A 57671-nucleotide genomic window follows, 5' to 3' on the forward strand; every position below is an offset into this window, starting at 1 on the left:
ATTTAATTAAAAAAGCATTGTCTTGATTCCTTTAGATACGGTTGATAGAATGAATGGAAATTATCAGATACATTCTTCCTTCGTATATCCTCGAGAATAAGGCTCGAGAGTCTCTACCGGGGCACCGTAAACGCCCTGACTATGAAGGTGGGAATCACGTGACATGTGTGTACATGGATGGATTTCTGCCTTCGTCGTTTGTTTTATTGAAACGTAAGGCAGGAATCCATTTTTTTTAATGAAGGCAAGGGGCGTTGGGGGACGAGTCGCTTTCCGCGGGAGTCCGTTGAGCCTCCTCAGGCTAACGCCTTGCGGGGTCTCACCTAGAACTCTTTTCCCGCAGGAGTCTCCCCGTCCCCCAACGCCCCTTGCGATATGATATTCTTTGGAATCGATCAGTCCCAGTACTCTCCAGGAATGTTGAAAAATGCTCAAACCTCAAGGTAGAGCCTTCTTCCAGGAGACTCCCTTTATGAACTGGAATGATGGTTTCGTTCCTCCAATCATGGGAATGGGGTTTTGGAAATGGCTAGACTCCTGCGGGAAAGGATAGACTGGCGAGACCCCGCAGAGCTTTAGCTCGAGGAGGCTTGCCGTCTTCCCCGTGGAAAGCGAGTCATTTCCAAGACCCCATTTCTCCAAGCCAAAGCAACGAAACCGACACTATATAGAAAAGAAGAAAGAAGGAGTGGAAGAGTATGGAACAAGTGCAAGGTATGATTCTCGTCCTTGATTTTGGTAGTCAATACAATCAGTTGATCACAAGAAGGATCCGGGAGTTCGGAGTGTATAGTGAACTCCGCTCTCACAAAATCAGTGTCGAAGAAATCAAAGAGCTAAACCCCAGTGGCATCATTTTGTCAGGGGGACCGAACAGTGTGTATGGCGAGAAGAGTTTCCGTTGTGATGAAGATCTGTTCGAATTAGGGATTCCGGTGCTTGGTATTTGTTATGGAATGCAGCTCATGACTCATCATTTTGGCGGAAAAGTAGAACGTGCCAATGAGCGGGAGTATGGAAAAGCGGATATTCAGGTTGCAAAAGACCCGGTGATCTTTCGAAAGACACCACGTGAACAACCTGTATGGATGAGTCACAGTGATAAAGTGATTGAGGCACCGGCAGGCTTTCAAGTGGATGCAACAAGCTCGTCCTGCCCTGTCGCTGCTATGAGTGATACCGGGAAGCAAATGTACGGCGTCCAGTTCCATCCAGAAGTCCGCCATTCCGAGTATGGAAATGATATTTTGCGGAGTTTTGTTTTTGAAGTCTGTGAAGCGACAGATGATTGGACGATGGAACATGTTGTTGAAATGGAAGTAGAAAAAATCCGCGAGCAAGTCGGCGATCGTAAAGTTTTGTGTGCGCTGAGTGGAGGGGTCGATTCCTCTGTAGTCGCAGCTTTGATCCACCGTGCTATCGGAGATCAACTGACATGTATTTTTGTCGATCACGGTTTATTACGTAAAAATGAAGCGGATGATGTCATGCGTACACTTGGGGATGGTTTCAACATGAACATCCTTAAAATTGATGCAAAGGATCGCTTCATGAGCAAGCTTGAAGGTGTATCCGACCCTGAGAAGAAACGTAAAATCATCGGGAATGAGTTCATTTATGTATTTGATGATGAAGCAGAGAAGCTGAAGGATATCGATTTCCTTGCTCAAGGGACTCTTTATACTGATATCATTGAAAGTGGTACAGAAACAGCACAAACGATCAAATCACACCATAATGTTGGCGGACTGCCTGAAGATATGGAGTTTGATCTGATTGAGCCATTGAACACATTGTTCAAAGATGAAGTGCGTGCACTAGGGCTTGAACTCGGAGTGCCTGAGCATATCGTGTGGCGTCAGCCATTCCCTGGCCCTGGGCTGGCGATTCGTATTTTAGGAGCAATCACCGAAGAGAAGTTGGAAATTGTCCGCGAATCGGATGCTGTCCTTCGAGATGAAATCAAAAATGCCGGGTTGGACCGGGACATTTGGCAATACTTCACAGTGCTTCCTGATATTCGTTCAGTCGGTGTCATGGGGGACGAGCGTACCTATGATTACACGATCGGTATTCGCGCAGTGACATCCATTGATGGGATGACTTCGGACTGGGCACGTATTCCATGGGAAGTCTTAGAAAAAATTTCTACTAGAATCGTCAATGAGGTCGATCACATCAACCGCGTCGTCTATGATGTGACAAGTAAGCCGCCAGCGACGATCGAGTGGGAATAAGCGAACAAAAAGACTCCCTCATTAATTAATGTTCGGTTTCAGGGTTGACGGTTGCTGTCGAACCTTGTAAGATGAAATCAATTAAGAGAAATTGAATAGGTAACACCGTCGTATAATTTTGGGGATATGGCCCATGAGTTTCTACCAGACTTCCGTATATCAGTCTGACTACGTTGGTGAATTGGCGAAGGGTAGTGCTTTTTTCAGTAACTTCCTCGCCCGTTTCCTTCGTATAGACGTAGACACTCTTGGGGTTATCCAGGAGTGTCTTTTTTTGTGGACAACAGGTAAACAAAAAAGAAAAAGTACCTGGAACCAAAAATAAGTCGGCATTTAATAGAGAGAGGTAAAAGGGGAGGAAACAGCATGAGTAAATATTTTAAATTCAAGGAATTCGGGACAACTTATCGAAGAGAGTTCATGGCTGGTTTAACTACGTTTTTAGCTATGGCGTATATTCTGTTCGTCAACCCGTCTACTTTGGCGCTTGATGGAATTGAGCAGCTTCCTGAAGGTGTTACAAGGATCGATAAAGGGGCAGTGTTCACTGCAACAGCCATCGCTGCGGCGGTGGGTACGTTGATAATGGGCTTGTATGCGAGGTACCCAATCGCTTTAGCACCTGGTATGGGGCTGAACGCATTCTTCGCTTACACGGTTGTTTTGGGGTATGGCATTCCATGGGAAACGGCGCTCGCTGGTGTTTTGGCATCTGGACTTATTTTTATCGTATTAACTTTAACAGGCTTGCGCCAATTGATCATCGATGCCATCCCGGGAAACTTGAAACTGGCGGTGGGGGCCGGAATCGGTTTGTTCATCGCCTTCATCGGCTTCCAAAATGCAGGCATCGTTCAAAACAGTGATGCAACACTCGTGCAATTGGGTGATTTGACAGCTGGACCAACATTGCTTGCGATTTTTGGAATCATTGTCAGTATCGTCTTGATGGCGCTAGGGTTGAGGGGCGGTATTTTCTATGGCATGGTATTGACGGCGATTGCTGGGATGGTGACAGGGCTGATTGCACCACCGACAGGTATCAATGATGTCGTCGGTTCTGCGCCAAGCGTTGCCCCGACATTTGGAGCAGCTCTTACTCATTTTGGTGATATTTTTACAATTGAAATGCTGGTTGTTATTCTGACATTTTTATTCGTCGACTTCTTCGATACGGCAGGAACCCTTGTTGCAGTTGCGACCCAAGCTGGCTTCATGAAGGACAACAAGCTTCCTCGTGCGAACCGCGCTTTGTTCTCAGACTCTGCGGCAACGGTTGTTGGTGCAATTGCTGGTACTTCAACGACGACAAGTTACATTGAATCGACAGCTGGTGTAGGAGCAGGTGGTCGAACTGGTTTTGCATCGGTGGTTACAGCTGGATTCTTCATATTGGCGCTCTTTTTCTCGCCTTTGTTGTCTGTAGTAACAGCGGAAGTTACCGCTCCTGCGTTGATCATTGTCGGTGTCTTGATGGCCTCGACTTTGAAGAATATCGACTGGGATCAGTTTGAAATCGGTGTCCCTGCGTTCTTCACCGTGGCTGCGATGCCGCTCACATACAGCATTGCAACAGGTATTGCCATCGGGTTTATTTTCTATCCGATTACAATGCTTTTGAAAGGGCGAAAAGCAGAAATCCATCCGATCATGTATGTACTATTTATCATCTTCATTTTGTATTTCATATTTTTGGCATAGGAATCGGTCGGTTCCAACGGGGATTTCTGTGACACACAAGATAGAGGGATAAAAGGGGAACTTGGCGTTACGTTCTATATCGTTCGAATCGGCAAACCTTTAACAAAACAAAGCCGGCAGTCGTTAAGTGGCTGCCGGTTTTATTCATCTTCCAGATGACGGATTGTAATGGGGCGTTGGCGGGTCGAGTCAGAAATGTAACGATGCAATTGAATGATGAGAAGGCCGTGCTTATAGGTCGCTTCCACTTTATCGTGTCTGACCGGGAAAGGGAGGTCAATACTGCGTTCAAAAGTTCCATCAGCAATTTCTGATTTTATCTGGTGACCGCCGCGTTGATTGATTTCGATTTTTCCGCGCAGGGTCAAGGTAGAGTGATCGACGAGCACATCGACGTTCTTAGGATGATTCATGCCCGGGATGTTGACAAAGCAAAGAAGTTCGTTGTCATACTGGTAAAGGTTGACGGCAGGGATGGACGGTTTCATCATCCCTTCGAAGTCCCCCCAAAATTCCTGGCCGAAGAAGCGGTCGAGATTTGTTTTCCAATCTTTGAACTGGTCCATTTCATCAACCTCCATAAATTGTCACTAATTGCGATGAAAACATATTGTGTATGTCTCTTCTCATGGTTTATAGTGTATGCAAGAATATCGACTAGGTGAATATCTCGGGTCTTTATTTGCATCTCTTTTAGGAGGCTACATCCATGTTTGAGAACCCATTAATGCTTATTGTGATTATTTTAGCCGTCAACATTGTTTATGTGTCATTTTTTACTTTGCGGATGATTTTTACATTGAAAGGGCAGCGTTATTTTGCAGCTTTTATTAGTATGTTTGAGATCGTCACCTACATTTACGGCCTCGGACTCGTGCTGGACCGTATGGATCAAATCGAGAATGTCATTGCGTACGCGGTCGGGTACGGACTCGGCGTGATCGTGGGGATGAAGATTGAAGAGAAGCTCGCACTCGGGTATATTACAGTTAACGTGATATCTTCAGACCCAGATATCGAATTCACCCGCCGGCTGCGGGAAAAAGGATATGGTGTGACGAGCTGGTATGCTTATGGGATGGAAGGCGACCGTTTGGCGATGCAAATTTTGACACCGAGGAAGTATGAACTAGCTTTGTATGAAACCATTCGCTACATCGATCCGAAAGCGTTCATCGTAGCTTACGAACCGAAACAGATCCACGGGGGATTCTGGGCGAAATCTGTGAAGAGAGGAAAGATTCGCGATGCCCAAAAAGAACAGCAAGAAGCGCTTTGAAGTCGGTGAAAAAGAATCAATCGATCAATGCCTTGATCGGATGAAGAAAGAAGGCTACATGCCGATTCGCCGTGCTGAAGAGCCGATTTTCCGGGAAGAAACACGGAATGGGGAAAAAGTGATGGAGCCTGTAGGAAAAACGATCGTATTTCATGCAGTTAAGCAATAAAACCGAACGTTTTTTATTTTCATTTTTATTATCGTTCGTTATTGACGTTGACATCCACAAGTTTCTCTTGATATGATAAAAGCAGAATTGAATAGACGACCTCATATAAGACGGGGATATGGCCCGTACGTCTCTACCTGGGAACCGTAAATTTCCGGACTATGAGGGGAGCTTTCTATCACCGGACATACGTATGCCTGTTCGACTCCTCTCATGCTTGAGGTGTCGAGCAGGTTTTTTTATGTTTGGAAGAAGATTGGGAGGGATTGCATGGCTGAAGTTGGCGTAATCATGGGAAGTATTTCAGATTGGGAGACGATGCAGGAAGCATGTGCAGTATTGGATGAGCTCTCCATCGATTATGAAAAAGAGATTATATCCGCTCACCGTACTCCTGAAGATATGTTCACATATGCGGCTGAGGCACGGGAGAGAGGGATGAAAGTCATCATTGCCGGAGCAGGTGGGGCTGCTCATCTGCCGGGAATGGTCGCTTCGAAAACAACCTTACCGGTGATTGGCGTTCCTGTAGAATCGAAGGCGCTGCAAGGACTTGATTCATTACTCTCGATTGTGCAAATGCCAGGTGGTGTCCCTGTTGCTACGGTAGCAATCGGTCGGGCTGGAGCAAAGAACGCTGGTTTATTATCAGCCGAAATAATCGGTGCGTTTGATGAAAATGTAGCTGGTAGATTGACAGACTATCGAAAGACGATGGTGGATAAAGTAGAAGGGATGAGGAGGGATTTGCGTGGATAATAAAGTCATTCGACCAGGGCAAACGATAGGCATCCTCGGTGGCGGTCAGTTAGGAAAAATGATGGCTGTTGCTGCGAGGCAGATGGGGTATCGGATTGCAGTTCTGGATCCATCTGAAGATTGTCCGTGCGCTCCTCTTGCTGATGAACAGATTGTCGCAGCTTATGATGATGTCGATGCGGCTCAGCGATTAAGTGATGTTAGTGATGTTATTACTTATGAGTTTGAGAATGTCGACCTTTCCGTTGCTCGATTGTTTGAAACTGAAGCGAAGCTGCCTCAAGGAGCTTATGCACTTGAGGTGACGCAAAACCGTGAGAAAGAAAAACAAGTAGCTGTCGATGCTGGGCTGTCCGTGCCTGTTTATCGTATTGTTCAAACTTACGATCAATTGACGGAAGCACTTGAAACAATAGGGTTTCCGGCAGTAATTAAGACGATCAGTGGCGGTTATGATGGGAAAGGGCAGTTGAAGATAGAACAACAGGAGCAGCTTGATGAAGCCGAGACGTTCATCAAAGAAGGCGGCACTCATATCGTGGAAGAATGGTTGAGCTTCGATCTTGAAATATCTCAAGTATTCACGAGAGGACAGGACGGACAAATCACCGCCTTCCCAACTGCAGAAAATATTCATAAAAATCACATTTTGCATGAGACGAGGGTACCGGCAAATGTTTCTGAAAGCGTGGTCGCAAAAGCTGAAAAGGCAGTCGGTATGCTTGCTGAACATATCGGAGTAATCGGGACGTTTGCGGTAGAAATGTTCGTCAAAGATGAAGAGGTCTTCATTAATGAAATGGCACCGAGACCACATAACTCTGGGCATTATACAATTGAAGCGTGTAATATATCGCAGTTCGAACAGCATATCCGTGCCATCTGCGGCCTTCCACTTCTCCCCGTTCATACTGTAGGAGCGGCAGTCATGGTGAACGTGCTTGGTAAACATCGCGAAATTTTGATAGACAAAATAGAGCAGTATTACGGTTTTCATTTTCATGATTACGGAAAAGGAAAGTCTCGAATGTACCGTAAGATGGGGCATATTACGTTTATCGGTAACGACTTAGCAGAGATTGAAGAAAAAATCGAAGAAAATCAAATTCATTTATGGTAGGAACCGACGAGGAGGAAGACGATGATTGAACGTTATACACGTCCTGAAATGGGTGCAATTTGGACAGAGGAGAACCGTTATCAAGCATGGCTGGAGGTTGAACTTTTAGCATGTGAAGCATGGAGTGAATTAGGTGTCATCCCAAGAGAGGATGTCACTAAGCTTCGCGAAAAAGCATCTTTTGATGTAGAGCGTATCCATGAAATCGAAGCAGAAACAAGGCATGATGTTGTAGCTTTTACTCGGGCAGTATCAGAAACAGTAGGCGAAGAGCGGAAATGGGTCCATTACGGGCTGACCTCTACAGATGTCGTAGATACGGCCCTGTCTTATCAATTAAAGCAGGCAAATGAAATCATCCGTAAAGACTTGGTGAATTTCATTGAAATCCTTGGCCGAAAAGCTCAGGAACATAAGCACACAGTCATGATGGGGCGGACCCATGGTGTCCATGCGGAACCGACCACGTTCGGGTTGAAGCTCGCTTTGTATTATGAAGAGATGAAGCGTAACTTGGAACGATTAGATCTTGCATTAAAGCATATCGAAGTTGGTAAGCTTTCCGGTGCTGTCGGCACATACGCGAACATCGACCCATATGTGGAAGAGTATGTCTGCGAAAAACTCGGGCTGGACGCGGCGACTGTTTCGACACAGACATTACAGCGCGATCGCCACGCCCACTACGTGTCGACATTAGCCTTGATCGCAACATCTATTGAGAAAATCGCCGTAGAAATACGCGGACTTCAAAAAACGGAAACACGTGAGGTGGAAGAGTATTTCGCAAAAGGACAAAAAGGTTCCTCTGCGATGCCTCACAAGCGCAATCCGATCGGTTCTGAAAACATGACTGGGATGGCGCGCGTGCTTCGCGGTGAAATGGTCACAGCTTTCGAAAATGTCCCATTGTGGCATGAACGTGATATTTCCCACTCGTCTGCTGAACGCATCATCCTGCCAGATGCGACAATCGCACTTAATTATATGCTGAATCGTTTTGGAAATCTGGTGAAGAATCTGACGGTTTTCCCTGAGCGGATGCAAGAAAATATGGAGAAGACATATGGTTTGATTTTCTCCCAACGCGTGCTGCTGACGCTCATCGACGAAGGTATGGTACGCGAGGAAGCGTACGATTTGGTGCAACCGAAAGCGATGGAAGCATGGGAACGCGGAGTACCGTTCCGTGAACTGATTGAATCAGATGACAAGATTACATCCACATTGTCAGAAGAACAGCTGGATGGCTGCTTTGACTATAAACACCACTTAAAACAAGTCGACCGCATATTTGACCGGATCGGACTCTGATTTCCATAAAATGTTATACCTGAGGAACCAGAAACTGGTTCCTCAGGTATAACAGATATTTCCAATTGATTTAACAATTATCGAGCGAGGTGTTTCTTACTATGAAGGGTTCACTATTGTATGAAGGTAAAGCGAAACGGGTGTACCATACGACAGATGATTCAGGACGCCTGATTTTATCTTATAAAGATGACGCAACGGCGTTCAATGGCAAGAAAAAAAGCGAGTTCGAAGGCAAAGGTCGCCTGAATAACTTGATTACCTCAAAAGTATTTGAATACTTGCATCAGCAAAACATCCCTACCCATTTTATTGAAGCTTGTAACGATACGGAACAATTGGTCGATCAAACGACGATCATTCCTATTGAAGTCGTCGTTCGTAATATTGCGGCTGGCAGTATCACACGTCGGCTCGGCATTGAAGAACAGACAAGCTTCACCCCGCCAATCATTGAATTGTTTTACAAAAAAGACGAATTGAATGATCCACTTATCAATGACGTTCATGCGTACCACCTGACAGATATCAACGAACAAGAACTTACATTCATCAAACACCAGGCTCTTATCATCAACGAGCACTTAATAGAATTATTTAGATCTGCTGGCCTTGATCTCATCGATTTCAAACTGGAGTTCGGCCGTCGAACGGATGGAACCATCGTTTTAGCTGATGAAATTTCACCAGATACTTGCCGTCTTTGGGACAGCCAAACAGGTAAAAAAATGGACAAAGACGTCTTCCGCGAAAATATCGGAAGCTTGATCGAGACGTATGAGAATATTTTACAACGACTGGAGGAGAATGTATGCGCAAAGTAAAGATCCACATCACCTTGAAAGAGGGCGTGCTCGATCCACAAGGGAAAGCCGTCCAAAACTCACTGCAATCCCTGGAGTACAATACTGTCGAAGATGTTCGTGTCGGAAAATATATGGAAGTGGTGATGAAAGATAGCGACAACCTCGAAAAACAGATCGACCAAATGTGTGATCAGCTGCTCGCCAACCCGGTTATTGAAAATTACAGCTATACGATCGAGGAGGTTGTTTAAGTGAAGTTCGCTGTTGTTGTTTTTCCAGGTTCAAACTGTGACCGTGACATGTATTACGCTGTAAAAGATCATTTAGGTGCAGAAGCTGATCTCGTCTGGTACCAGGAAGCGAATCTAGCAAACTATGACGCTGTTCTCCTTCCCGGTGGCTTTTCATACGGCGACTATTTGCGCTCGGGAGCGATCGCCTCTACGTCTTCTGTAATCGAACAGATCCGTGAAGCTGCAGAAATGGGGAAACCTGTGCTTGGCGTCTGCAACGGTTTCCAGGTTCTACTTGAAATGGGGCTGCTGCCCGGGGCGATGCTTCCCAATGAACGCCTCAAGTTCATGTGCCATTTTGAAACTTTGACAGTGGAGAACTCGAACACTTTATTCACTTCTCAATATGAAGAAAAAGAAAAAATTCAAATTCCGATCGCACACGGGGACGGGAACTATTTTTGCGATGAACCAACCTACCAGAAACTGAGTGACAACAACCAAATCATCTTCACTTATGATGATAATCCGAATGGATCGGTCGGGAACATTGCCGGTATTACCAATCAAAAGGGGAATGTCCTCGGTATGATGCCTCACCCTGAACGAGCGGTTGAAGCGTTGCTCGGCCATGAAGACGGTCTGCGGTTATTTGAATCGATTTTGACACATTGGAGGGAACATCATGCCATCAATGCTTGAAATTAGTCCAGAGGCAATTGAAGAAAAACGCGTTTATTCGGAAATGGGTTTGACAGATGAAGAGTATCTGTCGATCAAATCGATTCTAGGTAGACAGCCGAATTACACAGAAATCGGTTTGTTCTCTGTGATGTGGTCAGAGCATTGCAGTTATAAGAACTCGAAGCCACTATTGAAAAAGTTCCCGACAGAAGGCCCTCATGTTTTGCAAGGACCGGGAGAAGGCGCCGGGGTCATCGATATCGGTGATGATCAAGCGGTAGTTTTCAAGATTGAGAGCCACAACCACCCCTCAGCCGTCGAGCCTTATCAAGGCGCTGCGACAGGGGTTGGCGGGATATTGCGTGATGTCTTTTCAATGGGAGCCCGTCCGATAGCACTATTGAATTCACTTCGGTTCGGTTCCTTGGAGCAGCCGCGTGTGAAGTATCTTTTTGAAGAAGTCGTCCGTGGAATTGCAGGTTACGGCAACTGTGTCGGCGTCCCGACCGTAGGGGGAGAAGTACAGTTTGATAATGCCTACAACGGCAATCCGCTCGTGAATGCGATGTGTGTAGGGTTGATCGATCACAAAGATATTCAAAAAGGAATCGCAGCCGGTCTCGGAAATACGGTCATGTATGTTGGTGCGAAAACAGGCCGCGATGGAATTCACGGCGCAACCTTCGCCTCGGAAGAATTATCGGAAGAATCAGAAGAAAAACGTCCATCAGTCCAAGTCGGCGATCCATTCATGGAAAAATTACTGATTGAAGCTTGTCTTGATGTTATCCATCATGATGCTCTCGTCGGTATCCAGGACATGGGTGCAGCGGGGCTTACATCATCTGCAAGTGAAATGGCAAGCAAAGCCGGCACTGGGATGACTATGAACCTGGATCAGATTCCACAGCGTGAACGAGATATGACAGCATATGAAATGATGCTTTCTGAATCTCAGGAACGGATGCTCCTCGTTGTAGAGAGAGGACGCGAAGAAGAGATTGCCAGCGTCTTTCGCAAATACGATCTGGAAGCCGTAGCTGTCGGTGAAGTCACGGATACTAAACGTTTCCGGCTTGAGCACAATGGGGAGGTTGTCGCTGATGTGCCTGTCGATTCCCTTGCGGAGGATGCGCCAGTCTATCATCAGCCTTCTCGCGTGCCTGACTATTACCAGGAGTTCCAGTCGATGGAAGACTATGTACCTGCAGTGAGCGATTATCGTCAAACATTGGTCGATTTATTGAAGCAGCCAACGATCGCAAGTAAAGAGTGGGTATACGATCAGTACGACTCGATGGTGCAGACAAATACGGTGGTGACACCGGGATCGGATGCAGCTGTGCTTCGTGTCCGTGGTACGAAGAAAGCGATCGCGATGACGACGGATTGCAATTCCCGGTACATTTACGTGGATCCAGAAGTCGGAGGCAAGATCGCAGTCGCAGAAGCTGCGCGCAACATCATTTGTTCTGGTGGTCGTCCACTTGGATTGACTGACGGGTTGAATTTCGGTTCACCTGAAAACCCGGAAATTTTTTGGCAAATGGAAAAAAGCGTTGATGGTATGAGTGAAGCATGCCGGGAACTTGGTACGCCTGTCATCAGCGGAAATGTATCTTTGTACAACGAATCTTTCGGTGGCCAGGCAATTTATCCGACACCGATTGTCGGGATGGTCGGATTGATTGAAGACACTGCGCATATTACACAATCCCATGTGAAGCAGGCAGGCGATCTGCTATACGTAATCGGAGAAACGCATGCCGAATTCGGAGGCAGTGAACTGCAAGGCATGATCGAAGGGAAGCATTTCGGAAAAGCGCCAGCGCTTGATTTGCAAAAAGAAGCGATCAGGCAAAAGCAATTGTTGACCGCGATACGCTCCGGACTTGTTGAATCGGCGCATGACTTAGCAGAAGGCGGACTTGGTGTCGCCTTAGCAGAAAGCCTTTTCGAACAAGAACTCGGCTGTGATGTGACGGTAGATGATGATGTAACAGCAGCTTTATTTTCAGAAACACAGTCCCGCTTTCTTGTCTCGATCAAACCAGAAAATCAACAAGCGTTTGAACAAGCGGTCACGGAAGCACACAAAATCGGAACCGTTACAGGAGATGGCGTTTTTCAAGTATCACAGGAACATCAGGTTGTGTTGGAAGAGCACATTACTACATTGAAGGATACGTGGAAAGGAGCTATTCCATGCTTGGTGAAATCAAAGGGTTAAATGAAGAATGCGGAATATTCGGCGTTTGGGGACATCCGGAATCAGCTCAGCTGACTTACTATGGCCTGCATGCACTCCAGCATCGCGGTCAAGAAGGAGCGGGCATCGTCACGACAGATGGAGAACAGCTGAAAATCGCTAAGGGCCACGGCCTGATCAATGACGTTTTCTCACAAAATCAGCTGGAAGATTTGCAAGGGCACGCATCTGTAGGTCATGTACGCTACGCCACAGCAGGGGATGGCGGCTATGAAAACATTCAGCCGCTCCTCTTTCGCTCACAAACGGGAGGACTCGCACTTGCGCACAATGGCAATCTGGTAAACGCACAAGCTCTGAAAAATCAACTGGAAGCGCAGGGAAGCATTTTGCAGACGACATCAGATACAGAGGTGGTCGCCCATTTGATTAAGAGAGCGCGCCACTTGCCTTTAGAACAGGCGATTTCAGAAGCATTTTCAATGATCAAGGGTGCTTATGCTTTCTTGGTGATGACTGAAGATTGCATGTTCGTTGCAAATGATCCGCGCGGATTACGTCCATTAAGTCTCGGACATATGGGGGATTCGTGGATGGTCTCCTCGGAAACATGTGCATTCGATGTTGTCGGTGCGACATATGACCGTGAGATCAAACCTGGCGAATTGTTGATGATTTCCGATGAAGGGGTTGAATCAATACGCTTTTCTGCTCCGATTCAGCGCACACTCTGCTCTATGGAATATGTCTATTTCTCCAGACCTGACAGCAACCTGGATGGGAAAAATGTCCACGCTTCCCGTAAGCGGATGGGTAAGTCTCTTGCTGAAGAAGCTCCGGTGGATGCAGATGTCGTGACCGGTGTGCCAGACTCGAGCATTTCGGCAGCGATCGGATATGCTGAAGCCTCAGGCATCCCCTACGAGCTTGGCTTGATTAAAAACCGATACGTCGGACGTACATTCATACAACCGTCCCAGGAACTGCGCGAGCAAGGGGTGAAGATGAAGCTTTCGGCCGTCCGCGGCATTGTCGAAGGAAAAAGAGTAGTCATGGTCGATGATTCAATCGTACGAGGGACGACAAGCCGGCGGATTGTGAAAATGTTGAAAGAGGCGGGAGCGAAGGAAGTACACGTTCGTATCGCGTCTCCACCGATAGAGAACCCTTGTTATTACGGAATCGATACCTCGAATAGCGGAGAACTGATTGCAGCAAACCGGTCAGTCGAAGAAATCGAAGCACAAATCGGTGCTGACAGTTTGAATTTTCTATCGGTCGATGGTCTGAACGACAGCATCTACCAAGGTGAAGAATCGATGGAGCACGGGGGCTGCATGGCTTGCTTCACCGGCAATTATCCGACAGAAATCTATCCAAATACAGTTCATCCGTATGAAAAATTGTGAGGGGGGAGAAAGATGAGCCAATCCTATAAACAAGCAGGGGTCGATGTCGAAGCTGGTTATGAAGCCGTAGAGCGCATGAAAAAACATGTCGGCCGCACGATGCGCAAAGAAGTACTAGGCGGACTCGGTTCTTTTGCCGGCTTGTTCGATATCAGCGGAATGAGTTATGAGCATCCCGTCCTTGTGACAGGCACGGATGGGGTCGGCACGAAGCTCAAACTCGCATTCGAAATGGATCGACACGATACCATCGGTGTAGATGTGGTGGCCATGTGTGTGAACGATATCGTTGCTCAAGGGGCTGATCCCCTTTTATTCTTGGACTATATCGCTTGTGGAAAGAATGAACCTGCCCGCATCGAACAAATCGTCAAAGGTATCGCAGACGGCTGTGAACAGTCTGGCGCTGCGCTTGTAGGTGGTGAGACAGCGGAAATGCCTGGCATGTACGAGCTCGATGAATATGACCTTGCTGGGTTTGTCGTCGGAATGGCAGACAAAGGGAAATTGATTACAGGGGAATCGATATCTGAAGGGGATGTGCTTATCGGACTTCCATCCTCTGGCATTCATTCGAATGGTTTTTCCCTTGTAAGACGAATTGTTGAGGAGCATGGACTGTCCCTTATGGAAACTTACCCTGGCTTTGATCGTCCGCTTGGTGAAGTGATGCTCACACCGACGGTTATCTACGCTGAAGCAGTTCAAGCTTTGAAAGCAGCTTTGGATGTGAAAGGTCTAGCTCATATTACAGGCGGGGGTTTTTATGAAAACATTCCACGAGCCTTACCAGATGGATTAGGGGCAGAAATCGATCACACCAGCTGGCGAGTGCCTACTGTTTTCCGTTTTTTGCAGGAAAAAGGACAGCTGTCTGAAGAGGAGATGTTCGGTGTCTTCAACATGGGAATCGGTATGGTCGCCGTGGTAGCAGAAACGGATGTTGAACGCGCACTTGAAGCTTATGGGGAAGCGGTTGTCATCGGTCGTGTTACAGGGGAAGAAGGAGTGCAGTGGACATGATCAGACTTGCTGTATTCGCTTCTGGAACCGGGTCGAACTTTGACGCCATCATGCATGCTATTGAAGAAGGAGAACTTGAAGCAAGGGTAACTCTCCTTGTGTGTGACCGCATTGGTGCTCCAGTCATTGAAAAGGCGCAAAGCTATGAAATCGATACGGTTGTTTACAATCCGAAAGTATTCGAAAACAAGGCTGCCTATGAAACGGCATTGTTGGCAGATTGTCATGAGCGAGACATCGATTACATCATTTTAGCCGGTTTTATGCGCCTGATCGGTCCAACACTTTTACAGGCTTACGAAGAAAGAATCGTCAATATTCATCCATCATTACTCCCGGCTTTTCCAGGAAAAGACGCCATAGGGCAAGCGTTGGAGAAAAAAGTGAAAGTGACCGGGGTGACTGTCCATTTGGTTGACGATGGTATGGACACAGGACCGATTATTGCCCAAGAAGCTGTTGCTATAGAAGAACAAGATACATCAGAAAAAGTGAAACAGAAAATTCAAGCGGTCGAGCACCGCCTCTATCCACAAGTGATCCAGTCATTATTCACCAAGGAGGAATCCGTATGAAAAAGCGTGCTTTACTAAGCGTTTCCAATAAACAAGGACTGATTGATTTTGCTGAACAATTACACGAACTAGATTATGAACTCGTTTCCACAGGTGGGACGAAACGCGCGATAGAAGAAGCTGGGATTCCTGTTCTATCGATTTCTGAGGTGACCGACTTTCCTGAAATCATGGACGGACGTGTTAAAACGCTTCATCCATCTGTGCACGGCGGTTTGCTGGCAAAGCGTGGCAATGAGGATCATATGAAGCAGCTTGATGAACTTGATATCCAAACAATCGACCTTGTAGCGGTCAACTTGTATCCGTTCAAAGAAACGATTGCGAAAGAAGGCGTCACTGAAGCTGAAGCGATTGAGAACATCGATATCGGCGGTCCGACGATGCTTCGGGCCGCAGCCAAAAGCTTTGAAGACGTTACGGTGGTCGTCGCCCCTTCTGATTATGGAGAAGTCATCACTGCCCTTCGTTCCGGGGGATTGGCTTATGAATCGCGCCGTAAGCTTTCGGCAAAGGTTTTTCGTCACACGGCAAATTACGATGCGATGATCGCGGGGTATTTTTCTGACCTTACAGAAGAAGCTTATCCAGAAACCTACTCTGTAACCTATGAAAAAGTCCAATCCTTACGTTATGGCGAGAACCCGCATCAGACGGCTTCTTTTTACAAGAAGGCGAATACGGAAGGTACATCATTGGCTGATGCAGAACAGTTGAACGGCAAAGAGCTTTCATATAACAACATCCAGGATGCAAACGCAGCTCTCGAAGTTGTCCTTGAGTTCAACCAACCGGCAGCTGTAGCAGTCAAGCATATGAATCCTTGTGGTGTCGGAGTTGGGGACAGCTTGTACGATGCCTATGTAAAAGCATACGAAGGCGATCCGGTATCGATCTTCGGAGGGATTGTCGCGTTGAACAAGGAAGTGGATGCAGATACGGCGGCAAAATTGAAAGAGATCTTCCTTGAAATCATCATTGCACCTTCCTTCAGCCAGGAAGCACTCGATTTACTGACGACGAAGAAAAACTTGCGCCTGTTGAAAGTCGATTTGAAAAAATCCGATCGTCCAGCCCACAAGTTGACGACTGTGAATGGTGGACTGCTTGTCCAGGATACTGATGAAGGTTCTTTGGATAGTGTGGAGCTTGAAGTAGCAACAGAACGTGAACCATCCGAGCAGGAGCTTGAAGACATGAAGCTTGGCTGGAAAGTGGTGAAGCATGTGAAATCGAATGCGATTGTCGTGGCTAAAGGCGACCGAACGCTCGGTGTGGGAGCAGGACAGATGAACCGTGTAGGCGCAGCGAAAATCGCGTTTGAACAAGCTGGTGAAAATGCAGTAGGAAGCATCATGGCTTCTGATGCCTTTTTCCCAATGCCAGATACTGTTGAAGCAGCTGCTGAAGCTGGTGTTACAGCCATTATTCAGCCGGGCGGATCGAAGCGTGACCAGGACTCGGTTGACGCCTGTAACAAACACGGGATTACAATGGTCTTTACGAGAATGCGTCACTTTAAACACTAAAGAAGGGGTGGACGTTAATGAATGTCATGGTGATTGGACGTGGCGGTCGCGAGCATAGTCTTGTCCATAAGTTTTCGGAAAGTGAGCAGGTAGAACAGGTTTTTGTGGTGCCCGGTAACCCTGGGATGCAGGATGTAGCGGAATGTGTGGCGATTGATGAAGACGACCATGATAAACTGATAGCCTTTGCTATCCATAACGAAGTCGGATTGACGATTGTCGGTCCGGAAGTCCCTTTATTGGAAGGTGTCGTCGATCGGTTCATTGCCAATGATTTGAAAGTGTTCGGTCCGACACAAGCGGCCGCTCTTATAGAAGGCAGCAAGCATTTTGCTAAGCGAATCATGGAAAAGCATAAGATCCCTACAGCAGAGTACCAGGCTTTTTCTGATGTGACAGCTGCGAAGCACTATATCGAACAAAAAGGAGCTCCCATCGTCATAAAAGCCGACGGTCTGGCTGCTGGAAAAGGGGTCGTGGTAGCGGAAACTCTTTCTGAAGCATTGCAAGCTGCAGAAGACATGCTTGAAAACGGCCAGTTCGGTGAAGCGAGCCGGGAAATCGTTGTCGAGGAGTTTTTGACAGGGGAAGAGTTCTCGTTGATGGCGTTTGTAAATGGAGCGAATGTTTACCCCATGATTTCTGCTAAAGATCATAAGCGTGCTTTCGATGGAGATCAAGGCCCGAACACAGGTGGTATGGGGGCGTTTGCTCCTGTCCCGGATTTGGGAGAAACGTCTTACACAAGTGCGGTAGAGTCGGTCATCCAGCCGGTAGCGCATGCACTGGTCGAAGAAGGTCGCTCGTTTACCGGTATTTTGTATGCAGGGCTGATTGAAACGAAAGAAGGTCCGAAAGTCATTGAGTTCAATGCGCGTTTTGGCGATCCCGAGACACAGGTCGTACTTCCTTTGCTGGAGAATGATCTTGTGCAAGTGATAGCGGACGTCATGAATGGTGTGGATCCTCAATTAGTGTGGTCAGAGGAATCTTGTGCAGGTGTGGTCGTCGCTTCGAACGGATATCCGGGGGGATATGAGAAAGGGCGGCCATTGCCGGAAATTAAAGTGGAACAGGAAACGTTCATTGTTCATGCAGGCACGGCACTTGTCGAGGGAGTCTATGTATCCAGTGGCGGGCGTGTCCTTTTAGCAGGAAGCAAAGGGATGGACTTGGCCCATGCCCTGGATCGTGCTTATGATTCACTGCGTGTATTCGATGGGAACGACGACTTTTTCTATCGTCGTGATATCGGTCGTTCATCGGTTTCTTCGTCTTCTGGCACCAACGTAAAATAAAGCGGCGATTGAACCGATGATCGTGACAATAACGAAACCTGCGTCTGTGAAATATTCCATGAATTCCATTGATTTCATCCTTTATAGGGAGCGGGGAGTGTGTTCCCCGCTCTGTTTTTATGTTGACCGAATGGCTCTGGTGGGATAGCCCCGAGAACTTACATTTGTGTTTTCTGAAAGTTCTGCTGCCAGCCTTCTTCTTTCCCATCTGTCTCCTCAGTCATTTCTTCAAATGCTGCTGTAAGCGGACAGTAGCGTACGATTCCTTCCGCAACTTTCATTGCTGCTATGACAATCATCATCGGATGGACTGATGCATCCTTTCTGCGGGCACTGCGTATCGTTAAAAAAGTCAACATGCTGAGTCCGGCGGTGATGCGGACCATACTGTTGATGATTCCGATATTCTGCTTCATATTACTTCCTCCTTAGCAGTTGAATTGATCCTGTGTTACGATAGAACATAATGAAATCAGGGAGGGACGCTCCATGAATGAGACTCGCTTTCGTTGGCGGAACCGGCAGTTGAGAGAACACGCGGCTGTCATCGGCGGTTCAAGTGCGCCGACAAAGCTGATTAAAAACACTACTTATTTGAATGTTTATTTGAAACAATGGATGACTGGCCACATATGGCTATATGAAGACCGCATCATTTATACGGGCAAAGAGCTTCCTTCCAATACAGATGGTACAGAAATCATTGAAGGTAAGGACAGCTATATCGTTCCAGGCTACATAGAGCCCCACGCCCATCCATTTCAGTTATATAATCCCCAGAGCTTAGCTGAATATGCAGCAGAAACCGGTACGACCACTTTGATCAATGATAATTTAATGTGGCTTTTTTTAACAAAAAAGGAGAAAGCGTTTTCTTTGTTGGAAGAATTCATGAATTTACCTGCGACCATGTATTGGTGGGCACGTTTTGACTCGCAATCTGCCTTGCGTGATGAGGACAAAGAAGCATTCGACGTCCAGATTCCGGATTGGATTGAGCATGACGCGGTCATCCAGGGGGGCGAACTGACGGCCTGGCCGGATGTCCTTCACGGTGGTGACGAACAAATTCTTCATTGGATGCAGGAAACGAAGCGCTCACGGAAGCCTCTTGAAGCTCATTTGCCGGGAGCTTCTAAAAAAACGCTCGTTAAAATGCGGCTGCTGGGTATGGACTCAGAACACGAATCTATGACCGCAGATGATGTAATCAACCGTTTGGAAATCGGCTATCAGACAGGGTTGCGATATTCTTCGATTCGCCCGGATCTGCCTGAGATCTTACAAGGGCTCCAGGAAAAAGGGCACACGCACTATGACCATTTAATGTACACAACAGATGGATCCACGCCTGGATTCTATCGTGAAGGACTGATCAATCAATGTGTGAAAATTGCGATAGATGCTGGCGTTCCGGAAATTGACGCTTATATGATGGCCACTTATCACCCTGCGCGTCACTTTGGCATTGAGAACCGTGTTGGCAGTTTGAATGCAGGGCGTGTGGCGCATCTCAATTTTCTGCGGGATCCGAAAGATCCTACTCCCCACTCTGTAATCGGGAAAGGCGAATGGGTGAAGCGAGAGGATAAGTCGTTGCAAGAAGAAACTCTGATTGAATGGGAGAAAAATGGCATAGAACCACTTGACCTCGATTGGGAAGTAAGTGATGAGGATATGCAATTTTCCATGCCGATTGGGATGGAAATGGTGAACGACGTCATTATGAGACCTTATGCGATTGACATCGACGCTTCGGCAGAACGTCTGTCTAATGAGACGCATGAAGCGTTCTTGATGCTGATGGACCGTGAAGGCGAATGGATGGTCAATACCCTGATTAAAGGATTTACTCATTCACTAGGTGCGCTTGTCAGTTCTTATAGCAACACAGGAGATTTAATACTAATCGGAAAATCCCGTTCTGATATGAAAAAAGCATTCAAACGTATGAATGAAATCGGTGGTGGGATCGTACTTGTCAATGAGGGGGAAATTTTATTCGAACTTCCATTGCCGTTAGGAGGGGTCATGTCCGAATTGCCGCTGAACGAATTGATTGTTGAGGAAAATCGTCTGAAAGAGTGCTTGAATGAACATGGTTCTTCATTTACTGATCCGGTGTACACCCTGCTTTTCTTATCATCCATGCATTTGCCTTATATCCGGATTACACCACTTGGAATCATGGACGTGAAGAAGAAAGAGGTACTCTTTCCTTCAATAATGCGTTAAAATAGAAACGGGAATATTGAGCAAAAGGAAGTGCTGGGATGAGAAAGCTAACGTTCTTCACCTTGATTGTACTGTTGTTGCTTGCAGCTTGTAATAAAGAAGCAGGGGCGAACCAGTCTTCTGAAGAACCAAAGAAATCAGCAACCGAAGAAAAAGAGAAACCGGTTGAAAAAGAAGAAAAAGTGTCAGTCGAACCAAACGATGCGGAATCAACTCATAAAGATGTTTTCCCATTGACGGGGGAACCAGCGGATGGACCCATAGACACGCCTATTGTGTCCGTCATGGTCAATAACCAGACAAAAGCCAGGCCACAATCCGGACTGAGCCAGGCTGATCTCGTCTATGAAGTGTTGGCAGAAGGGCAAATCACGCGGTTTTTGGCTTTGTTCCAAAGTGAGATTCCTGATACAATTGGACCAGTAAGAAGCGCACGTCCGTATTATTTTGAACTTGCGGATGGCCATGATGCACTTTATGTCTACCATGGTGCGTCGACAGCGATCAATCAGCAAGTCGCAAACAGTGGAGTGCGGTATTTGAACGGAGCGATTTACGATAACAACGGTTGGTTGTTCCAGCGTTCATCGGACCGGGCAGCGCCCCACAACTCCTATCTTTTAACAGATGGAATTGATCGGGCAGTTGATCGCAAGAGTTATGAAACGACTCTGAACCATAAAGATCTGCCATTTAAAGAGGGCACCCAGCTTGATGGGAACCCTGTAGATGATGTAACAATCGCTTACTCGAATAGTACTGAAGTCAGTTATTCTTATGATGAAGAAAATGGACAGTTTCTGCGCTCGAGTGACGGGGAACCGACTATTGATCGCACTAACAACGAAAGAATTGCCGTTGAAAATATCTTTGTCATTAAAACCGATCATCAGATCATTGACAACGTCGGTCGCCGCGATATCGATCTTACCTCAGGCGGAGACGCTTACCTTTTACAAAAAGGGCAGTTGAAAGAAGTCCAATGGAAAAACATTGACGGACAATTACTGCCATTTGAGGATGGCGAACCGCTATCCTTCACCCCAGGTCATACTTGGGTGAACATCATTCCGAAAAACGCGACTGTACAAACCTCAAACCGTTCTAATTAAAGGAGGGAATCTGGATGCAAATCGACAAACTACGCGGAAAAACACTTGATCAATTGTTTGAATCAATCTTATCCTTGCAAAATGTTGAAGAATGCTACGAATTTTTCGATGACTTAGCGACGATGAATGAAGTGCAGTCCCTGGCCCAGCGTCTTGAAGTAGCACGCATGCTTAGAGATGGCTTCACCTATCATAAAATCGAAACCGAAACAGGTGCATCGACTGCGACGATTTCCCGTGTAAAACGTTGCTTGAACTACGGAAACGATGCTTATACGAAAGCGCTCGATCGTGTACATGAAAAAAGAACCGAATAGACCGAATCCGACTGCCGCAGAAAATGTGAGCAGTCTTTTTTTGTGCTCAGGAATATTGAAATATCTGTAAGTACATACCGCTATGTTCCCCGGGGGGGGTTAGGATATTGGAGGTTTAGCTGATATACGGCTCGCCCTCGCCCTTCCTTCTATTTAAAAAAGGACGAGCATAGGATAGAACAATGGAAGGGGAGCCGACAGATGATAACAATGGTAAAAAAAGGTGTTATGATTGTAATCGGAAGCTTGATCCTTTCTTTAGGCATCAACTTTTTTCTCATCCCGGACCACGTGTTGGATGGCGGAATCATTGGACTCGGGATGATTATGAATTACATATGGGGGTTGAAGGTGGGGCTGACCATTATCTGTTTCAGCATACCGATCTTTGCGCTCGCGTGGTTTTTTTATAGGGATTATTTTTACAATAGTTTACACGGGTTACTGGTTTCCTCCTTTACGATCGATGTGTTGCAAGGACTGAGGGCGTATCATCTGCCGCTTGATCCAGCAATCAGTTCAATTCTGGGCGGGGCCCTTGTCGGTGGAGGGATCGGGCTGATGCTCCGTCATCAGACGAGCACCGGTGGGACAGACTTGCTGGCCCAAATGATCGCCGATTGGTGGAAGGTGAATGTCGGCTTTGTCATTCTTGCAATTGATGCGCTGATCATTGGAGCGAGCGGATACCTTTTTTCATTAGAAACGCTGCTGTTGTCAGCAATGACGATTTTAAGTGTCGGCCTGGTGACGATGACGTTCACATCCACAAGGCTGCTGCCGGAGCTTCCCTCTTAAAATCTTTGCTACTGAAGAACTGCAACTTCCTGAGTTATGCATCAAAGAAAAAGCTGAGTAGGACGATTTTATTGTTCCACGGCTTCTTTATTTCGATGAGACATTCGGGCTCTTACTCCTCCATGAGCTTGAGTATTCTTTTTATATTGACGGTGAATATTGCCACCAGCTCTTGTACACGCAGAGTGATTTTCTTTTATAAATCAAAAAAGATTACTCTTTTTAGTTGGGCCTCGTTGATTCCACGATGAGCGTTCGGTGGTGACGCCTGCGGGAACTGCGCGAGCCGAAGATCCACTTGGTCAAGTGATCTTCTTGACCAAGTTAGCTGAGGCCGTGCCCGCGGCAAGCATCCACCGAAGCGATTCGTGAGAAGCAACAACAAACTTTAACGGCTCCTCTAGAGGGAAAAGGGTTTTTCAGTGGCCGCTCCTGGTGGGGAGGGCTTTTTTTGTTGTTGTAAAAACTTAACCTTTTTTCTCACTCTGAACCACTCAACCCGAGACGGAAAGTTTGCTATAATGAGTGAATGGAAAACTGTTGTTTTGGAGGACGGAAATGTACAATATAAATGAGTGGGATCATGTGTTCAAGCTTGATCCGAACAAAACGATCACAGACCGGGACCTCCAGGCTGTCTGTACCTCAGGGACGGATGCAATCATCATCGGAGGGACGGATGGCGTTACCTTTGAGAATGTGACGGACTTGCAAGAGCGAGTACAGCGATATGATCTTCCTTGTGTGCTTGAAGTTTCGGATCTCGAAGCGATTGCGCCGGGTTTCGATAAGTATTTCATTCCGCTTGTGCTCAACAGTTCGTACAAAAGGTGGTTGCTTGATGTCCAACATCAGGCGGTCAAGGAATATGGAGATCTCATTGATTGGGACGACATGGTGACAGAAGGGTATTGTGTGCTCAATCCAGAAGCTAAGGTTTTTAAAAAAACGGACTGTACACTTCCTGATAAACAAGATGTTCAGGCATATGCGCAGATGGCGGAGCATGTTTTCCGTTTACCCGTTTTTTATATGGAATACAGCGGTATGTATGGCGATCCTGAACGGGTCAAAGAAATTGCAAGTGAATTAAAACATACGAAACTTGTTTACGGTGGGGGCATCCGGTCAAGAGAACAGGCACAGGAAATGAGTGCTTATGCGGATGTAATCGTCGTAGGTAATGTGATTTATGATAATCTAGAGGTTGCTCTTCAAACGGTAGAAGCAGTCAAATCAACAAAGATGAAGGATGGTGGACCCTCATGACACAGGCATTGAACGCTTTGATTCAAGGCTTGAACGAAGAACAACGCAACGCGGTTACCCACACGGAAGGACCGCTTTTGATCATGGCCGGTGCCGGAAGTGGAAAGACACGTGTCTTGACGCACCGCATCGCCTACTTACTTAGTGAAAAAGATATAGCACCACGAAATATATTAGCGATCACTTTTACAAATAAAGCGGCGCGTGAAATGAAAGAGCGTGTCGAATCCCTTGTCGGAAAAGAAGGCGAGAAAATCTGGATGTCGACTTTCCACTCGATGTGTGTGCGGATTTTACGTCGCGATATCGACCGTATCGGGTACGATCGTAATTTTTCCATTTTAGATTCGAGCGATCAATTGTCAGTCATTAAACAAGTTTTGAAAGATATCAACCTGGATCCGAAAAAATGGGACCCCCGTGCCATGCTTGGCGCAATCAGTAATTCGAAAAACGAACTGATGACAGCGGAAGATTATGCAAAGGATGCAGGCAACATGCATGAGGAACAAATCGCAGAAATTTATAAAGGGTACCAGAAAAAGCTGCGTAAAAACCAGTCTCTCGATTTTGATGATTTGATTATGCAGACACTGCGCTTATTCGATGAAGTACCGGAAGTGCTTGAATCCTATCAGCGCCGCTTCCAGTATATCCACGTAGATGAGTATCAGGATACGAACCATGCGCAGTATCAGTTGGTCAAGCATTTGGCGAGCCGCTATCAGAATTTGTGTGTAGTCGGTGATTCTGACCAGTCGATATATGCCTGGCGCGGGGCGGATATTCAAAACATCCTCAATTTTGAGAATGACTATCCTAAAGCCCGGACAATTCTCCTTGAGCGCAATTACCGCTCAACTGAATTGATCCTGAATGCAGCGAATAATGTGATCGATAATAATAGTGGTCGTAAACCGAAACACCTGTGGACAGATAATAAAGGTGGAGAAAAGATCCATTATCACCAAGCAGGTACAGAGCGTGAAGAAGCTCTTTTTGTCACTGATAAAATTGAAGACATGGTGCGGCAGGGGAAATTCCGCTACCAGGATGCCTCGATTTTGTACCGGACGAATGCACAATCACGTACGATAGAGGAGACGTTCGTCAAAGCAGGGATCCCCTATCAAATGGTCGGCGGTACGAAGTTCTATGATCGTAAGGAAATCAAAGATCTGCTTGCATACCTCCGGTTGATTTCGAATCCGAACGATGACCTGAGTTTTCAGCGTGTCGTCAATGAACCGAAACGCGGTGTCGGTAAAACAAGCATGGACAAAATGATGGCATATGCAGCTGACCACGATATTTCCTTATATGAAGCAGCAGCAGAGGTCGATTTTGTCGGCGTAAGTGCTAAGGCGGCTAAAGCGATTATGAGCTTTAGAAAGATGATTCAAAACTGGACGCAGCAGCAAGAATTTTTATCAGCGACGGACATGGTTCAGGATGTGATCGATAAGACAGGCTATGAAGAGATGCTGCTCAATGAAAAAAGCATTGAAGCGCAAAGCCGTCTTGAGAACATTGAAGAATTTAAATCAGTAACGAAGAATTTTGAAGAAAATGCAGAAGATAAAACACTGATCGCTTTCTTGACGGATCTTGCTTTGATTGCGGATATCGATTCTATGAATGATGATCCGGATAGTGACGATACAGTTACCTTGATGACACTGCACTCAGCGAAGGGACTTGAGTTCCCTGTCGTTTTCTTGATTGGTATGGAGGAGAATGTATTTCCTCACAGCCGTGCATTGATGGAAGAAGAAGAGATGGAAGAAGAGCGTCGTCTAGCTTATGTCGGCATCACCCGTGCCGAAAAAGAGCTGTTCATTTCGCATGCGAAAATGCGTACATTATACGGCCGCACGAATATGAACCCGATCAGTCGCTTCATCAACGAGATTCCAGAGGATCTAGTTGAAGGCAAAGAAGAAAAAGAAGATCTGCCATTTTTCAATAAAAAACCTGAACGTACGCCTTTTGGTGCGAAGCCTCAAGCGGCACCGAAAAAGCGTGCAGCTAAGAAACCAGAGAATAGTTCAACTGGTGGAGAAAAAATCGGTTGGCAGCCTGGGGATAAAGCGAAACACAAGAAGTGGGGCGAAGGGACTGTCGTCAAAGTGCAAGGGGAAGGAGACGGGATGGAGCTTGATATAGCCTTCCCGGCACCGACCGGCATCAAACGATTGCTCGCTCGTTTTGCTCCGATTACGAAAGTGTAAGGAAGTGGATGGATATGAATGCAAAGGAAGCCCAGCAAAAAATCGAAGCTTTAAAACAATCATTAGAACAATACAGCTATGAATATCACACCTTAGACGCACCAACTGTACCGGATGCCGTCTATGACCAGAAATTGCGCGAATTGATTGAGCTTGAAGAGGAGTTTCCTGACTTGCAGACACCAGACTCACCTTCACAGCGGGTCGGAGGCAAGCCTCTTGATGCTTTTGTCAAAGTGCAGCACGACATTCCGATGTTGAGCCTTGGCAATGCCTTTGACGACCAGGAGCTGCGTGATTTCGATCGTCGTGTAAAAAATGGTACAGATACTGAAGTCAGTTATGTTTGTGAATTGAAAATTGATGGTCTCGCTGTCTCATTGAAATATGAAGATGGGGTGTTTGTTCGTGGTGCGACCCGCGGGGATGGTACGACAGGGGAAGATATTACGAAAAATCTACGCACAATCCGCAACATCCCGCTTCGTTTGGAGGAACCAGTGACGCTTGAAGTGCGTGGCGAGGCATATATGCCGAAAAAATCGTTCATCGGTTTGAACGAAGTGAAGGAATCAAACGGTGAGGAGCCTTTTGCTAATCCTCGTAATGCTGCTGCGGGATCTTTAAGACAGCTGGACCCGAAAATCGCAGCGAAGCGGAACCTGGATATATTCCTTTATGGCATCGGCGTGTGGGAAAATGATTCCTCGGATTCTCATAGTCAACGACTAGAAAAAATGAAGGATCTCGGTCTCAAAACAAATCCGGAATGGAAAAAGTGTAACGATATCGAAGCAGTGATCGACTATGTTCATAGCTGGGTCGAACGCCGTGCTGATCTTGACTATGAAATCGACGGCATTGTCATTAAAGTCGATAATCTCAACCAGCAGGAAACGCTCGGTTTCACAGCAAAAAGCCCGCGATGGGCGACGGCATACAAATTCCCTGCGGAAGAAGCGGTAACGAAGTTGAATGAGATTGAATTGAGTGTCGGACGTACCGGCGCGGTCACCCCAACAGCAGTACTTGCTCCGGTCAAAGTAGCCGGAACCACTGTACAGCGTGCCTCGTTGCATAATGAAGATTTGATCAAGGAAAAAGACATCCGCATCGGCGACACGGTCGTCATAAAAAAAGCGGGTGATATCATTCCGGAGGTTGTGCGCGTATTGACTGAACAGCGGACAGGCGACGAAGAACCTTACCGCATGCCGGAAACATGTCCGGAATGCGAGAGTGAACTTGTCCGTTTGGATGAAGAAGTGGCGCTGCGCTGCATCAATCCGAACTGTCCTGCCCAGCTCCGCGAAGGATTGATCCATTTTGTATCAAGAAACGCGATGGATATCGAAGGGCTCGGCGAAAAAGTTATCGCACAGCTTTTTCAGGAGTCATTGATCCACAATATTGCCGACTTGTACAAGTTGGACCGCGAAGAGTTGCTACAGCTTGAACGTATGGGTGAAAAATCAGTGGAGAACCTGCTGAAGGCTATAGAGGTGTCGAAAGAGAAATCGCTTGAACGCCTTTTATTCGGACTTGGCGTCCGCTATGTCGGCTCAAAAGCAGCCAGTACACTCGCTCAACATTTTGAGTATATGGACGCACTCATGGAAGCAGATGCTGAAGCGCTTGAACAGATCCCTGAGATCGGCAGCAAAATGGCAGAATCGATCGCCAGCTATTTTGATAAACCTCAAGTCACCCAGTTATTGGAAGAACTCAAAGAACTTGGCCTTAATATGGAATATAAAGGTGCGAAGAAAAGCGACCAGCCGGACGATTCTCCATTCATGGATAAAACGATCGTCCTTACTGGCAAAATGGAGAATTACAACCGCTCAGAAGTGAAGAAGATCGTCGAGGATCTTGGCGGCAATGTGACAGGTAGTGTAAGTAAGAAGACAGACCTCTTGATCGCAGGAGAGGATGCCGGTTCAAAATATACGAAAGCAAGTGATTTAGGGATTGAAATATGGGATGAAGAGGAGTTCAGGAAAGCTGTATTATAAGCGTTCTTGAATGTAAGTTATTTGAAGTCCAGCTGTAGCGCCTTTCCTCTTCAATAGAAAGGCGCTGGTGCTTTTAATCATTGGCTCTGTTATATCATTCTGTTGATATTCCCGCGACTTATCATGTAAGGTTCTCTTCCTTTTGACTAAGTGAAGGGGGAGGGGAATACATAGATATACAATCCTTTAACAGAGACAGTAGAACGGAGTAGACATTAATGGAAGAATATGATGGCCTGATTAAGTATCAGCATCATTCGATTAATGCATCAACATTAGTTATAACGGAGTCTGATAATTAGGGAGTGGAAAGCATGAGGAAGTTGCACGCATTGATCATTATAAGTTCTGTGCTCATCGTAAGCGCGTGTACGCCCGTTTTTGACAATAGAGAAGAAGTCATTCAGGAGACGAAAGACGAAACGAACAACCAATCGGCCATTGTCCCGAACTATAGTATTTCTGACGAAAATTACCGGATGATCTTGACGGAAAGCAGCCCGAAAGTTTCGAGTGCCCGTGGAGTGACAACGAACCAGATGGGCAACCGAATGGATATCGATGAATTCGAAAGTGGTCTACGCCGTCATTCTAAAGAGCATTTCAGCCCGGAGAAGTATTTTTTTCAACCTGGACAGTATCTCGGCCATGAAACTTTGATGGAATGGTTGGGCCGGGGAGAGCCTGAAGAAGATGATAAAGAGAAAGATACAGAAGGCGGATTGAACCCTGCACTAGACGAAAATGAAGCATCCGAAGAAGACTTCCGGGAGCATCCGCGTTTTATTTCCAATATCGTCGAGCAGAACTATTTAGTGAAAAAAGATGAAAACGTGGTGGAATTAGAAGGCGTCACCATCGGCATTTCATTGCGGACCGTCTATAATTTCACCGTTGAGGGCCGTAATTATTCAGAAGACCATTCCACTGAGGAACTGTTGCAAAAAGGAAAAGAATACGCCGATGAAATCTTGAAGCGTATCCGCAAGCGTGAAGAACTGAAGGATGTCCCTGTCGTCTTTGCTCTATATGAAGAGGAAGAGGCGAGCTCAAAAGTACCAGGAAAATTCTTGAGCAAAGCCTACGCTGAAGGATCTGATACGGCTTTGAATGGATGGGACGCCATCAATGAGGAACACATACTTTTCCCATCTGATGAAGCAGAAGAAAAACATTTTGATGACTCACAGATTTTCTCTGATTTTCGTAAAGAAGTCTCCGATTATTTTCCTAATTTCGTGGGGATGATCGGCAATGGTTTCTATGTAAATGATGAATTACAGCATGTCTCGATCGAGATCCCGATCCAATTCCAATCTGAGTCAGAAGTTGTCGGTTTTACTCAATATGTATACAGTCTTGTCAACGAGATGTTTTCTGAACATTATGGAGTCCAAGTGAAAATCCATAACATGGACGAACCGGAAAGCTTGATTGTAAGAAAGCCTGGTGAACAAGAACCGTTTGTACATGTCTATGAATGATGATAATGAGCCGCACGGTGAAGGAATCCGTGCGGCTTTCATTTATCTGAATCCTGCATTGAATATAGCGTGAAGATAAATGAGGCGTATTCCAACTTTTTTCGACATAAAATAGAGTAAAACAGCTTATAAATGAGATGATTGTGATAAACCACTATATTTGCTTATATTTAGATGGTAATGGTTTGAACTCCTTTAGTAGTTACGATAGAATATATATGGAAACGCTTAATGTGGTAATTTTCTAAAAATTACATAGCGTCACCCCATTTACTTTCAAGGAGGCGGTTTAAGTATGGTAGTGCCGTACAAACATGAACCATTTACTGATTTTACTGTGGAAGAAAATCGGAAGGCTTTGGAATCTGCGCTTAAGCAGGTCGAAGCGGACCTTGGAAAAGATTATCCCCTGATTATCGGTGGGGAGCGGATCATGACGGATGACAAGATAGAAGTCGTCAATCCAGCGAACAAAAAAGAGGTTATTGGCCGCGTTTCAAAAGCGAATCAGGACCTTGCGGAAAAAGCACATCAGATTGCAGATGAAACGTTTGATTCGTGGCGCAAGACGAAAGCGCAGTTTCGTGCCGATATCTTGTTCCGATCAGCAGCTATTGTACGCCGCAGGAAGCATGAGTTTACCGCCCATTTAGTGAAAGAAGGAGGTAAGCCCTGGAAAGAAGCGGATGCGGATACCGCAGAAGCGATTGATTTCTTGGAGTATTATGGGCGTCAAATGCTTGAAATAGATAAAGGGGTCGAGATCAATTCTCGTCCTATTGAAAACAACCGTTTCCACTACATCCCGTTAGGCGTAGGCGTAGTCATTTCACCATGGAACTTTTTGTTTGCCATTATGTGTGGAACTACGGTCGCGGCAATGGTTACTGGGAATACAGTTCTTTTGAAGCCGGCGAGTTCCACCCCAATTATCGCGTATAAGATGATGGAGGTTCTAGAAGAAGCGGGTCTTCCGAATGGGGTCATCAATTATATACCAGGAAGCGGGAAGGAAGTGGGCGATTATTTAGTCGATCACCCGCGGACACGTTTTGTAAGCTTCACTGGTTCCCGTGCAGTCGGAACGCGCATTTTCGAACGTGCAGCAAAAGTCCAGGACGGTCAGCAATGGCTTAAGCGGACGATTATCGAAATGGGCGGGAAGGACACCATCGTCGTCGATAACGATTCAGACCTTGAACTAGCGGCAGATGCCATCACGTATTCAGCCTTCGGTTTTTCAGGGCAGAAATGTTCAGCCTGTTCCCGTGTGGTAGCCCATGCAGATGTTTATGACGAACTTCTCGATCGTGTTGTCCAAAAGACGAGAGAACAGGTCAACTACGGAGATCCCAAGGACAACAGCAACTATATGGGACCGGTCATCGATCAGGGTGCTTATAATAAAATTATGGATTATATCGATATTGGTAAACAGGAAGGGAAGTTAATGGCAGGTGGTAAAGGAGACGATAGTAAAGGCTGGTTCATTGCTCCAACTGTTTTTGCTGATCTTCAGCCAGATGCACGAATTATGCAGGAGGAGATCTTTGGTCCAGTCGTCGGCTTTACAAAAGCAAAGTCGTTTGATGAGGCGATCGAAATTGCTAATAATACGGAATATGGCCTGACAGGTGCGGTCATTTCAAACAATCGGGACCATATTGAAAAAGCACGCGAAGACTTCCATGTAGGGAATTTGTATTTCAATCGTGGATGTACAGCAGCAATCGTCGGCTATCATCCATTCGGTGGCTTCAATATGTCCGGCACAGATTCAAAAGCCGGTGGTCCGGATTATTTAATCCACCACATGCAAGGAAAAACAACATCAGAGATGTTATGAAATTCCACCAAAACCCTTTTTTCCTCTATTGAGGAAAAAAGGGTTTTTTATCAAAAACAGAACATACTAACTATGTCAGGAAAAGGGGAAATTTCCCCATTTTTAACTGATGACAAAAAAAATCAAATTAAATTTTGTGAATGTTTATCATAAAAATGTCACATATACGTATTTTCATACAATATTCGAGCATAAATATTCAATTACTCTAATATCACGCAATTTTTGCAATGTTCTTACAAAAGTATTATGATATAGTGGTACCTGTATTTGGATTTTTTAAGTCTTTGTGACTTAAGAACCATGCGTCGGTACGATTGCATAGAATTGTATATACCAATACTTGGGAGGTGACAGTGTGTTTGAACTCGCTACCGCAACAACAGCATCCATCGGAGGTGCAACCTGGTTCTGGTTGTTCGTCCCGATGCCGATTTTAATCATTCTATCTATCATTACACTATTCACTGAGAGGAGCGAATAACAGAAAATGAGTACTGCTACGTTAATAACGTTTATAATTTATTTAATCGGTATGTTAGGAATTGGTTTCGCTGCATACCGTCTGACAAGTGATTTATCTGATTATGTATTAGGTGGTCGTCGTTTAGGTCCAGGAGTAGCCGCATTATCCGCTGGTGCATCTGACATGAGTGGCTGGTTACTATTAGGCTTGCCCGGTGCGATTTATGCAGGTGGTTTATCCGGAGCATGGATCGGTGTTGGCCTTGCTATCGGTGCATACTTAAACTGGCAGTTCGTCGCACGCCGCTTGCGTGTGTTCACAGAAATTGCAAATGATTCGATTACTGTTCCGGACTATCTAGAAAACCGTTTCCGTGATCATTCCCACGTATTACGTGTCATCTCTGCAGCTGTTATCCTATTATTCTTTACCTTCTACACCTCTTCCGGTATGGTCGCTGGTGCGAAGCTGTTCGAAGCTTCCTTTGCTTTAAGCTACACGCAAGCGCTTTGGCTTGGTGCTATTGTAACTATTTCTTACACATTCCTAGGTGGTTTCCTAGCGGTAAGTTGGACAGACTTCGTTCAAGGTATCCTGATGTTCTTCGCTTTGATCGCAGTGCCAATCGTAGCTATATCTGAATTGGGTGGTTGGAATGAAGCGACAAACGCTGTAGCTCAAATCGATCCATCCTACTTGAATATGGTTCAAGGTGTTGGTGCGTTAGCTATCATCTCATCTCTTGCATGGGGTCTTGGTTACTTCGGTCAGCCGCACATCCTTGTACGTTTCATGGCACTTCGTTCGGCTAAAGATGTTCCGAAAGCCCGTCTTATTGGTGTTGGCTGGATGGTTCTAGGTCTTTATGGTGCTATTTTTACAGGTCTCTTCGGTCTTGCTTATATCAACACAGCAGACGTTGCGGATCTCTCTTCCTTTAATGCTGAAGTCATAACAGAAGGCGGCATTCAAATGCTAGCTGACTCTGAGAAAATTTTCATTACATTCTCTCAGATCCTGTTCCACCCAGTCATTGCTGGTATCTTGCTGGCAGCTATCCTATCTGCCATCATGAGTACAATTGACTCTCAATTGCTTGTATCTTCTTCTGCACTGGCAGAGGACTTCTATAAAGCGATTTTCCGTAAGAACGCTTCTGAAAAAGAATTGGTATGGGTCGGCCGTTTCGCCGTTGCTGCGATCGCTTTGATCGCCGTGCTTCTAGCGGGTAACCCGGATAATACTGTTCTTGGACTTGTATCTTACGCTTGGGCAGGATTCGGTGCCGCATTCGGTCCGATCATCATCTTGTCCCTATTCTGGAAAGGCATTACACGTAATGGTGCACTTGCCGGTATTATCGTCGGTGCCGTAACCGTTGTGGTTTGGGCCGATATGTTAAGTGGCGGTATCTTCGATCTTTACGAAATCGTTCCTGGATTCCTATTGAATACCATTGTAGCGATTGTCGTTAGTAAGATGGGTACACCACCTAAAGAAATCGTCGAAGAATTTGATAAAGCAGCTAGATCTTAATAGCTTTGGATAAGGGGATCCCCGGTCAATGACCGGGGATTTTTCCGTCCTCCTGGTTTGTTTGCTCCAACACTGGAATGCCTCTTGAGCAGAGAAGTTTAATTGAATATGTACGAATCCCTTTTATCAAATGAGACAACCTTCGCATTGTAAGACAGGGCCAACCTGATATGTTAAAATAGTAAAGGTGTGCAACGTACGTTGAAATTACATTCTGAAGTTTGGTATGATCATATATTATGTGAGATCGAAATGGAGGTCGCATTATGTCCAGAATCAGTAAAGATGAAGTGAAGCACGTCGCGAATCTTGCGCGTCTTGCGATTACGGAAGAAGAAGCAAAAACATTCACGAAGCAGTTGGATGATATTATCACCTATGCAGAGCAGTTGAATGAACTAGATACTACAGGTGTGGAACCAACGACACACGTCCTTGATTTGAAAAATGTAATGCGTAAGGACGAGCCGAAGAAGTGGATCACGCAGGAAGATGCACTTAAAAATGCACCAGATCAAAAGGATGGGCAGTTCAAAGTGCCATCCGTATTGGAATAAGGAGGTTCGACGATGTCTCTATTTGACTATACATTACGTGAGCTTCAAGAGAAGCTACATAACAAAGAAATCACCGTTACCGAGTTAGTAGAAGAGTCTTACAAGCGAATCGATGATGTGGACGACCAGGTTCAAGCGTTTCTTACATTAAATAAAGAAGCAGCTATAGCAAAAGCGGCTGAACTTGATAACGTGCGCGGCAGTGATGATTCAAAATTGTTTGGTCTGCCGATTGGTGTGAAGGACAATATCGTAACAAAAGGCCTGCGCACAACAGCAGGAAGCCAGATCCTTTCAAACTTCGAGGATCCACTTTACGATGCAACCGTCGTCAACAAACTGAATGACGCGAAGTCTGTCACAATCGGTAAATTGAATATGGATGAGTTCGCAATGGGTTCTTCCAATGAAAACTCCAGCTATACAGCAGCCCGTAACCCTTGGAACACTGATTATGTCCCTGGTGGCTCCAGTGGTGGGTCCGCAGCAGCTGTAGCGGCAGGAGAAGTCCCTTACTCTCTTGGTTCCGATACAGGTGGTTCCATCCGACAGCCAGCCGCTTACTGTGGTGTTGTCGGGCTGAAGCCGACATACGGTCGCGTATCACGTTTTGGTCTGATCGCCTTTGCATCTTCTTTAGACCAAATCGGTCCAGTTACTCGAAACGTAGAAGACAACGCGTTTCTACTTGAAACGATTGCTGGTCATGACAAGATGGACTCTACATCAGCGAACGTCGAAGTGCCGAAATACACGGAAGCTCTTACAGGTGACGTGAAAGGCATGAAAATCGCTGTACCAAAAGAATACCTTGCTGAAGGTGTTGCGGCAGAAGTGAAAGAAGCGGTACAATCCGCTCTTAAAGAATATGAAAAATTAGGCGCGACATGGGAAGAAGTATCTCTTCCACATTCGAAATACGCGCTATCGACGTATTACCTGCTTTCATCTTCAGAAGCATCTGCCAACTTGGCCCGTTTTGACGGCGTCCGTTACGGCAAGCGTGCAGAAGATGCAGAAACGATGCTCGATATGTTCATGCGTTCCCGTGCAGAAGGCTTCGGCGATGAAGTGAAGCGCCGGATCATGCTTGGAACGTTTGCATTGAGCTCAGGTTATTATGAAGCGTATTATAAGAAAGCTCAGCAAGTACGTACTTTAATCAAAAACGATTTTGAAAAAGTGTTCCAGGACTATGATGTCATCATCGGGCCGACGACACCGACACCTGCCTTCAAAGTCGGAGACAAAGTCGACGATCCAATGACAATGTATGCAAACGATATTTTGACGATCCCAGTCAACCTTGCCGGTGTACCGGGTATCTCTATCCCATGCGGGTTCTCCAGCGCTGGCCTGCCTATCGGTTTGCAAATCATCGGAAATCACTTCGAGGAAGGTACGGTTTACCGTGCAGCCCATGCCTTCGAACAAGCGACAGAATTCCATAAACAACGCCCGTCCCTTGGAGGTGCGCGCTAATGAACTTTGAAACGATCATCGGACTTGAAGTCCACGTAGAACTGAAAACAGACTCGAAAATATTCAGCCCGTCTCCGAATATGTTCGGGGACGCCCCGAATACGAACGTTAATCCGATCGACCTCGGTTATCCGGGCGTGCTGCCGGTCTTGAACGAAGAAGCTGTTAACTTCGCAATGAAAGCAGCAATGGCTCTGAACTGTGAGATCGCCACAGATACCAAGTTCGACCGTAAGAACTATTTTTATCCAGACAATCCGAAAGCTTACCAGATTTCACAATTTGATAAGCCGATCGGCGAAAATGGTTACATTGATATCGAAGTCGATGGTAAGAAAAAACGCATCGGCATCACCCGTCTTCATATGGAAGAAGATGCGGGTAAACTGACACACAGCGACGACGGCTATTCTCTTGTCGACTACAACCGTCAAGGTACACCGCTTGTCGAAATCGTGTCTGAACCTGACATTCGGACACCGAAAGAAGCGTACGCATATTTGGAAGCATTGAAAAATATCATCCAGTACACTGGCGTTTCCGATTGTAAAATGGAAGAAGGCTCATTAAGATGTGACGCCAACCTTTCCATTCGCCCGATCGGACAGGAAGAGTTCGGTACAAAAACAGAATTGAAGAACTTGAACTCCTTCTCCTTCGTACAAAAAGGACTTGAGTTTGAAGAAGTTCGTCAAGAAAGAGAGCTGCTGGCAGGCGGGGAAATCCTTCAGGAAACACGTCGTTACGATGAGCAGACGAAAGAAACCATCCTCATGCGTGTCAAAGAAGGATCAGACGATTATCGTTACTTCCCAGAGCCGGACCTTGTGCCCTTACACATCGATGAAGCCTGGAAAGAGCGGATTTTCGCACAAATTCCTGAACTTCCTGACGCTCGTAAGAAACGCTATATCGAGGAACTTGAACTTCCGGAATACGATGCGATGGTACTTACCAACAACAAAGAACTTTCTGATTTCTTCGAAGAAACGATTGCAGCCGGCGGGGATATTAAACAGACGTCCAACTGGTTGATGGGAGAAGTCTCCGCGTACATGAATAAGCAATACAAAGAACTTCATGAACTGGAAATAACACCAGAATCTCTGGCGAAGATGATCAAGCTGATCGAAGATGGCACCATCTCATCCAAGATTGCGAAAAAAGTCTTCACAGAGCTCGTGGAAAACGGTGGTGATCCTGAAAAGATCGTTAAAGATAAAGGATTGGTTCAAATCTCTGATGAAGGTCAACTGACTGAAATCATCGTCAAAATCATGGACAACAATCCACAATCGATCGAGGATTACAAAAACGGGAAAGATAAAGCGCTCGGATTCCTTGTCGGTCAAGTGATGAAAGAAACGAAAGGGCAAGCGAACCCACCGATGGTCAATAAAATCATTTTAGCTGAAATGGAGAAACACTGAGCCCTATAAACTTTTCGAAAGCACGCACCAAGACCAGTGCGTGCTTTCGTATGGATTGATCTTTCGGGTCATATACTATAAAAATGGTTTGCAATTACAGAAAAAAGAGCTATGATGTTACTTGGAGCATGCCTGGATAAGGGGGTCATACGATGAAACGTGCCCGAATTATATACAACCCGACCTCTGGAAGAGAAGTCATACGCAAGGTTCTCCCGGACGTTCTACAACGTTTTGAACAGTCCGGTTACGAAACCTCTGCACACGCCACAACATGTGCTGGAGATGCTGTCAAAGCCGCCCAGTACGCTGTCGATCACAAGTTCGACGTTGTTGTCGCAGCTGGAGGAGACGGAACCATTAATGAAGTGATCAATGGACTTGCCGAACAACCGCACAAACCGAAACTCGGCGTTATTCCAGTCGGGACAACCAACGATTTTGCCCGTGCACTGCACATACCTAGAAACGTCCATAAAGCCGTCGATATCATCTTGAAAGATTATACCCATCCATTAGATATCGGACGCGTCAACGACCAATACTTCATGAACATCGCCGGTGGAGGGAAAATCACCGAAGTGTCCTACGAAGTCCCAAGCAAGTTGAAAACGATGATCGGTCAGCTCGCTTACTATTTGAAAGGCATCGAAATGCTGCCATCCATCCGTCCGACCTATGTCGAGATGGAGTATGACGGCAAATGGTTTGAAGGCGAGATCATGTTATTCCTTGTCAGCAACACCAATTCCGTCGGCGGTCTAGAAAAATTAGCTCCGTCCGCCCGCATGGACGATGGCCTATTCGATTTGATGATTATAGAAAAAATGAACATCGCCGAATTCGTACGAATTGCTACACTTGCGATTCAAGGCACCCATCTCAACCATCCGAAATTCATTCATACCACAGCAAGTCGTGTGAAAGTGAAGACAGATGAGAAGATGCAGCTGAATATCGACGGGGAATTTGGTGGATTATTGCCCGGGGAATTTGTCAATTTATACAGACACCTGGATTTTTTCGTTCCAGAAGAAAAGTTCAAGGTGAAAGAAGAGGAATAATGGGGAGCGCTACTGCTGAATGAAGCGGTGGCGTTCTTTTACTTTTTTAAAAATGGTAGTTATCTGGAAATTCGATTCTGGAATATTTGCTGGGTTAAGGGGCTCCGGGAAACGAATCGCTTTCCGCGGGAGCGCAGTGAGCTTCCTCAGGCTTTCGCCTTCCGGGATCTCACCAAGCACTCTTTTCCCGCAGGAGTCTCATCGTTTCCCTCCGCTCCTTCGCCATATGTAACTCCAGAATCGATTAACATGATTTCCATTACAGAGAAGAGAGAGATCCCCGAACGCTCCCTTCGCTCCTCAGAATCATTGTTATGGTCTTTCTCATAATGATAATAGATCAAGGTCATAAGTCCACCGGTTCTGAAAGGGAAGAGCACTTTTCAGTCCCGTTGTTCTTATGCTTGTCGCAGCTCCCAAGGCGACTCCACACTTAATGATATGATAAACTGTTATAGAGTATATAGAAAAAGGACGGATGATGAATGGCGAAACCAAAACCGCCGGTACAGAAAAACGAAACGATCGAACTCAGTTTCGAAGATTTGACGCACGAAGGCAATGGGGTGGGGAAAGTCGATGGCTATCCACTTTTCGTACCAAATGGCCTTCCTGGTGAAAAGGCAGAAGTCAAAGTGGTGAAAGTAAAGAAGAACTTCGGCTTCGGCAAACTAATGGATATTAAAGAATCGAGTGAAGACCGGGTCGAACCACCTTGCGACGTGTTTTATCAGTGTGGAGGATGTCAGCTTCAGCATATGAGCTACCAAATGCAGCTCGATATGAAGCAGAAGCAAGTAAAAGATAACATGAAGAAAATCGGTCACCTTGAACATGTCCCTGTCCACCCGACCATCGGTATGGATGATCCGTGGCGCTACCGTAATAAAGTGCAAATCCCTGTTGGACAAAAAGAAAATGGAGAACTGATGACAGGATTTTACCAGAAACGAAGCCACAACATCATTGATATGGACACTTGTCTGATTCAAGATGAAATGAATGATCGCATGGTGGAAACTGTCCGCCGCATTGCCTCCAAACACGGAGTCGATGCGTACGATGAACAAACCCACCGCGGTGTACTCAGGCATATTATGGTTCGAACCGGCCAGACGACGAAAGACATCATGATCGTTCTTGTTACGAAAACCAAAAAACTACCGTACAAAGATAAGATGATCGACGAAATCCGTGATGCTTATCCAAACGTGAAGTCAATTGTTCATAACGTGAACAGCGCAAAAACAAATGTCATCCTCGGGAAAGAAACCAAAGTGATTTGGGGAGCCGAATACATTTATGACATGATCGGCGATATCAAATTCATGATTTCACCAAAATCGTTTTACCAGGTTAACCCGACACAGACGAAAAAGCTTTATGATCAAGCGCTTGAATACGCTGACTTAAGAAGCGGTGAAACAGTCATTGATGCTTACTGTGGCATCGGTACCATCTCGTTGTTTCTCGCACAGAAGGCTAAAAAAGTGTTAGGTGTTGAAATCGTTCCGGAAGCTGTAACGGACGCGAAGAAAAACGCCCGTCTGAACAAACTGGAAAATGCTGAGTTCTACGTCGGACAAGCAGAGGAGCTCATGCCATGGTGGCGCAACCAGGGACTGAGACCTGATGTCATTGTTGTCGATCCACCTCGAAAAGGCTGTGATGAAGAGCTGCTGAAAGCGATGCTTGATATGGAACCAGAGCGAATCGTTTACGTATCCTGTAACCCTTCCACGCTTGCTCGTGATTTGCGTATTTTGGAAGACGGTGGATATGAAACGAAAGAAGTTCAGCCTGTCGATATGTTCCCGCAGACGAGCCATGTTGAGTGTGTAACGTGGTTAGAGAAAAAGTAATATGAACCTGCAAAAAGCATTAGCGTTTGTACGAAAAAGTATGTAAAGTCCTTTAGCAAAACTGTGAGGAGGTGGATGTTCAATGGCACAAAATCCATTATCCCAAAAAGAAATCAGAACCATCTTGGAGACGGCAGACTGGATCATTGCCCGGGGAGGCAGGACACAGCTTGCCAAGATTTTGAAAGAATCGAAGGAGAAGAAATTATTGGAGCTAGGTTTGGACAAAAACCCTGGCTTCGGATTTTATAAATATGAGAAAATCGATGATATTACCAAGAAAATTAATTGGATGATTGCTCATGATTTCTTGGACTTGAAAAAGGACTGGAAGCTGCTTTTGATTGTTTTCACAGATAAAGGATGGCTGGTTCAATCCGATCAATATGCAGATATGCTTATTCATGAATGGAATGAGTGGATCAAACAAGGCAAAAAGAATCCGGATATGAGCTATCTGAAGGATCGGAACAGAGAGATGATCCTCTTAATGCTTGAGAAAATTAAAGCATCAGGCAACAAGAACTTTATTCCATACTTGCAATTATGGAAGGGAATAGATTATAAAAAAGTTCGTGCAGCCATACTGGAAACGATAAGGGTAATAGAAGGAAAAGAACCTTTTGATGAATCACCGTTAAAGAAAAGAGAAGAAAAGATTAAGAAAGCCTTAGAAGGTTATTCATGGTACGATATCATTATTATGTAGGTTTATAAACGAATGCAACTTAGTCTCTATAGAGATAGGGAATTCCTGCAAAGGTATAGCATGAGCCTGAAGCCTTTATGCTTTTATTAGAGAGACAAAGCATGGCTATAACAGTAGTTCATTTAAAGGAGAGTCACAAATGGAAGCAAACAAAAAATGGTTATCGATTCCTGAAGACTTCAGAAAGAAACTTAAAGCAAATGTCCGTTGTACCGGTTGTAATGATACAGTCACCATCACAGACTTCATCATTGTCGATCATTCTGTGGGTGTGATGTTGGATGGTAAATGCAAAAACTGTGGCCATAAAGTAGTTAGAGTAGTGGAGATGGAGGAATAAAGAAAAGCAGGAGGCTGGTTCATTCAGCCTCCTGCTTTTTAGTTATGCATTGTGATACATCAAATCTTTCTTCGTCTTCAAATCGAAACGGTCGGCGTTCATGACTTTTACCCAAGCAGCTGCGAAGGCAAGTACAAATTTCTCTTTGTTGTCGTCTTGTGCATAAACCTCTGCAAGTGAACGCAGAACGGAATTAGAACCGAAGACAAGGTCAACACGGGTGGCTGTTCGAACGAGTTCGCCTGTTTGACGGTCGCGACCTTCGTATTCGTTGTAGTCGGACGGCTTCCACTCAATGTTCATATCAAGAAGATTGACGAAAAAGTCGTTGGTCAGTGTGCCGACTCGATCTGTGAATACACCGTGCTCTTTGCCATCATGGTTTGTACCAAGCACGCGCATCCCACCGATGAGGGCGGTCATTTCCGGTGCGGAGAGTCCCAGAAGTTGTGCTTTATCTACGAGAAGTTCCTCTGGACTTAATGTGTATTTCTTCTTCTCATAGTTGCGGAATCCATCTGCCATCGGCTCTAGTACTTCAAAGCTTTCCACATCTGTTTGCTCTTGTGTAGCGTCCCCGCGTCCAGGTGCAAATGGAACAGTGATAGCGACTCCGGCATCTTTGGCGGCTTTTTCTACAGCTGCACTACCACCGAGGACGATCAAATCAGCTAGGGATATTTTTTTATCTAGGTCATTTTGGATGTCTTCATAGACAGACAGCACTCTTGAAAGCTGTTCCGGCTCGTTGACTTCCCAATTCTTCTGAGGCTCGAGACGGATACGGCCGCCATTGGCACCACCGCGATTATCAGAGCCGCGGAATGTGCTGGCAGAAGCCCATGCGGTTGTCACAAGCTCACCAACAGTTAATCCTGAGTTGAGGATTTTTTCTTTCAAGTTTGCGATCTCTGAATCTGTCAATTCATAATTAACAGATGGAACAGGATCCTGCCAAATCAGATCTTCTTTAGGAACTTCAGGTCCGAGGTATCTGTCTTTAGGTCCCATGTCACGGTGAAGCAATTTGAACCACGCGCGTGCAAAAGCGTCTGCGAATTCATCCGGATTCTTATGGTAATGGCGTGATATCTTTTCGTAGTCAGGGTCCATACGTAATGCCATATCTGCTGTTGTCATGAACGTAAGAACTTTAACAGATGGATCTTCGGCATCTGGTGCGAGATCCTCATCTTTAGGGTTTACCGGAGCCCATTGATTGGCACCTGCAGCACTTTTCGTAAGCTCCCACTCATAGCCGAATAAAAGATCATAGTATCCATTATCCCAAACCGTCGGGTTAGCTGTCCATGCGCCATCGACGCCACTTGTAATCGTGTCACGGCCTTTTCCGCTTCCGTGTGAGCTCTGCCAGCCTAAGCCTTGAGATTCAATGGGTGCTGCTTCTGGTGATGGCCCTACTTTTTCAGGATCCCCTGCACCGTGGGCTTTACCGAATGTGTGGCCGCCGGCAATAAGAGCGACGGTCTCTTCATCATTCATCCCCATACGGGCAAATGTTTCGCGGATATCGCGGGCACTTGCAAGTGGATCAGGTTCACCGTTCGGTCCTTCAGGGTTCACATAGATCAGACCCATTTGAACGGCTGCAAGCGGGCTTTCCAGCTCTCGGTCCCCGGAGTAACGGTTGTCTTCGAGCCACTCTTTCTCAGTTCCCCAGTAGATGTCTTCTTCAGGGTGATAAATGTCTTCACGTCCACCACCGAAACCGAATGTTTTCAAGCCCATCGACTCAAGTGCGACATTCCCTGTCAGGACAAGTAGGTCGGCCCAAGAAATTTTATTTCCATACTTCTGTTTAATCGGCCATAACAGACGGCGGGCTTTATCAAGGCTTGCGTTATCAGGCCAGCTGTTCAGAGGAGCAAAGCGCTGGTTGCCTGAGCCACCGCCACCGCGTCCGTCCCCTGTACGATAAGTTCCTGCTGCGTGCCAGGACATACGGATGAACAGGGGTCCATAATGTCCATAATCTGCAGGCCACCAGTCTTGGCTGTCTTTCATCAGGTTATGAAGATCTTCTTTCAGTGCGTCATAATCCAGCTGTTGGAACGCTTCTGCGTAATCAAAGTCTTCTCCCATCGGGTTGGTTTTCTTATCATGCTGACGCAGAATGTGCAGGTTTAATTGGTTCGGCCACCAATCTTTATTGGTTGTCCCAACTTTTGTGGTCGTTACAGCACTTTCTTCTTTTGTCTTGTCGTGCGAGACCGGGCATTTACCAGCTTGAGAATCATGCATTTCATTCTTGTCCATGTGTGAATCCCCCTTTATTATTTGTGAAAAAATTATAATCGCTCTTAGATTATAATTATAATAAAAAACGCTATGATTTGAAAGTGAGAAGTACTGATTTACCAAAAAATATTTTGACAAATAATGTTAGAATTAGACAAAGAGTTGAAGTGGTCTCTAGGGAAGAGAAAAATCTATTAACGTAACAGACTAGTTGAAAGAGAATATGAAAATAATCGAGAGTTTTACTTAGCAATGGCTTTTGTGACTTCCTGTTTATATAGGGGATAAGAGTGTGACATGGTTAAATAGAAAGGAGAATGTAAATGCCTGTGATTCACCACGAACAATTTATCCAAGCACCTGTATAGCTATGCTTTGATCTTGCAAGAGATGTAGATGTCCATACAAAGACTACCGGTACAACTAAAGAAAAAGCTGTAGGCGGGGTGACTAACGGGTTATTAGAAGAAGGGGATACAGTAACCTGGGAAGCTACACATTTTGGCATTAGGCAACAACTGACAGCTAAAGTGACATTCATGGAAGAGCCGTCACAATTCATTGATGTTATGGTTAAAGGCGCCTTCAAATCCTTCATCCATACACACCGGTTTGTTGAAAAAGAAAGGGGGACTATGATGATTGACACTTTTGATTATAAGTCTCCTTTAGGGGTGGTCGGTGTTATAGCAGATAAATGGTTTTTAGAGAAATATATGACTGCCTTTATCATTTCGCGAGCTGAAGAATTAAAAAAGGTGGCGGAAAACATTTATCATAACGGCTGATAATTTTGGTGGTGGATTGAATGGAGGGGGTCAAGTGTTAACATATTTTTGGTTCTTTTTATGGATGCTTGTTGGTACGACGCTTTGGGGTGTTTTCTTTGCTTCATCAAGTCGAGCATCCTACATAAAATAAAGTTTAAGGGAGAGAAAAATCATGGCACAATCATTCATTTTCGATATGGATGGAACAATCTTTCAGACAGATACAATTTTGGAACGATCTCTAGAAGACGCCTTTATTCATTTAAGGTCCCTGAAACAATGGGATAGCAGTACACCTATTGATCAATACCGGGAGATTATGGGTGTGCCGTTACCAGAAGTTTGGGAAGCATTACTGCCTCATCATTCAGATGAGATAAGAGAACATATGAATGACTATTTTCTAGAGAGGTTAATAGAAAATATTAAAAGCGGGAAAGGTGCGTTATATTCTAATGTCAAAAAAGTCTTCAGTTATTTGAGAGCGAATGATTGTTCTATTTACATAGCAAGTAATGGTTTAACGGAATACTTAAGTGCTATTGTGAGTCATTATCAATTGGATAATTGGGTAACGGAAACGTTCAGTATAGAACAAATTGACTCATTAAGTAAAACAGATTTAGTTCAGCGGATTATAGAAAAATATGAGATTACTCATGGTGTTGTTGTAGGGGATCGCCTTTCAGATATAAAGGCAGCTAAAGAAAATGGCTTAGTTGCTGTTGGGTGTCGTTTCGACTTTGCCAGAGAAGATGAACTTTCTCAGGCTGATAAGGTAGTCGATGACTTCAGTGAGCTGAAACAGCTTCTGCAGCATATTTAATGGAGAAGACCTGTCCCGTCTTTTGAATGAAAAAAACTGTAAAGCGGTGTCCCGTTGACTTTCAATTTTATGAGGATAATGAAATAGCGCCTGTCCCTCGTTTGGGGGCAGACGCAAATCACCTCAGCAGCTTATAAATCTATCATTCACCAAAAGCTTCCGGCAGCATTTTGAACCCTTCAATTTCTGCATCCTCTTCCACTTCAATCATGATGCAGCGTTTCCCTTTATAGTTGACTTGCCTTACGTACTCCAGGTCTTGGGGACTGATGGATATGTTGGCGATTTTTGTGTTGATTTTGATTGATTTTGATTTGTATTTCGGAACGATGCTGCTCGCTTTAAGCTCATAGCCTTCATCATCCGTGATTTTTTGGAAAGCGCTTTTCACTTTTTCGGAATCGACTTGTTCCCCGCTCTGATTCAACACACGTTCCACGTCTTTATAGTCGAGTTTTGGTGGTGTATCTTCCTCGTTTTCTTCTACAGTACGGTTGATTTCTCCATAGACATTGGCGAGTGTAGAAGGATTGACCTGATCTCCTACAACATCCCTGATGACCTCCTCAAACACCGCTTTGTCTTCTTTCGCTGTCATTATCTCTTCTCCATTCAATACTTCCTCAATAAAGCGGTAGTCAGGCTCGTTGGCTTTGCCTGCCGCATAAAGGACGTGGTTCACATCAGAGGCGCCATCAGTGATGCCGGGGAAAAGAAATCCTGACATCGGGTTTTTGAGATCAATGACTGGATCAACTTCAATTTTGTACTTAAACTCCTTCTCAACGTAGTCGAATTGTATTTCCTTTTTTGGTTCTTCGGTTTTGTTGATGCTGCACAGAATGAATGGGTTGGAGTAAACGGCGTCCCGTCCGCCTTCCTCCGTTTCTTCATTCCGCCTTCTCGTTGGTTTCATGTATTCAGCACGGATGAATGTGATGACGACATCCTTTTCATAAGGATGATCTTTAATGATTTTCTCTGTCATCAACAGCATTTGTTCTTTCCAATCATCTACGTGGCTGCTAAGTAAACCTTTATGTAAAATGAGCTGACTGTGATCTTCCGCTTCACGCACGAATTTCAGTTCAAATAACTTTTCATCGAGCTGGCCTGACAGGGTTTTTTTGAAGTTGTTCATAAAGAGCTCCTGTTGATCTCGATCGAGCATTTCGAACGGCTGGCTCTGGTGGTGGTAAATTTCTGTGCTTTCCTTCATGATATATACGTTAAATATGTTTGAAATCTTGAGCAAATCATTATCCACTTTCAATTGTCTGCGGATACCGGCTATGTCTTTTTTGTCCATCAATCGTCCACTCCTAAGTTCATTCTTCTTTCTATGATTCTTCTATTTTAACATAGGGATGATCGAATCAGGCAGGCGTTAATAGGCAGAGGAAACGAAAGTTTGGCGAGAAGGACACAATTTAGAATTCCTGCTGCTCTTAGCCGCTATTACGTCTGTCAGCATCTATCTCTTTCAAGAATTGGATTATTTAGGCTACATAGCTCTGTTCAGCGGAATCGGTTTCTTGGTTCTTCACTTTATTAGGACATATGAGCAAAAGCGAAATCAGGTGCTGGGACATCCAGACGCCGAATACTATCACTCGATTGACATGGATGGAGATCAATTTCACAGTGGAGAAAGTTTTGGTGATAGCAGTGATGACTAGTTACACCGCTAAATCCATAATCGTGAAGGGAATTCCCTTCACGATAAGGTTTTAAAAAGCTAAAGATGCGCTTACCTTTAGTTATCTTGTTTAGCCGTTTTGGATTTGCGTGCTTTTTTTGCCTCTTCTTTATGAGCCTTATTAGCTGCTGCACTACCGAATTCCTCTGAAAACTCTGTGTCCGCTTTTTTCGGATCGAAACCCTTTTTATTTTTTTGTTCTGCATCGTGTTTCTTAGTTTTCTTCGCCATCAATGACCACCTCCTTACCTTAAGTATGAAGCAACGCAGAAATTCTTATGTATGGGGGGGTACCTTCGAATGTACTGCGAAAAGGGATATTAAAACAGGAGGGAGGATGAAAAAGTCAGGGGTTTTTCACTTCCTCAATGAAGGATTCAATTAAGGTATCTATTGTAATGGATTGAAAATATAGCGAAAAATGTAGCACCAAATGGATAAACAATTCCATGTGTATGCTGAGTTGTTTTCTTGATAAAATGAGTAGGGGTTTGCTTTACGAATGAATCTACAAAAAAGAAAATGGAATGCTATTCAATTCTTAATGAGCAGGATACATAAAGCATTGATCGAGGAGCGGAAACGGAATGAAGTTGTAACGGAAGGTCCTGTAGCTGCCGAAAATCGCTCTACAAGACAATTATATAGAGGCTTTCACTTTTAATAAACGTCATAAAAAAGAGAAGGATTTCTATATATGCGTGACCGAAGAATGGTTGAAGCAGAGTGGGCGGGGGACTTGCAAAGGTTTCGATCGGGTTCATCCTGTTGTTTGTGCTGTTATGGGTGGGTGTTGCTGATTGTCCATGCAGGTCCTTCGTTTTTCTGATCGATGCCATTAATTGAATGGCGATAACATTATTTGGAGGGGGGGCGTATATGTCCACGCGTTTTTTTAATTTGATGGAAGAAAAAACAGGGGTTTGTTTGAATGATGTCCAGAAGCAAGCTGTCCTGCATACGGATGGGCCGTTGCTTTTGCTCGCATCACCTGGCTCTGGTAAAACGACGACCCTGAATATGAAAATCGGCTATCTGTTACTGGAGAAAAAAGTGAAAGCAGACAGAATCATGGCAATCACTTTCAGTAAAGCATCGGCAAATGATATGTCAGAACGGTTCGGTCGTTTCTTTTCCAGCTTAACGGAGGACTATGTTCACTTTTCCACTATCCATAGTTTCGCGTTTAAGGTCGTTCGGGAATCTTTAACGAAAAATGGGCAGCAGTTTCAGCTAATCGAAGGAAACATCAGTGAAGAAGAGTTGAAAAAAGGATGGGACAGCCCCGACATTCCTCTTCATAAAAAGTTCATTTTGAAAAAGATTTATGAGGAAATGAATGGCACACAGATTACTGATGATGAGATGGACGAAATGATGACCTACATCAGTTTTGTGAAGAATCGTATGATCGAGACCGGCGACTTAGGTGATGTCACATCGGACGTATTGAATGCGGCAGCCATCTATCAATCGTATGAGCAGTTTAAGAAAAATCATGATGGGAAGCTGCTTTTGGATTTTGATGATATGCTGACCTATTGTCACCAAATCTTATTGGACGATACCGAGATCTTATCAAAGTATCAACAGCAGTTCGAGTATATTTTGACTGATGAGAGCCAGGACAATTCAATCGTTCAGCATGAGATTGTCGAACTGTTAGCCAAACCACAAAACAATCTATGTGTAGTAGCGGATGATGACCAATCGATTTTCATGTGGAGAGGATCGGATGTCACGAAGCTTCTGCAGTTTGAAAAGACGTATGAGGATGCGACGGTGATGACGATGTCGCAAAACTACCGATCTTCGCAAGAAATCGTTAAAGCGTCTAATCAGTTCATCAAACGGAACAAGAATCGTTATTCGAAAGAAATGTTCACAGAAAACGAGGGGCATAAACAGGTCGAAGTCAAAAACATGAGTAAATACGAGGCACAGTTGAATTATGTCACTGAAGAAATCAAAAAGAGCGGAGGGGCAGAGGAAATCGCTGTCCTTTACCGGAACAACTCTTCAGCGGTCCCGCTTGCCGATAAACTGGACAAAGCCGGAATCGATTTTTATATGAAGGACATTGATGCAAAGTTTTTCAAACACTGGATTGTCGAAGATATGCTGAACTTCATGCGTTTTTCTTACAACGATCGCCGCGTTGATATCTTAGAGAGAATTCATACGAAATTCAATGCCTATATATCAAAGCAGCAGATTTTCTATTTAAAGAAAAAGAAAAACTCCCAAATCTCAGTCTTCGATATTCTGTTGGACAGTACACTGCCTGACTATCAGTACAGGAACATCAAACAGGCGAAGAAGCTTTTCAAGGAACTGAACGTAATGGAGCCTTACAAAGCGATCCGTACCATTCGTGAGAAACTCGGTTATGATCGTGCTATTCAAAAGATGGCTGAGAAATTCGGGTTCAATGTGGAACATCTCATGAGCATTCTTGATACTCTCGAAAAGATTGCAGAAGGACTCGGGTCGCTCAAAGGTTTTGCTGATCGTTTGAAGGAATTAGAGAAATTACTGCAAACATCAAAGTACAACAAAAATAAAAGCGCCCTCACATTGACCACTTTTCACAGTGCCAAAGGGTTGGAGTATGACAAAGTCTATATGATCGATCTCATTAATGGTGTGATCCCATCCAAAGATGATATGGAAACATATCGAAATCAAGATACAGGGCCAATGGAAGAAGCGGTACGCCTTTTCTATGTCGGGATGACGCGGGCAAGAACAAATCTGGAGCTTTTGACTTACAACTATAAAGGAAGCGAACGAGTGACAGAATCGATTTTTGTCATGAATGTGAGAAAAATCATTCAACCGGCTGCTGAAAAATCAAAACGAAGAGGGCATTCTCCTGATCTTTCAGATGAGAACCTCCTGAAACCAGACGACATTGAACTGGGGAGAAAGGTCGTCCATCGAAAATTCGGTCCTGGTATCATCGCAGAGTATAGCGGAGATCAAATAGGTATTCGCTTTGATGAAGTCGGATACAAAGAGCTGCTTTTGGATGTTTGCATTGAAAATGGCTTGCTTCGGAGATCTGAGGAAAAGGTTTAATGTCAGTCTCTCATTGAGACTGAATTTTTCTAGATCCAAAGGATAGGTATGTTACAATATATGGATGGAACACAATGGGAAGTAGAGTTAATCAGGGAAGGTAGGAATATCATTAAGTCCGGAGACAATAGCTTTCCTTACGAGTGGAATCAATTCTATGGGGGTATGAAGAGGTATGCAAGGAAAAGTGATTATTTAGGGAGGCTTTAGAATGAACATACGTAAAAGCAATCCTGTGGAAGAGATATTGAAACAACAATCTGTGTTAATTCTTGATGGGGCCCTGGCTACTGAGCTTGAAACATATGGGTGTGATTTGGACGATCCATTATGGTCAGCGAAAGTTTTGCTGGAACAACCGGAGGTGATCGTCAATGTACATAAAGAATATTTCCAGGCTGGTGCGGATTGTGTCATAACGGCAAGTTACCAGGCTACTGTCGATGGATTTGCTGAAAGAGGTTTGACGGAAGCGCAATCTTTAAAGTTGATCAAGAATACGGTGGAACTTGCTCAACAGGCTAGAGGTGAATATTTGAAAGAAAGAAGTCCTTCACTGAAGAAGTCCAAACCTCTTATTGCCGCATCCGTTGGTCCTTATGGTGCTTATCTTGCTGATGGATCGGAGTATGTGGGACATTATGATGTGACAGATGCACAACTGAGGGATTTTCATCGGCCAAGAATGAAGGCATTGATAGAAGCTGGCGCAGACATTATCGCTTTGGAAACCATTCCGTCGTTCAGGGAAGCTAAAGTTCTCGCTTCGTTGTTGTTGGAGTTTCCAGATGCGTTTGCCTGGTTGTCGTTTACATTGAAAAACGAAAATGAAATCAGTGATGGTACACCACTTCGAGTATGTGGGGGAGAGTTCGACGCTTACGAGCAAGTCGCAGCAATCGGGGTGAACTGTGCTCCTATTGATACTGCCGCTGCTGCTGTTGGGGTGTTAAATAAAAACACGGACAAACCGGTTTTAATTTATCCGAATTCCGGAGAAACCTACAACGCAGGGACAAACACCTGGCATGGGGAAAATCATATAAACGATTTCGATGTGCAATCCGAAAAGTGGAGGAAGCAAGGAGCCTCCATTATCGGCGGGTGTTGCCGGACCACACCTTCCCATATTCGCGCTTTATCCGAAAGGTGGAATTAATTCCAAATGAAAAGTGCCTGGCCCCAACGCTGAAAACCTAGCGACTACGGAGAGCAGGCACTTTTTTAGTTACTGGATATGCTGATCGAAGAACTCCAGCACTTTACGATAGACGAGAATCTCATTCTCTTTTTTCGAGAAGCCGTGACCTTCATCTTCTAAGACGATATACTCCACGTCTCTGCCTTCACCTTTTAAAGCCTCGACGACTTGGTCGGACTCTTTCTTCACTACTCGAGGGTCATTCGCACCCTGGATGACGAGCATTGGTTTCGTCATGAATTCCAAATGGTTGATAGGCGAATCTTGCTCAAGTTTAGCTTTATCCTCGGCAGGGTCTCCGACAAACTGGTCGATGGCTGGTTTCCAGTGTTCTGGGACGGAATCGATGAAACTGAACAGGTTACAAGGACCGAAGATGTCGACGACGGCTTTGAAATATTCGGGGTGGCGGCCATGGAGGAGCAGCGCCATATAGCCACCGTAGCTTCCGCCCATTAATAGAATCTTATCGCGGGTGGCATATCCTTGTTCAATCAACCATTCGAGTCCGGCGATATTATCCAGCCTCGGCGCACCGCCCCAGTCGCGTTCGACCTTCTTCATGAATTCCAATCCATATCCTGTCGAGCCACGGAAGTTCGTAGCAAACAAGCTGTAACCCTGGTGGACGAGGAACAAGAAAAGAGAGCGGAAAGAATCCCTTTCTGCTGCTTGTGGTCCTCCATGGGGCCACAAAATGACGTGGCCATTATCTTTCTCAGGCTTCGGTCGGTACAAAAGCGCTTCAATTGATAAGTCATCAAAAGAGGTGTAGGTCACATATTCAGGGGCAATTAACTCCTCATTTTTCACTCCAGGTACCCCGTAATTCGTCAGAGACTTCCAGACTTGATCATTGAGCTGATATAAGTTGGCGGGGACTGTCGCTGAATCGCCTTGCAGATACAGGTTCCCTGAGTCTGCAAGGATTATCTGATCAATGACGCTGACGGGAGCTTCGAGTTCTTTCAATGATCCATCAGCAATTTTGTAGTTGTATAAATGGTCCGCGACACCTTTTTCACTGACGATGTACAAGGATTTAGTAGATTTGTCGTATTTCATTTTTCCGAACTCCTCTTGGTCGAGTTCGAGGACTTTTTCAAATGAATTCGTATCTAAATCGAACTTGGCCAAATAGGAGAAATCACTTTCATAGTTCGTCAGTAAATAGATTTCATTTTCAGAAACGAATACAGCTTCTGAAACGGTATGTGGAGGCTCCTTTGCAGGTGTCAGTAAAATGTCCTCATCGCCTCTTTTTACATAAGCGAGGCTGTATGTATTCGCAAAAGCTTTCAAGTAAAGGAAACTTTTCTCTTCGGGACTTGTATCTAAAAGGAACGTGGGAGCATCTTCTCCGTGCACGATCACTTCTTCATCTTCTGATGCCAAATCGTAGCAATACCCTTTCATGTACATTTCGTCATCTTTGTTGGAAGTATAGTATAAATGTTGGCCATCTTGAGATAAAAAAGGGAAATCGTGACGTGATCCTTGATTGGCCCTGATCGGTTTGAGTGGTCCCCCTTGAGGAGGGATGGCATAAACCTGCCCATTTTCATCGCCGTCCTCATCCACGACAGCAACAATGAATTTTCCTTTCGGGTCGTAAGCGAGATGCTGACAGCTCTGATTATGAAAGGTGAGTGGATAAGGGAATGTGTTGGGTAAATCCATCGCCCATAAATTGTATTTCCCATTGAAATTAGTACTAAAGACTAATTGGGACTCGTCTGGACTGAGAGCAAACGTTTCAATTCCATAGGTTTGAAAGAACTGTTCGACATCGGGTTGCGGAAAGTTCAACATTATTCTATTCCTCCTGTGTTGATTGATTTTTATGCACCTTTTATACCATTCGATAAATGACTGATTATTCCTTTCTCGTAATCTTTCATTGCTGCTTGGATGGCTTCCACATAAGCTTTGAACTCTTCTGTTTCATTAGAAGAGTCTTTCCTGGATTGGTAGCTGATGTCGCCATCTTTATAAAAGGCTTTTCTTTGTGCTCTTGTAATCTCGATTTGCACACCTTGTCCTGTCTTCGTTTGGTTAACGTAGTTATCGGGGTGATCTCCATCAAGGTTCTCAGGTGCTTCTGCGACGGTGAATCCTTTATTTTCTAAGTGCTGTTTAACGATTTGCTTCAGCTCTTCGTCTAAACCACCGATCATTGTTTTCAGCTTATCTCCGGATGCCCCATGTATCGAAATGTGGAACTTTGCGTCTGCAACCATTTCCAACGCTTGTGGTTCATCGAAACGAGTGGACGTGATATGTAAGTTGCTGAAATTGTTTGAAGTCAACCTTCCTTTAAAGGCATAAAAGGGGTAAGAAGATCCCGCAATCGCCTCCGTAAGGGAAGAGGTTGTTTCTTCTATTCCGCCGCCATGAATGGCACTCACGAGCCAGCGCTCATCACCTGACCTGCTTTTCACAATTTCATAATCCTCACCTTCCTCATATTCGCCAGCAAGCTCATCATATGAGCAAAAACGGTCCGACGAGCAGTCATCTTCACTCCGGCCAGTTTTTTTCTCAATCCTCTCATTTTGGAACCATAATATCGCAACGACTGAGAGGATAATCGCAGCCGTTGTCAGCATAATTCTCATGTTAATTCCAACACCTCTTTCTTCTAAAAGTAACGTATCAATAATATCTCCAGATGGGTACCTTTCTGCTTGATTTTCTCAAATATCCTCCCTTGTATAAAATTTCGAAATGTTTGGCGAGTGGATCGGATCGGCGCATTGATACTTCCGTGTTTTGAAAATAGCCTTGTTAACAAAAAAGTAACTAATCAAAAAGGTAGTTTTGAGCACTTCACCCAAAATTCTAGAACCTGAATATTCCATGAAACTGCCATATGGTTAAATGATGCACTTGTTAAAATTCGGTAACAACATTTAACATAACTTAATAGTAAATACATGAATAATACATCCAATTACACTATTCTCATCGTTCCATATATTCTGCATATACATAAGGGAATAAGGCAAGAAAAAAGGGGGCATTGGTTTGGCTGTTATCAAAGCTCCGAGCAAGCATATCGACATGTTAGCGAGGCTTCTCCGGGCAGAAGCGGTCGGGGAAGGGAAACAAGGAATGCTGCATGTCGGTTCAGTAACGGTGAACCGGGCAAGAGTGGATTGTTCTGATTTTGAAGGCTTACGTACTCTGCCACAGGTGATCAACCAACCGAAAGCATTTGAGGCACTTCAACATGGGATGTATTATCAAAGAGCGAGAGAAAGTGAAAAGCGGTTGGCACGAAGATCAGTCAAGGGGGAACGGAGCTGGCCTGCTGTTTACAGTTTGTGGTACTTCAAGCCAGGGGGCGATTGTCCGCCGACATGGTATGACCAAAGCCTTGTCGGACGTTATAAGTCCCATTGTTTTTATGAACCGATCCAAGGAGAATGTGAAGATATTTACAACACGTTTTAAATATCTGAAAAAAAGGCTGTGACCACCTTTTATAGGAAGATCACAGCCTTTTTATTATTGATAGTTAATGATCGCAGGGGCTGGATCAAGTTTAAGCACTTCTTCCGGGCTCATGACAGGTTCATCTTTATTGTAGAAGATTTTAAAGCCTCCGTACTGGCTGGCTTCGTTACGCACGAACTTTCGGTAAAGGGACATTTTAGTCGCAGAAGGTCCCCAGCCATCGTAATTGAGGGCGACCTCAATATTTCCAGTCGATTGTATGGCTTGTTTATTTGTGACAGCCTCATCCATGAATTGGTGGACAAGGACTATTTTATCTGGAAGGTTATGTTTTTCGACAAGCTTTGATAAGTATTCCACCGCCTTTTGGACTTCTGCACCATCGACTTGTCCAAGATCGACTCCAGGAGTTTCCCCTTCAGAGACATGAAACTCTGTATCGATGGCGAGGTGGACGTAAGGAAGCTTCAGCCACTTTTCAATCAATTTGACTTGGTTAAGGACAGAGTCGGTACCGAGTTGTACATCCAACATAAGCAGGGCGTTGTTTTCTTTGGCTAGTTTTGCGTACTTGTCGATATCATCTTCAGGTGTCATGTGATAGTATTTTCCTTCTGGTCCAGGGTTCCTTTGGGCGACCGTAGTAATTAATTCGATGGTCGGGATGGCAGGGCGGGATGGATCAGCATTGGAATAAGCTTGGGTCTGCTCTTTTAATTTTTCCATCAAAGCGTCAGGCTTCATTTCCCCGAGGATACCCATATTTTCAGAGTTCGGATGCCCATAGTAGGCTACTAGTCTATGATTCTTCAAAGGGCCATCTGTTTGATCATCGGCTCCTTTTACAAGCGTTTGGCCAGCAGGGACCATCCTCTCCCGGTCCCCGCCATGGGCTTCCGCGGACGGCATGTTCTTCTGTTCTTCTTCAGACAATGTCTCCCTCAATTGTTCAGCATCTTCAGAGGGTTCCAAAGCTTTATAAGGTTGCTCATGTTTTTTTTCGGTGGTCTCTTTATTTTGAGCTGAATCTTCTTCCGTGTTTGTTTTCTCTTCTTTTTCATCTTTGTTTGTTGATGAAGTTTCCGTGCAGCCTCCTAAGAAGAGTGTGATAATCACTAGGAGCAGTAGAAGAAATGATTTTTTCATAGTAGGACACTTCCTTATCGAAATTTTTCTATATGCGTTTTGTCGATTCCCCTTCCCATTATCAGGGAAACAATTTTTGAAAGAAATGGGAAAAATTATCGAATGTAGAAGAAGGTTACTGGTTTTTATCGATGAAGTTACATAAAATGGGTATATATTGAAACGAGGAAAAAACTGGGGCAAAAAAGGAATGACTTATCCATTAGGTTGTATTCCTTTTCATAGCATCACAATGTATCAATGACAAATAAGGAGGAATTGGAAATGGAAAATAAATGGCCGGATAATATGCAAGTGGCCCAGGTGCGAATGGCACGTCCTACTGACCAAATAAAAATAGTGGAGAATTTTTATTGTGAGGGTCTGGGTTTGCAAAAAATCGGTTCTTTTCAGGGACACGCAGGATACGAAGGGTTGATGGTAGGTCTTCCAGATTCGAATTATCATTTAGAATTTACCCAACACGAAGATGGGAGCCCTTGTCCTTCTCCAACAAAGGATAACCTGCTTGTGTTTTATCTCCCTAACCGAAAAAACATCCAGGAAATCACACAAAGATTGAAAGCTATGGGTTATGAAACAGTTCCCCCGGAAAACCCATACTGGGAAAAATCCGGGGTTACAATTGAGGATCCTGACGGTTGGAGAATTGTATTAATGAATACTTCAGGCATCTAGGTAGTGAAAGGTATAGGAAGGAGGATGTCCATCTTCTACATGAAAAAATAGTCAGGGAAATTTCACCTTCTAAGGAACTGATTGAGAAGTATTTTGAACTTGATGACTTTGTCCCACATATGACTTTAGGAAAAACTACATATGGTTTAACAAAACAAGAATTAAATGACATGGCAGGGCAAGCGGAAAAAGAATTAGCCCCTTTCCCGTCTTTTGAGGTTGACTTCATAAGAATTTACCTGGAAGAGAAAACGAATAAATATAGAAGATATTTAGATGTACCCCTGGGCGGAAAAAACAGCTGAAAAGAATATAGTAAACTAAAAAACCAAGCTCAGAGCATCATATCTGAGCTTGGTTTTGATTTTAAAGTGGTTAGTTTCCAGATATTTGGTCAAGTTTTGCTTTGTCTTCTCGTAACGCTTTATACAAGGAATACACCATGAGCAGCATGATGAATGAAAATGGAAAGGCTGCTGAGATCAATGCGTTTTGCAAAGCTTGCAGACCTCCGGTATAGAGGAGTACCGCTGCTGTTGCAGATTGGGCAAATCCCCAAGCAAACTTCACAGCTTTCGGTGGATTCAAGGATCCATTCGTTGTCTGCATACCGAGCACAAACGTCGCGGAATCTGCCGATGTAATGAAGAAAGTGGCGATCAACAGCATCGCAATTATTGAAAGAAGCATGCCTAAAGGATACTGATCAAATACCCCGAACAGCATTTGTTCTGGTGGTAAGCTCGCAAGCTCAGCTCCTTCATCTTGTTTGACGATGGCGGAACTACCGAAGGCGGAAAACCACAGGAAGCTTACGGCTGAAGGAACCAGAAGTACCCCTGATAGAAATTCCCGGATGGTGCGTCCTTTGGAAACTCGGGCGATAAAGATTCCTACAAAAGGAGACCAGGCGATCCACCAGGCCCAGAAAAACACGGTCCAGTTTTTTATCCATGTTTGTTGTTCTTCATTATTCGGTGCGACCCTCAAGCTTTCTTTGGGTAAGGTGTACAGGTAAGCTCCCAGAGAATCGATGAGCATATTCATGATGTAAAGGGTCGGGCCGATCACAAGCATAATAGTGAAAAGCGTAACAGCCAGTCCCATATTGGCATTACTTAAGTATTTGATCCCTTTGCTCAAACCGGTGTAGGCAGAAATCATGAACAGGACAGTGACGATGATAATAATGATCAACTGCACCCAAAATCCCTTATCTATGTTGGTGAGGTAAGTGATTCCGCCATTGATTTGGGCTGCCCCGAATCCAAGGGTTGTGGCGACACCGACGATGGTTGCGAAGACAGCAATGACATCTACCAAAGTGCCCCATGGGCCTTTCATTTTATTTCCGAAGATAGGTTCCAGCGTTGCACTGATTAAACCTGGAGCACCACGGCGGAATTTGAAGTAAGCGAGCACAAGTGCGACGATTGCGTATATTCCCCAGGCGT

The 57671-nt window shown here is 45.0% G+C and carries 52 protein-coding genes, 1 pseudogene and 3 riboswitches (2 of these 56 only partly in view); of the genes and pseudogenes, 43 read left to right on the forward strand and 10 right to left on the reverse strand.

All coding sequences use genetic code 11. The features are described from left to right. From ACTWPX_RS07800 to ACTWPX_RS07810, 3 genes are all read left to right on the forward strand, one after another. Positions 1–26, forward strand: partial view of a transglutaminase TgpA family protein gene (locus ACTWPX_RS07800; protein WP_443119234.1) — the 3' portion only. 2170 nt of this gene lie to the left of the window's left edge; the window shows 26 of its 2196 coding nt (coding positions 2171–2196); its start codon lies beyond the left edge, outside the window; the stop codon is at positions 24–26. 34 nt (positions 27–60) lie between these two features. After that, a riboswitch (purine riboswitch) is annotated at positions 61–162 on the forward strand. 536 nt (positions 163–698) lie between these two features. Next, on the forward strand, positions 699–2237 hold the full coding sequence (gene guaA / locus ACTWPX_RS07805; protein WP_443119235.1) for a glutamine-hydrolyzing GMP synthase: 1539 nt from the start codon (positions 699–701) through the stop codon (positions 2235–2237). Between the two features lie 88 nt (positions 2238–2325). Next, positions 2326–2428: riboswitch (purine riboswitch) on the forward strand. A 175-nt stretch (positions 2429–2603) separates the two neighbouring features. After that, positions 2604–3938, forward strand: coding sequence for an NCS2 family permease (locus ACTWPX_RS07810; RefSeq protein WP_443119236.1), 1335 nt, complete (start codon positions 2604–2606; stop codon positions 3936–3938). Between the two features lie 140 nt (positions 3939–4078). On the opposite strand, the gene ACTWPX_RS07815 is transcribed toward ACTWPX_RS07810, so the two are convergent. Next, the gene (locus tag ACTWPX_RS07815; RefSeq protein ID WP_443119237.1) at positions 4079–4504 is read right to left on the reverse strand and encodes an Hsp20/alpha crystallin family protein; all 426 of its coding nucleotides are present in this window, start codon (positions 4502–4504) and stop codon (positions 4079–4081) included. A gap of 143 nt (positions 4505–4647) precedes the next feature. Between ACTWPX_RS07815 and ACTWPX_RS07820 the strand changes: the two genes are divergently transcribed. The 14 genes from ACTWPX_RS07820 (at position 4648) to purD (ending at position 18345) form a co-directional block, all read left to right on the forward strand. Further along, the gene (locus ACTWPX_RS07820) at positions 4648–5217 is read left to right on the forward strand and encodes a DUF2179 domain-containing protein (RefSeq protein WP_443119238.1); all 570 of its coding nucleotides are present in this window, start codon (positions 4648–4650) and stop codon (positions 5215–5217) included. Further along, a complete protein-coding gene (locus tag ACTWPX_RS07825; protein WP_443119239.1) occupies positions 5186–5386 on the forward strand; it encodes an NETI motif-containing protein in 201 nt (66 codons plus the stop codon). Before ACTWPX_RS07820 ends, ACTWPX_RS07825 begins: the two co-directional genes overlap by 32 nt. Before the next feature lie 81 nt (positions 5387–5467). Then, positions 5468–5568: riboswitch (purine riboswitch) on the forward strand. A gap of 88 nt (positions 5569–5656) precedes the next feature. Continuing rightward, on the forward strand, positions 5657–6145 hold the full coding sequence (gene purE / locus ACTWPX_RS07830; protein WP_443119240.1) for a 5-(carboxyamino)imidazole ribonucleotide mutase: 489 nt from the start codon (positions 5657–5659) through the stop codon (positions 6143–6145). Next, the gene (gene purK / locus ACTWPX_RS07835; protein WP_443119241.1) at positions 6138–7265 is read left to right on the forward strand and encodes a 5-(carboxyamino)imidazole ribonucleotide synthase; all 1128 of its coding nucleotides are present in this window, start codon (positions 6138–6140) and stop codon (positions 7263–7265) included. Before purE ends, purK begins: the two co-directional genes overlap by 8 nt. Before the next feature lie 21 nt (positions 7266–7286). Then, positions 7287–8579 carry an adenylosuccinate lyase gene (purB, locus tag ACTWPX_RS07840; protein WP_128524432.1) on the forward strand — a complete coding sequence of 431 codons (1293 nt, stop codon included), beginning with the start codon at positions 7287–7289 and terminating at the stop codon, positions 8577–8579. A 101-nt stretch (positions 8580–8680) separates the two neighbouring features. Further along, positions 8681–9403 carry a phosphoribosylaminoimidazolesuccinocarboxamide synthase gene (purC, locus tag ACTWPX_RS07845; RefSeq protein WP_443119242.1) on the forward strand — a complete coding sequence of 241 codons (723 nt, stop codon included), beginning with the start codon at positions 8681–8683 and terminating at the stop codon, positions 9401–9403. Next, entirely contained in the window at positions 9391–9636 is a 246-nt protein-coding gene (gene purS, locus ACTWPX_RS07850; protein ID WP_443119243.1) for a phosphoribosylformylglycinamidine synthase subunit PurS, read from the forward strand. The genes purC and purS overlap by 13 nt, the downstream gene beginning before the upstream one ends. Further along, positions 9637–10320 (forward strand): phosphoribosylformylglycinamidine synthase subunit PurQ, encoded by a 684-nt coding sequence (gene purQ / locus ACTWPX_RS07855; RefSeq protein WP_443119244.1) that lies wholly within the window; start codon positions 9637–9639, stop codon positions 10318–10320. It begins immediately after the preceding gene. Further along, positions 10304–12532, forward strand: a complete 2229-nt coding sequence (purL, locus tag ACTWPX_RS07860) for a phosphoribosylformylglycinamidine synthase subunit PurL (protein WP_443119245.1) — start codon at positions 10304–10306, stop codon at positions 12530–12532. The genes purQ and purL overlap by 17 nt, the downstream gene beginning before the upstream one ends. Beyond that, positions 12508–13920, forward strand: coding sequence for an amidophosphoribosyltransferase (gene purF, locus ACTWPX_RS07865; RefSeq protein WP_443119246.1), 1413 nt, complete (start codon positions 12508–12510; stop codon positions 13918–13920). Before purL ends, purF begins: the two co-directional genes overlap by 25 nt. A gap of 12 nt (positions 13921–13932) precedes the next feature. Next, positions 13933–14943, forward strand: coding sequence for a phosphoribosylformylglycinamidine cyclo-ligase (purM, locus tag ACTWPX_RS07870; protein ID WP_443119247.1), 1011 nt, complete (start codon positions 13933–13935; stop codon positions 14941–14943). Beyond that, entirely contained in the window at positions 14940–15518 is a 579-nt protein-coding gene (purN, locus tag ACTWPX_RS07875) for a phosphoribosylglycinamide formyltransferase (protein ID WP_443119248.1), read from the forward strand. Before purM ends, purN begins: the two co-directional genes overlap by 4 nt. Beyond that, positions 15515–17047, forward strand: coding sequence for a bifunctional phosphoribosylaminoimidazolecarboxamide formyltransferase/IMP cyclohydrolase (gene purH, locus ACTWPX_RS07880; protein ID WP_443119249.1), 1533 nt, complete (start codon positions 15515–15517; stop codon positions 17045–17047). Before purN ends, purH begins: the two co-directional genes overlap by 4 nt. A gap of 17 nt (positions 17048–17064) precedes the next feature. Next, positions 17065–18345, forward strand: coding sequence for a phosphoribosylamine--glycine ligase (gene purD / locus ACTWPX_RS07885; protein WP_443119250.1), 1281 nt, complete (start codon positions 17065–17067; stop codon positions 18343–18345). Here the strand turns inward: purD and ACTWPX_RS07890 are convergent. Beyond that, complete coding sequence (locus ACTWPX_RS07890; protein WP_443119251.1) at positions 18307–18423, reverse strand: EYxxD motif small membrane protein; 117 nt, start codon at positions 18421–18423, stop codon at positions 18307–18309. The genes purD and ACTWPX_RS07890 overlap by 39 nt on opposite strands. Before the next feature lie 80 nt (positions 18424–18503). Next, the gene (locus ACTWPX_RS07895) at positions 18504–18761 is read right to left on the reverse strand and encodes a YgaP family membrane protein (protein ID WP_128524422.1); all 258 of its coding nucleotides are present in this window, start codon (positions 18759–18761) and stop codon (positions 18504–18506) included. Positions 18762–18834: 73 nt separating this feature from the next. On the opposite strand from ACTWPX_RS07895, the gene ACTWPX_RS07900 reads away from it, so the two are divergent. From ACTWPX_RS07900 to ACTWPX_RS07985, 18 genes are all read left to right on the forward strand, one after another. Continuing rightward, the gene (locus tag ACTWPX_RS07900) at positions 18835–20580 is read left to right on the forward strand and encodes an adenine deaminase C-terminal domain-containing protein (RefSeq protein ID WP_443119252.1); all 1746 of its coding nucleotides are present in this window, start codon (positions 18835–18837) and stop codon (positions 20578–20580) included. Positions 20581–20618: 38 nt separating this feature from the next. After that, a complete protein-coding gene (locus ACTWPX_RS07905) occupies positions 20619–21692 on the forward strand; it encodes a DUF3048 domain-containing protein (RefSeq protein ID WP_443119253.1) in 1074 nt (357 codons plus the stop codon). Between the two features lie 14 nt (positions 21693–21706). Then, positions 21707–22009 (forward strand): YerC/YecD family TrpR-related protein, encoded by a 303-nt coding sequence (locus ACTWPX_RS07910; protein WP_128524419.1) that lies wholly within the window; start codon positions 21707–21709, stop codon positions 22007–22009. 210 nt (positions 22010–22219) lie between these two features. Continuing rightward, positions 22220–22807: a YitT family protein gene (locus ACTWPX_RS07915; protein ID WP_443119515.1), complete on the forward strand. Its 588-nt coding sequence runs from the start codon at positions 22220–22222 to the stop codon at positions 22805–22807. Positions 22808–23365: 558 nt separating this feature from the next. Then, a complete protein-coding gene (locus ACTWPX_RS07920) occupies positions 23366–24076 on the forward strand; it encodes a heptaprenylglyceryl phosphate synthase (RefSeq protein WP_443119254.1) in 711 nt (236 codons plus the stop codon). Further along, positions 24073–26307, forward strand: a complete 2235-nt coding sequence (pcrA, locus tag ACTWPX_RS07925; RefSeq protein WP_443119255.1) for a DNA helicase PcrA — start codon at positions 24073–24075, stop codon at positions 26305–26307. Before ACTWPX_RS07920 ends, pcrA begins: the two co-directional genes overlap by 4 nt. 14 nt (positions 26308–26321) lie before the next feature. Next, the gene (gene ligA / locus ACTWPX_RS07930; RefSeq protein ID WP_443119256.1) at positions 26322–28322 is read left to right on the forward strand and encodes an NAD-dependent DNA ligase LigA; all 2001 of its coding nucleotides are present in this window, start codon (positions 26322–26324) and stop codon (positions 28320–28322) included. A gap of 314 nt (positions 28323–28636) precedes the next feature. Continuing rightward, complete coding sequence (locus ACTWPX_RS07935) at positions 28637–29806, forward strand: CamS family sex pheromone protein (RefSeq protein WP_443119257.1); 1170 nt, start codon at positions 28637–28639, stop codon at positions 29804–29806. 295 nt (positions 29807–30101) lie between these two features. Continuing rightward, positions 30102–31652 carry an L-glutamate gamma-semialdehyde dehydrogenase gene (gene pruA, locus ACTWPX_RS07940; RefSeq protein ID WP_443119258.1) on the forward strand — a complete coding sequence of 517 codons (1551 nt, stop codon included), beginning with the start codon at positions 30102–30104 and terminating at the stop codon, positions 31650–31652. A gap of 358 nt (positions 31653–32010) precedes the next feature. Continuing rightward, positions 32011–32136 (forward strand): hypothetical protein, encoded by a 126-nt coding sequence (locus tag ACTWPX_RS07945; RefSeq protein WP_277750309.1) that lies wholly within the window; start codon positions 32011–32013, stop codon positions 32134–32136. Positions 32137–32142: 6 nt separating this feature from the next. Then, the gene (gene putP / locus ACTWPX_RS07950; RefSeq protein ID WP_443119259.1) at positions 32143–33654 is read left to right on the forward strand and encodes a sodium/proline symporter PutP; all 1512 of its coding nucleotides are present in this window, start codon (positions 32143–32145) and stop codon (positions 33652–33654) included. 266 nt (positions 33655–33920) lie between these two features. Beyond that, positions 33921–34211 carry an Asp-tRNA(Asn)/Glu-tRNA(Gln) amidotransferase subunit GatC gene (gene gatC, locus ACTWPX_RS07955; RefSeq protein WP_443119260.1) on the forward strand — a complete coding sequence of 97 codons (291 nt, stop codon included), beginning with the start codon at positions 33921–33923 and terminating at the stop codon, positions 34209–34211. 12 nt (positions 34212–34223) lie between these two features. Next, complete coding sequence (gene gatA, locus ACTWPX_RS07960) at positions 34224–35693, forward strand: Asp-tRNA(Asn)/Glu-tRNA(Gln) amidotransferase subunit GatA (protein WP_443119261.1); 1470 nt, start codon at positions 34224–34226, stop codon at positions 35691–35693. Then, on the forward strand, positions 35693–37123 hold the full coding sequence (gene gatB / locus ACTWPX_RS07965; RefSeq protein WP_443119262.1) for an Asp-tRNA(Asn)/Glu-tRNA(Gln) amidotransferase subunit GatB: 1431 nt from the start codon (positions 35693–35695) through the stop codon (positions 37121–37123). The genes gatA and gatB overlap by 1 nt, the downstream gene beginning before the upstream one ends. 152 nt (positions 37124–37275) lie before the next feature. Beyond that, on the forward strand, positions 37276–38187 hold the full coding sequence (locus ACTWPX_RS07970) for a diacylglycerol kinase (protein ID WP_443119263.1): 912 nt from the start codon (positions 37276–37278) through the stop codon (positions 38185–38187). Between the two features lie 485 nt (positions 38188–38672). Further along, positions 38673–40049 (forward strand): 23S rRNA (uracil(1939)-C(5))-methyltransferase RlmD, encoded by a 1377-nt coding sequence (gene rlmD, locus ACTWPX_RS07975; protein ID WP_443119264.1) that lies wholly within the window; start codon positions 38673–38675, stop codon positions 40047–40049. Between the two features lie 82 nt (positions 40050–40131). Then, entirely contained in the window at positions 40132–40758 is a 627-nt protein-coding gene (locus ACTWPX_RS07980; RefSeq protein ID WP_443119265.1) for an RQC-minor-1 family DNA-binding protein, read from the forward strand. A gap of 139 nt (positions 40759–40897) precedes the next feature. After that, a complete protein-coding gene (locus tag ACTWPX_RS07985) occupies positions 40898–41098 on the forward strand; it encodes a hypothetical protein (RefSeq protein ID WP_128524406.1) in 201 nt (66 codons plus the stop codon). A 42-nt stretch (positions 41099–41140) separates the two neighbouring features. On the opposite strand, the gene katG is transcribed toward ACTWPX_RS07985, so the two are convergent. Further along, on the reverse strand, positions 41141–43375 hold the full coding sequence (gene katG / locus ACTWPX_RS07990; RefSeq protein WP_443119266.1) for a catalase/peroxidase HPI: 2235 nt from the start codon (positions 43373–43375) through the stop codon (positions 41141–41143). Between the two features lie 305 nt (positions 43376–43680). Between katG and ACTWPX_RS07995 the strand changes: the two are divergent. Both ACTWPX_RS07995 and ACTWPX_RS08000 read left to right on the forward strand, forming a co-directional pair. Continuing rightward, positions 43681–44145 (forward strand): annotated as a pseudogene (locus ACTWPX_RS07995) (SRPBCC family protein). A gap of 154 nt (positions 44146–44299) precedes the next feature. Beyond that, a complete protein-coding gene (locus ACTWPX_RS08000; RefSeq protein ID WP_443119267.1) occupies positions 44300–44953 on the forward strand; it encodes an HAD hydrolase-like protein in 654 nt (217 codons plus the stop codon). 142 nt (positions 44954–45095) lie between these two features. On the opposite strand, the gene ACTWPX_RS08005 is transcribed toward ACTWPX_RS08000, so the two are convergent. Together ACTWPX_RS08005 and ACTWPX_RS08010 are read right to left on the reverse strand one after the other, a co-directional pair. Continuing rightward, a complete protein-coding gene (locus ACTWPX_RS08005) occupies positions 45096–46262 on the reverse strand; it encodes a DUF4317 domain-containing protein (protein ID WP_128524401.1) in 1167 nt (388 codons plus the stop codon). A gap of 447 nt (positions 46263–46709) precedes the next feature. Then, a complete protein-coding gene (locus ACTWPX_RS08010; protein ID WP_164908510.1) occupies positions 46710–46883 on the reverse strand; it encodes a hypothetical protein in 174 nt (57 codons plus the stop codon). A 271-nt stretch (positions 46884–47154) separates the two neighbouring features. Here ACTWPX_RS08010 and ACTWPX_RS08015 point away from each other — a divergent pair, with 271 nt between their 5' ends. From ACTWPX_RS08015 to mmuM, 3 genes are all read left to right on the forward strand, one after another. Next, positions 47155–47316, forward strand: coding sequence for a hypothetical protein (locus ACTWPX_RS08015; protein WP_443119268.1), 162 nt, complete (start codon positions 47155–47157; stop codon positions 47314–47316). A gap of 215 nt (positions 47317–47531) precedes the next feature. Next, entirely contained in the window at positions 47532–49733 is a 2202-nt protein-coding gene (locus tag ACTWPX_RS08020; protein WP_443119269.1) for an ATP-dependent helicase, read from the forward strand. Between the two features lie 211 nt (positions 49734–49944). Beyond that, positions 49945–50892 carry a homocysteine S-methyltransferase gene (gene mmuM / locus ACTWPX_RS08025; protein WP_443119270.1) on the forward strand — a complete coding sequence of 316 codons (948 nt, stop codon included), beginning with the start codon at positions 49945–49947 and terminating at the stop codon, positions 50890–50892. Positions 50893–50961: 69 nt separating this feature from the next. On the opposite strand, the gene ACTWPX_RS08030 is transcribed toward mmuM, so the two are convergent. Beyond that, positions 50962–52746, reverse strand: a complete 1785-nt coding sequence (locus tag ACTWPX_RS08030; protein WP_443119271.1) for a S9 family peptidase — start codon at positions 52744–52746, stop codon at positions 50962–50964. Positions 52747–52775: 29 nt separating this feature from the next. After that, complete coding sequence (locus tag ACTWPX_RS08035) at positions 52776–53552, reverse strand: poly-gamma-glutamate hydrolase family protein (protein WP_443119272.1); 777 nt, start codon at positions 53550–53552, stop codon at positions 52776–52778. Between the two features lie 409 nt (positions 53553–53961). On the opposite strand from ACTWPX_RS08035, the gene ACTWPX_RS08040 reads away from it, so the two are divergent. Next, positions 53962–54390 (forward strand): cell wall hydrolase, encoded by a 429-nt coding sequence (locus tag ACTWPX_RS08040; RefSeq protein WP_128524380.1) that lies wholly within the window; start codon positions 53962–53964, stop codon positions 54388–54390. A gap of 54 nt (positions 54391–54444) precedes the next feature. Here ACTWPX_RS08040 and ACTWPX_RS08045 read toward each other — a convergent pair whose 3' ends face one another. Continuing rightward, positions 54445–55539 (reverse strand): hypothetical protein, encoded by a 1095-nt coding sequence (locus tag ACTWPX_RS08045; RefSeq protein WP_443119273.1) that lies wholly within the window; start codon positions 55537–55539, stop codon positions 54445–54447. A 264-nt stretch (positions 55540–55803) separates the two neighbouring features. Here ACTWPX_RS08045 and ACTWPX_RS08050 point away from each other — a divergent pair, with 264 nt between their 5' ends. Together ACTWPX_RS08050 and ACTWPX_RS08055 are read left to right on the forward strand one after the other, a co-directional pair. Then, entirely contained in the window at positions 55804–56217 is a 414-nt protein-coding gene (locus ACTWPX_RS08050) for a VOC family protein (protein WP_443119274.1), read from the forward strand. Next, the gene (locus ACTWPX_RS08055; protein WP_443119275.1) at positions 56181–56522 is read left to right on the forward strand and encodes a hypothetical protein; all 342 of its coding nucleotides are present in this window, start codon (positions 56181–56183) and stop codon (positions 56520–56522) included. The genes ACTWPX_RS08050 and ACTWPX_RS08055 overlap by 37 nt, the downstream gene beginning before the upstream one ends. 70 nt (positions 56523–56592) lie before the next feature. Here ACTWPX_RS08055 and ACTWPX_RS08060 read toward each other — a convergent pair whose 3' ends face one another. Then, positions 56593–57671: the 3' portion of a glycine betaine uptake BCCT transporter gene (locus ACTWPX_RS08060; RefSeq protein ID WP_443119276.1), read on the reverse strand. It continues 418 nt past the right edge of the window; the window shows 1079 of its 1497 coding nt (coding positions 419–1497); the start codon falls outside the window, past its right edge — the gene reads right to left on this strand; its stop codon occupies positions 56593–56595.

Source organism: Halobacillus sp. H74, from assembly GCF_052246715.1.
GTDB lineage: Bacteria > Bacillota > Bacilli > Bacillales > Halobacillaceae > Halobacillus > Halobacillus litoralis_A.

Coding starts and splice junctions, on each gene's coding strand:
- guaA (WP_443119235.1), top strand. CDS start 699: ATGGAACAAGTGCAAGGTATGATTCTCGTCCTTGATTTTGGTAGTCAA.
- ACTWPX_RS07810 (WP_443119236.1), top strand. CDS start 2,604: ATGAGTAAATATTTTAAATTCAAGGAATTCGGGACAACTTATCGAAGA.
- ACTWPX_RS07815 (WP_443119237.1), bottom strand. CDS start 4,504: ATGGACCAGTTCAAAGATTGGAAAACAAATCTCGACCGCTTCTTCGGC.
- ACTWPX_RS07820 (WP_443119238.1), top strand. CDS start 4,648: ATGTTTGAGAACCCATTAATGCTTATTGTGATTATTTTAGCCGTCAAC.
- ACTWPX_RS07825 (WP_443119239.1), top strand. CDS start 5,186: ATGCCCAAAAAGAACAGCAAGAAGCGCTTTGAAGTCGGTGAAAAAGAA.
- purE (WP_443119240.1), top strand. CDS start 5,657: ATGGCTGAAGTTGGCGTAATCATGGGAAGTATTTCAGATTGGGAGACG.
- purB (WP_128524432.1), top strand. CDS start 7,287: ATGATTGAACGTTATACACGTCCTGAAATGGGTGCAATTTGGACAGAG.
- purC (WP_443119242.1), top strand. CDS start 8,681: ATGAAGGGTTCACTATTGTATGAAGGTAAAGCGAAACGGGTGTACCAT.
- purS (WP_443119243.1), top strand. CDS start 9,391: ATGCGCAAAGTAAAGATCCACATCACCTTGAAAGAGGGCGTGCTCGAT.
- purL (WP_443119245.1), top strand. CDS start 10,304: ATGCCATCAATGCTTGAAATTAGTCCAGAGGCAATTGAAGAAAAACGC.
- purF (WP_443119246.1), top strand. CDS start 12,508: ATGCTTGGTGAAATCAAAGGGTTAAATGAAGAATGCGGAATATTCGGC.
- purM (WP_443119247.1), top strand. CDS start 13,933: ATGAGCCAATCCTATAAACAAGCAGGGGTCGATGTCGAAGCTGGTTAT.
- purN (WP_443119248.1), top strand. CDS start 14,940: ATGATCAGACTTGCTGTATTCGCTTCTGGAACCGGGTCGAACTTTGAC.
- purH (WP_443119249.1), top strand. CDS start 15,515: ATGAAAAAGCGTGCTTTACTAAGCGTTTCCAATAAACAAGGACTGATT.
- purD (WP_443119250.1), top strand. CDS start 17,065: ATGAATGTCATGGTGATTGGACGTGGCGGTCGCGAGCATAGTCTTGTC.
- ACTWPX_RS07890 (WP_443119251.1), bottom strand. CDS start 18,423: ATGAAATCAATGGAATTCATGGAATATTTCACAGACGCAGGTTTCGTT.
- ACTWPX_RS07895 (WP_128524422.1), bottom strand. CDS start 18,761: ATGAAGCAGAATATCGGAATCATCAACAGTATGGTCCGCATCACCGCC.
- ACTWPX_RS07900 (WP_443119252.1), top strand. CDS start 18,835: ATGAATGAGACTCGCTTTCGTTGGCGGAACCGGCAGTTGAGAGAACAC.
- ACTWPX_RS07905 (WP_443119253.1), top strand. CDS start 20,619: ATGAGAAAGCTAACGTTCTTCACCTTGATTGTACTGTTGTTGCTTGCA.
- ACTWPX_RS07910 (WP_128524419.1), top strand. CDS start 21,707: ATGCAAATCGACAAACTACGCGGAAAAACACTTGATCAATTGTTTGAA.
- ACTWPX_RS07915 (WP_443119515.1), top strand. CDS start 22,220: ATGGTAAAAAAAGGTGTTATGATTGTAATCGGAAGCTTGATCCTTTCT.
- ACTWPX_RS07920 (WP_443119254.1), top strand. CDS start 23,366: ATGTACAATATAAATGAGTGGGATCATGTGTTCAAGCTTGATCCGAAC.
- pcrA (WP_443119255.1), top strand. CDS start 24,073: ATGACACAGGCATTGAACGCTTTGATTCAAGGCTTGAACGAAGAACAA.
- ligA (WP_443119256.1), top strand. CDS start 26,322: ATGAATGCAAAGGAAGCCCAGCAAAAAATCGAAGCTTTAAAACAATCA.
- ACTWPX_RS07935 (WP_443119257.1), top strand. CDS start 28,637: ATGAGGAAGTTGCACGCATTGATCATTATAAGTTCTGTGCTCATCGTA.
- pruA (WP_443119258.1), top strand. CDS start 30,102: ATGGTAGTGCCGTACAAACATGAACCATTTACTGATTTTACTGTGGAA.
- putP (WP_443119259.1), top strand. CDS start 32,143: ATGAGTACTGCTACGTTAATAACGTTTATAATTTATTTAATCGGTATG.
- gatC (WP_443119260.1), top strand. CDS start 33,921: ATGTCCAGAATCAGTAAAGATGAAGTGAAGCACGTCGCGAATCTTGCG.
- gatA (WP_443119261.1), top strand. CDS start 34,224: ATGTCTCTATTTGACTATACATTACGTGAGCTTCAAGAGAAGCTACAT.
- gatB (WP_443119262.1), top strand. CDS start 35,693: ATGAACTTTGAAACGATCATCGGACTTGAAGTCCACGTAGAACTGAAA.
- ACTWPX_RS07970 (WP_443119263.1), top strand. CDS start 37,276: ATGAAACGTGCCCGAATTATATACAACCCGACCTCTGGAAGAGAAGTC.
- rlmD (WP_443119264.1), top strand. CDS start 38,673: ATGGCGAAACCAAAACCGCCGGTACAGAAAAACGAAACGATCGAACTC.
- ACTWPX_RS07980 (WP_443119265.1), top strand. CDS start 40,132: ATGGCACAAAATCCATTATCCCAAAAAGAAATCAGAACCATCTTGGAG.
- ACTWPX_RS07985 (WP_128524406.1), top strand. CDS start 40,898: ATGGAAGCAAACAAAAAATGGTTATCGATTCCTGAAGACTTCAGAAAG.
- katG (WP_443119266.1), bottom strand. CDS start 43,375: ATGGACAAGAATGAAATGCATGATTCTCAAGCTGGTAAATGCCCGGTC.
- ACTWPX_RS08000 (WP_443119267.1), top strand. CDS start 44,300: ATGGCACAATCATTCATTTTCGATATGGATGGAACAATCTTTCAGACA.
- ACTWPX_RS08005 (WP_128524401.1), bottom strand. CDS start 46,262: ATGGACAAAAAAGACATAGCCGGTATCCGCAGACAATTGAAAGTGGAT.
- ACTWPX_RS08010 (WP_164908510.1), bottom strand. CDS start 46,883: ATGGCGAAGAAAACTAAGAAACACGATGCAGAACAAAAAAATAAAAAG.
- ACTWPX_RS08015 (WP_443119268.1), top strand. CDS start 47,155: ATGAATCTACAAAAAAGAAAATGGAATGCTATTCAATTCTTAATGAGC.
- ACTWPX_RS08020 (WP_443119269.1), top strand. CDS start 47,532: ATGTCCACGCGTTTTTTTAATTTGATGGAAGAAAAAACAGGGGTTTGT.
- mmuM (WP_443119270.1), top strand. CDS start 49,945: ATGAACATACGTAAAAGCAATCCTGTGGAAGAGATATTGAAACAACAA.
- ACTWPX_RS08030 (WP_443119271.1), bottom strand. CDS start 52,746: ATGTTGAACTTTCCGCAACCCGATGTCGAACAGTTCTTTCAAACCTAT.
- ACTWPX_RS08035 (WP_443119272.1), bottom strand. CDS start 53,552: ATGAGAATTATGCTGACAACGGCTGCGATTATCCTCTCAGTCGTTGCG.
- ACTWPX_RS08045 (WP_443119273.1), bottom strand. CDS start 55,539: ATGAAAAAATCATTTCTTCTACTGCTCCTAGTGATTATCACACTCTTC.
- ACTWPX_RS08050 (WP_443119274.1), top strand. CDS start 55,804: ATGGAAAATAAATGGCCGGATAATATGCAAGTGGCCCAGGTGCGAATG.